This window comes from Arthrobacter sp. 92 (genome assembly GCF_050260325.1).
Taxonomy (GTDB): domain Bacteria; phylum Actinomycetota; class Actinomycetes; order Actinomycetales; family Micrococcaceae; genus Arthrobacter.
The window spans coordinates 1,705,615-1,762,819 of record NZ_CP189863.1 but is presented as its reverse complement, the minus strand read 5'-3'; the positions used below and the strand labels follow the sequence as shown (position 1 = coordinate 1,762,819).

General features: G+C 65.1%; 54 protein-coding genes (2 of these 54 running past the window's edge). 16 read left to right on the top strand and 38 right to left on the bottom strand.

Features of this window, described 5'->3' with window-relative positions; translation table 11 throughout:
* A protein-coding gene (locus ACP4XC_RS08090; RefSeq protein WP_427174384.1) for a protein kinase domain-containing protein crosses the window boundary here: on the bottom strand, window positions 1–748 show its 5' portion. 1,013 nt of this gene lie to the left of the window's left edge; 748 of the gene's 1,761 nt are visible here — the first part of the coding sequence; it begins with the start codon at window positions 746–748; the stop codon falls past the left edge of the window.
* Between the two features lie 130 nt (window positions 749–878).
* On the opposite strand from ACP4XC_RS08090, the gene lipB reads away from it, so the two are divergent.
* The 3 genes from lipB (at window position 879) to ACP4XC_RS08075 (ending at window position 3,404) form a co-directional block, all read left to right on the top strand.
* Window positions 879–1,556, top strand: coding sequence for a lipoyl(octanoyl) transferase LipB (gene lipB / locus ACP4XC_RS08085; protein ID WP_427175055.1), 678 nt, complete (start codon window positions 879–881; stop codon window positions 1,554–1,556).
* A complete protein-coding gene (lipA, locus tag ACP4XC_RS08080; RefSeq protein ID WP_427174383.1) occupies window positions 1,553–2,560 on the top strand; it encodes a lipoyl synthase in 1,008 nt (335 codons plus the stop codon). Before lipB ends, lipA begins: the two co-directional genes overlap by 4 nt.
* A gap of 88 nt (window positions 2,561–2,648) precedes the next feature.
* Window positions 2,649–3,404: a DUF4191 domain-containing protein gene (locus ACP4XC_RS08075; protein WP_427174382.1), complete on the top strand. Its 756-nt coding sequence runs from the start codon at window positions 2,649–2,651 to the stop codon at window positions 3,402–3,404.
* Between the two features lie 74 nt (window positions 3,405–3,478).
* On the opposite strand, the gene ACP4XC_RS08070 is transcribed toward ACP4XC_RS08075, so the two are convergent.
* A complete protein-coding gene (locus tag ACP4XC_RS08070) occupies window positions 3,479–3,916 on the bottom strand; it encodes an RDD family protein (protein WP_427174381.1) in 438 nt (145 codons plus the stop codon).
* Window positions 3,917–4,176: 260 nt separating this feature from the next.
* On the opposite strand from ACP4XC_RS08070, the gene glnA (ACP4XC_RS08065) reads away from it, so the two are divergent.
* The gene (gene glnA / locus ACP4XC_RS08065) at window positions 4,177–5,601 is read left to right on the top strand and encodes a type I glutamate--ammonia ligase (RefSeq protein WP_427174380.1); all 1,425 of its coding nucleotides are present in this window, start codon (window positions 4,177–4,179) and stop codon (window positions 5,599–5,601) included.
* 85 nt (window positions 5,602–5,686) lie between these two features.
* Here glnA (ACP4XC_RS08065) and ACP4XC_RS08060 read toward each other — a convergent pair whose 3' ends face one another.
* The 3 genes from ACP4XC_RS08060 to glnA (ACP4XC_RS08050) are packed head-to-tail and all read right to left on the bottom strand — an operon-like array spanning window position 5,687 to window position 10,617.
* Complete coding sequence (locus ACP4XC_RS08060) at window positions 5,687–6,202, bottom strand: GNAT family N-acetyltransferase (RefSeq protein ID WP_427174379.1); 516 nt, start codon at window positions 6,200–6,202, stop codon at window positions 5,687–5,689.
* 53 nt (window positions 6,203–6,255) lie between these two features.
* Window positions 6,256–9,267, bottom strand: a complete 3,012-nt coding sequence (locus ACP4XC_RS08055; protein WP_427174378.1) for a bifunctional [glutamine synthetase] adenylyltransferase/[glutamine synthetase]-adenylyl-L-tyrosine phosphorylase — start codon at window positions 9,265–9,267, stop codon at window positions 6,256–6,258.
* 9 nt (window positions 9,268–9,276) lie between these two features.
* A complete protein-coding gene (glnA, locus tag ACP4XC_RS08050; RefSeq protein ID WP_427174377.1) occupies window positions 9,277–10,617 on the bottom strand; it encodes a type I glutamate--ammonia ligase in 1,341 nt (446 codons plus the stop codon).
* A 267-nt stretch (window positions 10,618–10,884) separates the two neighbouring features.
* On the opposite strand from glnA (ACP4XC_RS08050), the gene panB reads away from it, so the two are divergent.
* A complete protein-coding gene (gene panB / locus ACP4XC_RS08045) occupies window positions 10,885–11,790 on the top strand; it encodes a 3-methyl-2-oxobutanoate hydroxymethyltransferase (RefSeq protein WP_427174376.1) in 906 nt (301 codons plus the stop codon).
* Here panB and ACP4XC_RS08040 read toward each other — a convergent pair.
* Window positions 11,787–11,951, bottom strand: a complete 165-nt coding sequence (locus tag ACP4XC_RS08040) for an SPOR domain-containing protein (protein ID WP_427174375.1) — start codon at window positions 11,949–11,951, stop codon at window positions 11,787–11,789. The two genes, panB and ACP4XC_RS08040, sit on opposite strands and share 4 nt — an antisense overlap.
* Window positions 11,952–12,089: 138 nt before the next feature.
* Here ACP4XC_RS08040 and map point away from each other — a divergent pair, with 138 nt between their 5' ends.
* Together map and ppgK are read left to right on the top strand one after the other, a co-directional pair.
* Window positions 12,090–12,968, top strand: coding sequence for a type I methionyl aminopeptidase (map, locus tag ACP4XC_RS08035; RefSeq protein WP_427174374.1), 879 nt, complete (start codon window positions 12,090–12,092; stop codon window positions 12,966–12,968).
* A 60-nt stretch (window positions 12,969–13,028) separates the two neighbouring features.
* A complete protein-coding gene (ppgK, locus tag ACP4XC_RS08030; protein ID WP_427174373.1) occupies window positions 13,029–13,832 on the top strand; it encodes a polyphosphate--glucose phosphotransferase in 804 nt (267 codons plus the stop codon).
* Window positions 13,833–14,015: 183 nt separating this feature from the next.
* On the opposite strand, the gene nrdR is transcribed toward ppgK, so the two are convergent.
* From nrdR to ACP4XC_RS08005, 5 genes are all read right to left on the bottom strand, one after another.
* A complete protein-coding gene (gene nrdR, locus ACP4XC_RS08025; protein WP_427174372.1) occupies window positions 14,016–14,513 on the bottom strand; it encodes a transcriptional regulator NrdR in 498 nt (165 codons plus the stop codon).
* 152 nt (window positions 14,514–14,665) lie between these two features.
* Window positions 14,666–16,042, bottom strand: coding sequence for a histidinol dehydrogenase (gene hisD, locus ACP4XC_RS08020; RefSeq protein ID WP_427174371.1), 1,377 nt, complete (start codon window positions 16,040–16,042; stop codon window positions 14,666–14,668).
* A gap of 111 nt (window positions 16,043–16,153) precedes the next feature.
* Window positions 16,154–16,459: a hypothetical protein gene (locus ACP4XC_RS08015; protein ID WP_427174370.1), complete on the bottom strand. Its 306-nt coding sequence runs from the start codon at window positions 16,457–16,459 to the stop codon at window positions 16,154–16,156.
* A complete protein-coding gene (locus tag ACP4XC_RS08010) occupies window positions 16,410–16,688 on the bottom strand; it encodes a hypothetical protein (RefSeq protein WP_427174368.1) in 279 nt (92 codons plus the stop codon). Before ACP4XC_RS08010 ends, ACP4XC_RS08015 begins: the two co-directional genes overlap by 50 nt.
* 112 nt (window positions 16,689–16,800) lie before the next feature.
* Window positions 16,801–17,295, bottom strand: a complete 495-nt coding sequence (locus ACP4XC_RS08005; protein ID WP_427174367.1) for a hypothetical protein — start codon at window positions 17,293–17,295, stop codon at window positions 16,801–16,803.
* A gap of 329 nt (window positions 17,296–17,624) precedes the next feature.
* On the opposite strand from ACP4XC_RS08005, the gene ACP4XC_RS08000 reads away from it, so the two are divergent.
* Window positions 17,625–18,083, top strand: coding sequence for a flavin reductase family protein (locus ACP4XC_RS08000; protein WP_427175054.1), 459 nt, complete (start codon window positions 17,625–17,627; stop codon window positions 18,081–18,083).
* A 22-nt stretch (window positions 18,084–18,105) separates the two neighbouring features.
* Here ACP4XC_RS08000 and dnaE read toward each other — a convergent pair whose 3' ends face one another.
* From dnaE to dinB, 23 genes are all read right to left on the bottom strand, one after another.
* On the bottom strand, window positions 18,106–21,663 hold the full coding sequence (gene dnaE, locus ACP4XC_RS07995; protein ID WP_427174366.1) for a DNA polymerase III subunit alpha: 3,558 nt from the start codon (window positions 21,661–21,663) through the stop codon (window positions 18,106–18,108).
* A 9-nt stretch (window positions 21,664–21,672) separates the two neighbouring features.
* Window positions 21,673–22,599: an RluA family pseudouridine synthase gene (locus tag ACP4XC_RS07990; RefSeq protein WP_427174365.1), complete on the bottom strand. Its 927-nt coding sequence runs from the start codon at window positions 22,597–22,599 to the stop codon at window positions 21,673–21,675.
* Window positions 22,592–23,161: a signal peptidase II gene (gene lspA, locus ACP4XC_RS07985; protein ID WP_427174364.1), complete on the bottom strand. Its 570-nt coding sequence runs from the start codon at window positions 23,159–23,161 to the stop codon at window positions 22,592–22,594. Before lspA ends, ACP4XC_RS07990 begins: the two co-directional genes overlap by 8 nt.
* Before the next feature lie 130 nt (window positions 23,162–23,291).
* On the bottom strand, window positions 23,292–23,990 hold the full coding sequence (locus tag ACP4XC_RS07980) for a DivIVA domain-containing protein (protein ID WP_427174363.1): 699 nt from the start codon (window positions 23,988–23,990) through the stop codon (window positions 23,292–23,294).
* A gap of 172 nt (window positions 23,991–24,162) precedes the next feature.
* Complete coding sequence (locus ACP4XC_RS07975; protein WP_427174362.1) at window positions 24,163–24,450, bottom strand: YggT family protein; 288 nt, start codon at window positions 24,448–24,450, stop codon at window positions 24,163–24,165.
* Between the two features lie 120 nt (window positions 24,451–24,570).
* On the bottom strand, window positions 24,571–25,101 hold the full coding sequence (locus ACP4XC_RS07970; RefSeq protein ID WP_427174361.1) for a cell division protein SepF: 531 nt from the start codon (window positions 25,099–25,101) through the stop codon (window positions 24,571–24,573).
* Between the two features lie 88 nt (window positions 25,102–25,189).
* Window positions 25,190–25,972: a YggS family pyridoxal phosphate-dependent enzyme gene (locus tag ACP4XC_RS07965; protein WP_427174360.1), complete on the bottom strand. Its 783-nt coding sequence runs from the start codon at window positions 25,970–25,972 to the stop codon at window positions 25,190–25,192.
* A complete protein-coding gene (locus tag ACP4XC_RS07960; RefSeq protein WP_427174359.1) occupies window positions 25,965–26,687 on the bottom strand; it encodes a polyphenol oxidase family protein in 723 nt (240 codons plus the stop codon). Before ACP4XC_RS07960 ends, ACP4XC_RS07965 begins: the two co-directional genes overlap by 8 nt.
* 46 nt (window positions 26,688–26,733) lie before the next feature.
* Window positions 26,734–27,957 (bottom strand): cell division protein FtsZ, encoded by a 1,224-nt coding sequence (ftsZ, locus tag ACP4XC_RS07955; RefSeq protein ID WP_427174358.1) that lies wholly within the window; start codon window positions 27,955–27,957, stop codon window positions 26,734–26,736.
* A 259-nt stretch (window positions 27,958–28,216) separates the two neighbouring features.
* Window positions 28,217–29,113, bottom strand: a complete 897-nt coding sequence (locus ACP4XC_RS07950) for an FtsQ-type POTRA domain-containing protein (protein ID WP_427174357.1) — start codon at window positions 29,111–29,113, stop codon at window positions 28,217–28,219.
* The gene (murC, locus tag ACP4XC_RS07945) at window positions 29,106–30,491 is read right to left on the bottom strand and encodes a UDP-N-acetylmuramate--L-alanine ligase (RefSeq protein WP_427174356.1); all 1,386 of its coding nucleotides are present in this window, start codon (window positions 30,489–30,491) and stop codon (window positions 29,106–29,108) included. Before murC ends, ACP4XC_RS07950 begins: the two co-directional genes overlap by 8 nt.
* Window positions 30,488–31,588 carry an undecaprenyldiphospho-muramoylpentapeptide beta-N-acetylglucosaminyltransferase gene (murG, locus tag ACP4XC_RS07940; RefSeq protein ID WP_427174355.1) on the bottom strand — a complete coding sequence of 367 codons (1,101 nt, stop codon included), beginning with the start codon at window positions 31,586–31,588 and terminating at the stop codon, window positions 30,488–30,490. The genes murC and murG overlap by 4 nt, the downstream gene beginning before the upstream one ends.
* Window positions 31,589–31,594: 6 nt before the next feature.
* A complete protein-coding gene (ftsW, locus tag ACP4XC_RS07935; protein ID WP_427174354.1) occupies window positions 31,595–32,968 on the bottom strand; it encodes a putative lipid II flippase FtsW in 1,374 nt (457 codons plus the stop codon).
* A 2-nt stretch (window positions 32,969–32,970) separates the two neighbouring features.
* On the bottom strand, window positions 32,971–34,572 hold the full coding sequence (gene murD, locus ACP4XC_RS07930) for a UDP-N-acetylmuramoyl-L-alanine--D-glutamate ligase (protein WP_427174353.1): 1,602 nt from the start codon (window positions 34,570–34,572) through the stop codon (window positions 32,971–32,973).
* Window positions 34,554–35,663, bottom strand: a complete 1,110-nt coding sequence (gene mraY, locus ACP4XC_RS07925) for a phospho-N-acetylmuramoyl-pentapeptide-transferase (RefSeq protein WP_427174352.1) — start codon at window positions 35,661–35,663, stop codon at window positions 34,554–34,556. Before mraY ends, murD begins: the two co-directional genes overlap by 19 nt.
* On the bottom strand, window positions 35,660–37,135 hold the full coding sequence (locus ACP4XC_RS07920; RefSeq protein ID WP_427174350.1) for a UDP-N-acetylmuramoyl-tripeptide--D-alanyl-D-alanine ligase: 1,476 nt from the start codon (window positions 37,133–37,135) through the stop codon (window positions 35,660–35,662). Before ACP4XC_RS07920 ends, mraY begins: the two co-directional genes overlap by 4 nt.
* Window positions 37,136–37,141: 6 nt before the next feature.
* Window positions 37,142–38,794: a UDP-N-acetylmuramoyl-L-alanyl-D-glutamate--2,6-diaminopimelate ligase gene (locus tag ACP4XC_RS07915; protein WP_427174349.1), complete on the bottom strand. Its 1,653-nt coding sequence runs from the start codon at window positions 38,792–38,794 to the stop codon at window positions 37,142–37,144.
* Window positions 38,795–38,873: 79 nt separating this feature from the next.
* Window positions 38,874–40,676 (bottom strand): peptidoglycan D,D-transpeptidase FtsI family protein, encoded by a 1,803-nt coding sequence (locus ACP4XC_RS07910; protein WP_427174348.1) that lies wholly within the window; start codon window positions 40,674–40,676, stop codon window positions 38,874–38,876.
* Window positions 40,677–40,719: 43 nt separating this feature from the next.
* Window positions 40,720–41,388 (bottom strand): hypothetical protein, encoded by a 669-nt coding sequence (locus tag ACP4XC_RS07905; RefSeq protein WP_427174347.1) that lies wholly within the window; start codon window positions 41,386–41,388, stop codon window positions 40,720–40,722.
* On the bottom strand, window positions 41,385–42,383 hold the full coding sequence (gene rsmH / locus ACP4XC_RS07900; RefSeq protein ID WP_427174346.1) for a 16S rRNA (cytosine(1402)-N(4))-methyltransferase RsmH: 999 nt from the start codon (window positions 42,381–42,383) through the stop codon (window positions 41,385–41,387). The genes ACP4XC_RS07905 and rsmH overlap by 4 nt, the downstream gene beginning before the upstream one ends.
* A gap of 169 nt (window positions 42,384–42,552) precedes the next feature.
* On the bottom strand, window positions 42,553–42,981 hold the full coding sequence (gene mraZ, locus ACP4XC_RS07895; RefSeq protein ID WP_138769645.1) for a division/cell wall cluster transcriptional repressor MraZ: 429 nt from the start codon (window positions 42,979–42,981) through the stop codon (window positions 42,553–42,555).
* 358 nt (window positions 42,982–43,339) lie between these two features.
* On the bottom strand, window positions 43,340–43,711 hold the full coding sequence (locus tag ACP4XC_RS07890; RefSeq protein ID WP_427174345.1) for a DUF3040 domain-containing protein: 372 nt from the start codon (window positions 43,709–43,711) through the stop codon (window positions 43,340–43,342).
* A gap of 237 nt (window positions 43,712–43,948) precedes the next feature.
* Window positions 43,949–45,175 (bottom strand): DNA polymerase IV, encoded by a 1,227-nt coding sequence (gene dinB / locus ACP4XC_RS07885; protein WP_427174343.1) that lies wholly within the window; start codon window positions 45,173–45,175, stop codon window positions 43,949–43,951.
* Window positions 45,176–45,249: 74 nt separating this feature from the next.
* On the opposite strand from dinB, the gene ACP4XC_RS07880 reads away from it, so the two are divergent.
* Both ACP4XC_RS07880 and ACP4XC_RS07875 read left to right on the top strand, forming a co-directional pair.
* The gene (locus ACP4XC_RS07880; protein WP_427174342.1) at window positions 45,250–45,786 is read left to right on the top strand and encodes a hypothetical protein; all 537 of its coding nucleotides are present in this window, start codon (window positions 45,250–45,252) and stop codon (window positions 45,784–45,786) included.
* The gene (locus ACP4XC_RS07875) at window positions 45,783–46,877 is read left to right on the top strand and encodes a polyprenyl synthetase family protein (protein WP_427174340.1); all 1,095 of its coding nucleotides are present in this window, start codon (window positions 45,783–45,785) and stop codon (window positions 46,875–46,877) included. Before ACP4XC_RS07880 ends, ACP4XC_RS07875 begins: the two co-directional genes overlap by 4 nt.
* A 24-nt stretch (window positions 46,878–46,901) precedes the next feature.
* On the opposite strand, the gene ACP4XC_RS07870 is transcribed toward ACP4XC_RS07875, so the two are convergent.
* The gene (locus tag ACP4XC_RS07870; RefSeq protein ID WP_427174339.1) at window positions 46,902–47,255 is read right to left on the bottom strand and encodes an Rv2175c family DNA-binding protein; all 354 of its coding nucleotides are present in this window, start codon (window positions 47,253–47,255) and stop codon (window positions 46,902–46,904) included.
* 242 nt (window positions 47,256–47,497) lie between these two features.
* On the opposite strand from ACP4XC_RS07870, the gene ACP4XC_RS07865 reads away from it, so the two are divergent.
* Both ACP4XC_RS07865 and ACP4XC_RS07860 read left to right on the top strand, forming a co-directional pair.
* Complete coding sequence (locus ACP4XC_RS07865) at window positions 47,498–48,868, top strand: LysM peptidoglycan-binding domain-containing protein (protein WP_427174338.1); 1,371 nt, start codon at window positions 47,498–47,500, stop codon at window positions 48,866–48,868.
* 113 nt (window positions 48,869–48,981) lie between these two features.
* On the top strand, window positions 48,982–51,114 hold the full coding sequence (locus ACP4XC_RS07860) for a protein kinase domain-containing protein (RefSeq protein ID WP_427174337.1): 2,133 nt from the start codon (window positions 48,982–48,984) through the stop codon (window positions 51,112–51,114).
* 27 nt (window positions 51,115–51,141) lie between these two features.
* On the opposite strand, the gene ACP4XC_RS07855 is transcribed toward ACP4XC_RS07860, so the two are convergent.
* Together ACP4XC_RS07855 and ACP4XC_RS07850 are read right to left on the bottom strand one after the other, a co-directional pair.
* A complete protein-coding gene (locus ACP4XC_RS07855) occupies window positions 51,142–52,533 on the bottom strand; it encodes a class II 3-deoxy-7-phosphoheptulonate synthase (RefSeq protein ID WP_427174336.1) in 1,392 nt (463 codons plus the stop codon).
* Window positions 52,534–52,598: 65 nt separating this feature from the next.
* Window positions 52,599–53,372 carry a lysophospholipid acyltransferase family protein gene (locus ACP4XC_RS07850; protein WP_427174335.1) on the bottom strand — a complete coding sequence of 258 codons (774 nt, stop codon included), beginning with the start codon at window positions 53,370–53,372 and terminating at the stop codon, window positions 52,599–52,601.
* 112 nt (window positions 53,373–53,484) lie between these two features.
* Here ACP4XC_RS07850 and ACP4XC_RS07845 point away from each other — a divergent pair, with 112 nt between their 5' ends.
* Genes ACP4XC_RS07845 through ACP4XC_RS07835 form a run of 3 tightly spaced genes read left to right on the top strand, consistent with a single transcriptional unit; the run spans window position 53,485 to window position 55,650 of the window.
* Window positions 53,485–54,273 (top strand): alpha/beta hydrolase, encoded by a 789-nt coding sequence (locus ACP4XC_RS07845; protein WP_427174333.1) that lies wholly within the window; start codon window positions 53,485–53,487, stop codon window positions 54,271–54,273.
* Window positions 54,270–55,103, top strand: coding sequence for an alpha/beta hydrolase (locus ACP4XC_RS07840; RefSeq protein ID WP_427174332.1), 834 nt, complete (start codon window positions 54,270–54,272; stop codon window positions 55,101–55,103). Before ACP4XC_RS07845 ends, ACP4XC_RS07840 begins: the two co-directional genes overlap by 4 nt.
* Window positions 55,096–55,650, top strand: coding sequence for a hypothetical protein (locus ACP4XC_RS07835; protein WP_427174331.1), 555 nt, complete (start codon window positions 55,096–55,098; stop codon window positions 55,648–55,650). Before ACP4XC_RS07840 ends, ACP4XC_RS07835 begins: the two co-directional genes overlap by 8 nt.
* Window positions 55,651–55,706: 56 nt before the next feature.
* Here ACP4XC_RS07835 and ACP4XC_RS07830 read toward each other — a convergent pair whose 3' ends face one another.
* Entirely contained in the window at window positions 55,707–56,801 is a 1,095-nt protein-coding gene (locus ACP4XC_RS07830; RefSeq protein WP_427174330.1) for an ROK family glucokinase, read from the bottom strand.
* A 187-nt stretch (window positions 56,802–56,988) separates the two neighbouring features.
* On the opposite strand from ACP4XC_RS07830, the gene ACP4XC_RS07825 reads away from it, so the two are divergent.
* Window positions 56,989–57,205: the beginning of an AMP-dependent synthetase/ligase gene (locus tag ACP4XC_RS07825; protein WP_427174329.1), read on the top strand. 1,622 nt of this gene lie beyond the right edge of the window; only the first 217 of its 1,839 coding nucleotides appear in the window; its start codon is at window positions 56,989–56,991; its stop codon lies off the right edge, out of view.

Here is a 57,205-nt window from a genome sequence, read left to right as displayed (position 1 = left end):
CAAGCGCCGCGGCCAGCGCGGGCGGAACTCCTGGCACAAGAAGCGGCAGCGGCGGCCGGTTGGCCCCGACCGGGGGCGCTTGTCCAGTGAGGCAGAACCAGCCCAGAGCCGCCAGCGAATACACGTCCCGCTCCGGCTGAAGCCGGGCCCGCAGGGCATCCACCGGCGCCGGGTCAACGAATCCCTCCGTGCCAACGGGCAGGACGCCAGCCGCATCTCCCACCATCCGGGTCACGCCCAGGTCCGCCAGGAGTGGTTTCCCGTGCGCCGAGAACAGCACATTTCCGGGCGAGACGTCGGAGTGCGTGAAGCCCTTGCCGTGCAAATAGCTCAGGGCCTGGGCGATAGGGGTCAGGACTGTAACCGTTTCGCCGGCACTGAGCGGGCCGCTGCTGGCCACCAACTGCCCCAGCGAGCCGCCCGCCGCGTAGTCCATCACCAGGCCCAGGCGTCCGCCGTCAGCACCACCGATGCGCACCACATCATGCGCTTTCACCAGGTGCTGGTGACGCATCATCGAAAGGATCCGCACCTCCCTGCGGATGGCAGCCTCCGGATCGTCATCGGGCGGGCCCGGGCTGCTGACGGAAAGCCGCGCCGGCACGAAAGGGTCAAAGCATTTGATGGCGACATCGCGGCGCGTGGTTCTTTCCGTCGCGAGCCACACCGTGGAACGTGAGCCCTTGCCCAGCTCACGCCCAACAATGTAGCCGGGAAGGTCCGGAACGGCGTCTCCGATTTTGTCCATACTAAAGGAATAGCCGAATACGCGGCATCCCGCAGAAGTTATCCACAGGCCTCGGCGCCGCCCCTCCGTACCGGGCGGGCCCGTGAGAGGTTAAGCACAGAATCGGGTTCGACGCCGGGCGGGGACTAAGCTGGATGCCATGACTCTTGAGTTCTCACAGCTGGGTCTCGCCCCGGATTTCGTCGACTACACGCGCGGATGGGATCTCCAGCGCGAGCTCCACGAAAAAGTCGTCGCCGGCGCCGCACCCAGCACCGTACTGCTGCTTGAACATTCCGCCGTCTACACGGCGGGTAAACGAACCGAAGACCACGAACGCCCCTTTGACGGCACGCCAGTGGTCGCTGTGGACCGCGGCGGCAAGCTCACCTGGCACGGGCCGGGCCAGCTGGTGGGATATCCCATCATCAAGCTGAAGAACCGGGCGGGCATCCGGGATTACGTCGAGCGCATCGAGGCGGTCATCATCGCCGTCTTGGCTGATTACGGCATCGAGGCCGTTCGGATCAAGGGCCGCGCCGGCGTATGGATAGAGGCTGACCACAAGGGGCCGGCCCGCAAGATCGCCGCGATCGGGATCCGGGTGCATGACGGTGTCACCATGCACGGCTTCGCCATCAACTGCAACAACGATCTGGCCCCTTACGCCCAGATCATCGCTTGCGGCATCACCGACGCCGGAGTCACCACCATCGCCCAGGAAACGGGCCGCGACGTCACCCCGGCCGACCTCGTGTCGCGGATCACCGAAGAACTGCGGAACAATGAAGAAGCGCTAGTTGCAACCCACGAAGGAGCTCTACTGTGACACTGGCACCAGAAGGCCGGAAAATGCTGCGCATCGAGCAGCGAAATGCGGCCACACCGGTGGAACGCAAGCCGGAATGGATCAAGGCCAAGGTCCAGATGGGCCCCGAGTTCGTGCAGCTCAAGAAGCTGGTCAAAAAGGAAGGCCTGCACACCGTGTGCGAGGAGGCCGGCTGCCCCAACATCTTTGAGTGCTGGGAAGACAAGGAGGCCACCTTCCTGATCGGCGGCTCCGAATGCACCCGCCGCTGCGACTTCTGCCAGATCGACACCGGCAAGCCCTCCCCCGTGGACGTCTTCGAGCCCACCAAGGTGGCCCGCTCCGTCCAGGCCATGCAGCTGCGCTACGCCACGGTGACCGGTGTGGCCCGCGACGACCTCGAAGACGAGGGAGTCTGGCTCTACGCCGAAACGGTCCGCAAGATCCACGAGCTGAACCCGGGCACCGGCGTCGAACTGCTGATCCCGGACTTCTCCGGCAAACCCGAACACATCCAGGCCATCTGCGACTCCAAGCCCGAGGTGTTCGCCCACAACGTGGAGACCGTGCCCCGGATCTTCAAGCGCATCCGTCCCGCGTTCCGCTACGAGCGGTCCCTGGACGTCATCACGCAGGGGCGCAAGCTCGGCATGGTCACCAAGTCCAACCTGATCCTGGGCATGGGCGAGACCCGCGAGGAGATCTCCGAGGCGCTGCGGGACCTGCACGAGGCCGGCTGCGACCTGATCACCATCACCCAGTACCTTCGCCCGTCCGAGCGGCACCTGCCGGTGGACCGCTGGGTCAAGCCGCAGGAGTTCGTGGATCTCCAGCAGGAAGCGGACGAGATCGGCTTCCTCGGTGTCATGTCCGGCCCGCTGGTGCGTTCCTCCTACCGGGCCGGGCGGCTCTGGGCCACCGCGATGCGCAAGAAGGGCTGGGAAATACCGGCCGAGCTCGCGCACATCGAAAGCTCCGGCAGTACCCGCCAGGAAGCCAGCTCACTGATCGCGGCGCACTCCTAGGCTCCTTTGCAATGAACCCGGCTGAGGGCCGGCACCGGAGATCTCCGGTGCCGGCCCTCAGCCATCAATCACGTAGAATTAGAGCACTATGGCGAATTCCCCTGATTCCAGCAAACCGACTCCGGCAGCCTCTGACGCGCCGAAGCGTGGCCTCTTCTCGCGCAAGCCCAAAGAAGCAAAGGTCAAGAAGCCCAGCAGGCTCAAGCAGATCACCGAGGTCTTCCAGATGACCCGCCGCCACGACCCGATGGTCGTGTGGCTCATGCTGCTGGCCTTCCTCGGAGTCGTGGCTGTCAGCTTCCTGGTGGGCTTCCTGCTGGAAAACTGGATCACCGGCCTCATCATCGGCATTCCGCTTGGCTTGCTGGCCGCAACGCTCATCCTTTCGCGCCGGGCCGAGCGCGCAGCGTTCGCGCAGATCGAAAACCAGCCGGGGGCCTCGGGCGCCGCCCTGGGAACCTTGAAGCGGGGTTGGATCACCGAGGACCAGCCCGTCGCCGTGAACCCCCGCACGCAGGACGCCGTGTTCCGCGCCATCGGGCGCCCCGGCGTCGTTCTGGTAAGCGAAGGTCCCTCGCACCGCGTCCGTCCGCTGGTGGAGGCCGAGCGCAAGCGCCTGGCGCGAATCCTGCCGAACGTCACCGTCCACGTGATCGAGAGTGGACGCGGCGAAGGCCAGGTGCCCATCAGCCAGATCGCCAGGAAGATGAACAAGCTGAACAATGAACTGACCAAGATCGAGGTGAGCGCCGTGTCCAAGCGCATCTCCTCTCTCGGCGGAAACCGCCTGCCCATTCCCAAGGGCATCGACCCCTACAAAGCACGGCCCTCCCGCGGCCGGTAAGAGCCATTAAAACGCCCCGGCGCCCGGAATGAGTCCGGACCCGGGGCGTTTGCTTTAAGAACCGTGCCAGCCGCTTACATGCGCACCAGAACGGTGTTCACCGCCTTGTCGTGAAGTCCCCGGTGGTCGGGATCAAAAATGACGGCGGGGATTACCAGGCACAACAGCAGGCTGCGCACCAGGGCGGCAAGCGGACCAGCCGGCCCTCCGCCCAGCCGCACAACATGGATTCCCAGCGCGCGGTGGCCGATGCTGTACCCCAGCGTCCCAATAAGGAGAATCTGTTCCGCCGCAAAGACCGCCAGGGTGGCCCAGGAGTTACCGGCGAAGGCGAAATTGCTGATCAGCAACGCGATCCCCCAGTCGATGCAGATGGCCAAAATCCTGCGCCCCGCACGGGCAATGGACCCGGGGCCGGATTCGGGAAGCCCCAACCGCTCCCCTGGGTACTTGGAGATGCCGGACGTGTCCGGGCCGGTGAGCCATGAGCCTATGTCTTTGCGATCAACCACACATCAAGACTAGCCTTTCAGGTGGGTTCATACTGTGGAAGCCAATAGGCCACAGAGTGGACACCGACTACGGTTTACACAGCAGGGCATTCTGTAACCTGCCTGAAACAATGCGGACACGGCAGGGAAATGCCATGTCCTTAGGGTGGTAACAGTTGCTAGCGGCCTAGGAGCGGGGAATTTTTGTGTTTTCCGCTGTCCGATCGCGCTGGACCACACGGCTTTCCAGCCAGCTATTTTCATATGCGTAAGGAGCATAGATGTTCAAGACTGCGGACGAAGTCCTCAAGTTCATCAAGGACGAAGATATTAAATTCGTCGATATCCGCTTCACCGATCTGCCTGGCGTCCAGCAGCACTTCAACGTGCCGGCCAAGAGCGTTGACGCGGACTTCTTCGTCAACGGCCAGCTCTTCGACGGATCCTCCATTCGCGGTTTCCAGGGCATCGCCGAGTCCGACATGCAGCTCATCCCGGACGTCACCACCGCGTTCCTGGACACGTTCCGCATGGAAAAGACCCTTGCGCTGAACTTCTCCATCGTGAACCCCCGCACCGGTGACCCCTACCACCGGGACCCCCGCGGCGTGGCCGAGAAGGCTGAAGCCTACCTCGCCTCAACCGGCATCGCCGACACCGCGTTCTTCGCTCCCGAAGCCGAGTTCTTTGTGTTCGACAACGTCCAGTACCAGTCCTCTCCGCAGGGCAGCTTCTACAAGATCGACTCCGAGGAAGCCCACTGGAACACCGGCCGCGAAGAAGAAGGCGGAAACCTCGGCTACAAGACCCCCGTCAAGGGCGGTTACTTCCCGGTCTCCCCCACCGATAAGCAGGCTGACCTGCGCGACGCCATGTGCGTCGCCCTGGACGAGGCCGGCCTTGAGGTCGAGCGCAGCCACCACGAGGTAGGCTCCGCAGGCCAGGCCGAGATCAACTACAAGTTCACCACCCTGACCCACGCGGCTGATGATCTGCAGAAGTTCAAGTACGTCATCAAGAACACCGCTGATGCCTGGGGCAAGTCCGTGACCTTCATGCCGAAGCCGGTCTTCGGTGACAACGGCTCGGGCATGCACTGCCACCAGTCACTCTGGAACAACGGCGATCCGCTGTTCTATGACGAAAAGGGCTACGCCGGCCTCTCCGACATGGCCCGCTGGTACATCGGCGGCCTGCTGAAGCACTCTTCGGCTGTCCTGGCCTTCACCAACCCGACCGTCAACTCCTACCGCCGACTGGTCAAGGGCTTCGAGGCTCCGGTCAACATGGTTTACTCGCAGGGCAACCGCTCCGCCGGTATCCGCATTCCGATCACGGGCTCCAACCCGAAGGCCAAGCGCATCGAGTTCCGCGCGCCGGACCCCTCCTCCAACCCGTACCTGGCGTTCGCCGCACAGCTGATGGCCGGCATTGACGGCATCCGCAACCGCATCGAACCGCCGGCTCCCATCGACAAGGACCTCTACGAGCTCCCGGCCGAGGAAGCCAAGGACATCCCGAAGGCTCCGGGCAGCCTGGAGGAGGCCCTGGACGCACTGGCCGAGGACAACGAGTTCCTGCAGGCCGGCGGCGTGTTCACCCAGGACCTGATCGACACCTGGATCGAATACAAGTACGAGAACGAGATCCGTCCGCTCTCGCTGCGCCCGAACCCGTACGAGTTCGAGCTCTACTACGGCGTCTAGTCACAATGCATTGGGCTGACGCGGTTTAGTCCGCAAAGAGTCCGCCCGGGCTGCCAGCAACGGCAGCCCGGGCGGACTCTTTTGTCTAAAACCACCGGTACATGATGCGCTGCGGGCCGGCATCGCCGCCCACATAGCGGCCGCGGTCCTCGAATCCCGCTTTTCGGTAAGCCGCCCGCCCGGCCGGGTTCAGTTCATTGACGGAAAGCACGACGCCGGCCTGGCCGCCCGTCAGGGCGGCGGTCAGTCTCGCGGCCTCCCGGACCGCCGCAGCGGCAGCGAGGCTGCCGAGGCCCTGGCCCTGCCTTCGCCGGTCGATGAGGAAGCCGCGGAGCAGCCAGGCCGATTCGTCATCAGTCCAGCCCGCCAAGGTGGCTGCACCCGTCTGGAGCGTGCAGACGCCAACAGCCGAGCCGCCGGAATCAATGATGAACGGGTAGCGCGACTCCTCCTCCAACGCCATGAGCATCATCCGCAGCGGGTCCCCGACAAAAAGGTTCTGGCCCTGGCCGAGCTCAAGCTCAGCGACTTCCCCGAGCTTGATGGCACGGGCGTCGCCGTCGAGCATTTTCAGCGGCAGCAGCCACACATTTTCCAACACCCCAGAAGCTTACCCAAGCGCGGGACCGGCGCCCGCAGTCTCCGCGTCAGGGCCTACTGGCCGTAGAATACCCGCTCGAAGACCGCCCGGGCTCGCCTGCTGAGCCGCAGGTAGTCTTCCTCCAGCGCGGCGGCCTTGCCCGGCTTGTACCCGCACCAGCGGGCCACGGCCTCAAGGTCCCGCCGGGAGGACGGCAGGAGGTCGGACGCGCGCCCGGTCCAGATCACATTGGCTGAGCGGATACGGCTGGCGAGGTGCCAGGCAGCGAGCAGGAGCTCGGCTTCCCCTTCATCCAGGAACCCCAGCGACGCCGCAGCTCCCAGCGCAAGGACAGTGGAGGTGGTCCGCAGTTCCGGATGCTTCCCGGCGTGTTGGAGCTGAAGGAGCTGGACCAGCCATTCGACGTCGCTCAGGCCTCCCCGGCCCAGCTTCAGGTGGCGTGCCGGGTCCGCTCCGCGGGGAAGGCGCTCTGATTCAACTCTCGCCTTGATGCGGCGGATCTCCCGCACGTCCTTCTCGGAGAGCTCCGCCGGGTACCTGATGGGATCGATGAGTTTGACGAAATCGGCGGCCAGGTCGTCATCCCCCGCCATCGGACGGGCCCGCAGCAGTGCCTGCGCTTCCCATACCAGGGACCACCTGCGGTAATACTCGGCATAAGACTCCAGCGAACGCACCATGGCGCCGCTTTTTCCTTCGGGCCGGAGATCGGCGTCCACCATCAGCACCCGCTCGGCCAGGATGGCGGGTTTAAGGGGTTGCGTCAGCAGGTTAGAGATGTGGCCCACAATCTGGGCGGCCTGGTTCTGGGCTTCCTCCTCGGGCACGCCGGGCAGTCCCCGGTGGACATACATCACATCCGCGTCCGAGCCGTAGCCGATCTCCCGGCCGCCCTGCCTTCCCATGGCCACCACCAGGACGCGTGTCTTCAGCGGTCCCTCGGCCGCCACGATGGCTTCGGCAACCCTGAGGGCTCCCAGGACAGCGGCCCTGTCGGCGTCGGCAAGGGCAGTGCCCACCTGGTCCTGATCCAGCAGGCCCGCGCTGTCGGCGATGGCCACCCGCAGGATTTCCCGGCGGCGGATGAGCCGGATGAGCCTCATGGCGCTTTCGGGATCCGCATGGCGCGACATCTTCGAGGTGATCTCCAGCCATTGCGCCTCAAAGCTAAGTGGTGCGATCTCTTTATCGGTGCCCAGCCACGCCACCGATTCCGGTGAGACCTCCAGGAGGTCCGCAATCAGCCGGGAGTTCGCCAGCACATGGCACAGCCGCTCGGCGGCGGCCCTCGAATCACGCAGCATCCCCAGGTACCAGTGCGTGGTTCCCAGCGCCTCGCTGACCCGCCGGAATGCCAGCAGGCCGCCGTCGGGATCGACCCCGTCGGCCAGCCAGCCCAGCAGGATGGGCAGCAACTGGCGCTGCAGGGCGGCCCGGCGGCTGACCCCGGCGGTGAGTGCCTCGATGTGCCGCATGGCTCCCTGCGGGTCCAGGTAGCCCAGTGCGGCCAGGCGGCCCTGAGCCGCCTCCGGCGTCAGGCGGGCGTCCTCGCTGCTGAGCTTGGCCGCGGTATTGAGCAGCGGGCGGTAGAAAATGCGGTCATGCAGTTCCCGCACCGAACGCTTGGTTTTCTGCCAGTCCGCCATCAGCGCGGAAGGCGGGGGCCGTTCGCTTGAGAAGGGGCCCAGCACCGCTTTGGCCAGCGCCCGCAAGGCGTCGTCCCGCACCGGCATCAGGTGGGTACGGCGCAGCTGGAAAAGCTGGATCCGGTGTTCCAGCAGCCGCAGGTAACGGTAGGCCTGGTCGAACTCCGCAGCGTCCGAACGGCCGATGTACCCGCCGGCTGAGAGTGCCGCGATGGCAGAAGTGGTGTCCCGGCGGCGCAGGGACTCGTCCGCTTTTCCATGAACCAGCTGGAGCAGCTGCACGGTGAATTCAATGTCGCGCAGCCCGCCGCGTCCCAGCTTGATCTGGCGTTGTTCCTCGTCGGAGGGAATGTTCTCCGTGACCCGGCGCCGCATCGCCTGGACAGACTCCACGAAGCCCTCGCGGTTCGCCGAGGCCCAGATCAGTGGGGTGACGGCCGCCTCGTATCTGGCGCCCAGCACGGCATCGCCGGCGATGGTCCTCGCCTTGAGGAGCGCCTGGAACTCCCAGCTTTCGGCCCACCGCGCGTAGTAGCTCTCGTGCGATGCCAGTGTCCGCACCAGCGGTCCCGATTTTCCCTCCGGACGCAGGTTGGCGTCCACCTCCCACAGGCCGGGCTCGCGTCCTGTGGACATGATTGCACGCGAGATACCGGACGCGAGTGCGGTGCCGATGGTGTTGGCCCGGGCGTCCTCCAGGCCTCCTGCGTCGATCACGTAGATGACGTCGACGTCGGAAATATAGTTCAGTTCGCGGGCACCACACTTGCCCATTCCAATAACGGCCAGCCCGACGGCGGCCACCTCGCCGGGGTCGAACTTCTCCCCTGCCTCGGCCCTGGACACGGCGAGGGCCGCCTCGATGGCGGCGCCGGCCAGGTCGGCCAGTTCGGCTCCCGCCGCGGGCATGAAGTCCAGGGGGTCCGCGGCACAGAGGTCCTTGACGGCGAGGTCCACAAGGCCCCTGCGGTAAGCGGTCCGAAGCGCTGCGTATGCGTCCGGGCCGGACAGCCCCGCAACAGGCCGCCGGGATCTCGGGTCCGCCTGCACTGAGCGCAGCAGTGCGGCCCGCAGCCGGGCCGCATCGGCCGGAACGGGTTCCGGGCTCGCCACCACCTCAAATGCTGCAAGGTGCTCCGGGTGCCGGATCAGGAACTCGCCGAGGGCCTCGGACGCCCCCAGGACGCGGTAAAGCGGCTCGCTGGCATCCAGCTCGGCGCCGGCGAGTGTCCGGAGGTCAGGGTGCTTCTCGATCAAGCGCACCAGCGATTGCAGCGCCGTGTCCGGACTGGCGGCAAGCTGCAGTCCGGCGAAAAGGGCGTCCTGGTCGATGCCTTCGAGCTCGGGGGCAGCCAGGAAGCGCCCGCTCTTGTCCAGGTCACTAAATCCAGCCGAAATGAGGCGGCGGGCGAGGCTCACCGCGGCCGCCTAGAGGATGCCGAGATTTCGCTGCAGCTCGTAGGGCGTCACCTGGAGGCGGTAGTCCTGCCATTCTGCACGCTTATTGCGGAGGAAGTACTCGAAAACCTGCTCGCCGAGGATCTGCGGCATCAGTTCCGAGTCCTCCATGGCCCGGATCGCATCATGCAGGCTCGCCGGGAGGGGATCGTGGCCCATGGCACGGCGCTCGGCGGAGCTCAGGGACCAGATGTCGTCCTCGGCCGCGGCGGGAAGCTCGTAGCCCTCCTCGATGCCCTTGAGCCCCGCGCCCAGCAATACCGCGTAGGCCAGATAAGGATTGGCCGCGGAGTCGATGCCGCGGTATTCGATGCGGGCGGACTGTCCCTTGCCCGGCTTGTACAGCGGCACCCGCACCAGTGCGGAGCGGTTGTTGTGGCCCCAGCTCAGGTAGCTCGGAGCCTCCCCGCCGCCCCAAAGGCGCTTGTACGAGTTGACGAACTGGTTGGTGACCGCGGTGAACTCCGGGGCGTGCTTGAGGATCCCGGCGATGAACTGCCGTGCCGTCTTGGACAGCTGGAACTCGGCTCCGGCTTCGTAGAAGGCGTTGCTGTCGCCCTCGAACAAGGAAAAGTGGGTGTGCATGCCCGAACCCGGGTGGGTGGTGAAGGGCTTCGGCATAAAGGTGGCATACGTTCCCTGCTGCAGCGCCACCTCCTTGATGACAGTGCGGAACGTCATGATGTTGTCCGCCGTCTGCAAGGCGTCCGCATAGCGGAGGTCGATCTCGTTCTGGCCGGGTCCGGCTTCGTGGTGGCTGAACTCCACCGAGATGCCCACGGATTCCAGCATGGTCACCGCGGTACGGCGGAAGTCCTGGGCGACGCCGCCCGGAACGTGGTCGAAGTACCCTCCCTCGTCCACGGGAACGGGCGACCCGTCGGGGCCAGGCTCCTGGGACTTGAGGAGGTAGAACTCAATTTCGGGGTGGGTGTAGCAGGTGAAGCCCATATCCGCGGCCTTGGCCAGGGTGCGTTTGAGGACGTTGCGCGGGTCCGCCGCGGAGGGCTCGCCGTCGGGGGTCAGAATGTCGCAGTACATGCGCGAGGTCTGTTCGGTTTCCCCGCGCCACGGCAGGATCTGGAAGGTGGACGGATCCGGCTGCGCCAGCATGTCCGATTCGAACACGCGGGCCAGGCCTTCGATCGCCGAGCCGTCGAAGCCCAGGCCTTCCTCGAAGGCCCCTTCCACCTCTGCCGGGGCAAGGGCAACGGACTTCAGCGAGCCCACCACGTCCGTGAACCAGAGACGCACGAACCGCACATCACGCTCTTCGATTGTCCGCAGGACAAACTCTTGCTGGCGGTCCATGGTGGCCTCTTCTCCGGGTCAACGTCTTGATGCGCCATATCCGTATACTCCACGGACCGGCGGCAGCTCAGGAATCACTTTACTAAGCATTCCGCCCGAATGTTGGAGCCGGGGGCCCGCGTAACACAGCGTTAACACGGCGGGCAGCACCGAAGGGCAGTAATGCCGCTAAGTTGGCTTCGGCAACGGCCAGCATGTGACGCTTGTCACCGGCGGGCCGGGCCGGTCCGGTAGCTAGGACGCGCAGTACCGCATTACGCTCTAGCCATGGCCACAAGCAACAGTTCCGAGTCCAGCATGTCCGCAGAAGTACCTGCTCCCTACGGCAACGGGCCCACCCAGCCGGCCTCGCCGCCGTCGGGCGGCACCAAAAAGCCGGTGGCAAGGATTCGGACCCACCACCTGCAGCAGGCCAAGGCCAACGGTGAGCACTTTGCCATGCTCACCGCATACGAGCAGTACACCGCGGAGATTTTCGACCAGGCGGGCATCGAGGTGCTGCTGGTGGGCGATTCCGCCTCCAACAATGTGTTCGGCAACGAGACCAGCCTTCCCGTCACCGTGGACGAGTTGCTTCCGCTCTGCCGCGCAGTGGCCCGTTCAGCCAAACGCGCACTGGTGGTGGCCGACCTTCCCTTCGGCAGTTACGAGGTCTCCGCCGAGCAGGCCGTTGCCAGCGGAGTGCGGTTCCTGAAGGAAGGCCTGGCCCATGCGGTCAAGATTGAGGGCGGCAAGTACTACGCGGCCACAGTCCGGGCGATGGTCCAGGCGGGAATCCCGGTCATGGCGCACATCGGCTTTACCCCCCAAAGCGAGCATTCCCTCGGCGGCTATCGCGTGCAGGGCCGCGGCGACGACGCGCAGCGGCTCATTGACGACGCTGTGGCGCTGGCCGGCGCGGGCGCGTTCTGCGTGCTGATGGAAATGGTCCCGGCAGAAACTGCAGCCGCCGTCGACGCCGCGGTCGCTGTTCCCACGGTGGGCATCGGCGCAGGGAACGCCACCACCGGCCAGGTGCTGGTGTGGCAGGATATGGCCGGACTGCGTGGGGGCAAGATGGCGAAGTTCGTCAAACAGTACGCCGACCTGCGCACCTCGCTGAGCGAGGCGGCCAAGGCATACGGCGAGGACGTGCGCGCCGGCCAGTTCCCCGGCCCGGAACACTCCTTCTAGTCCTCGTCGCCCTTTTCCCAGGTCTCGTTCCGCGCCTTGACCTTCTCCAACGCGTGTTCGGCTTCCTCGCGGGTCTTGTAAGGACCGATCAGCTGGCTCCAGTCAGACAGGGCGTCTTCCTCGACCTCATGGGTGTTGACGTTGTACCAGTATTCAGCCATTCCTGCTCCTTCTCCCGGCAGGCCCGGAGCCTGCCCCCTTGTGATCTGCCTATGTGGTGTGCGTAACGAACACCGGCGCGGAGTCCTGATACCGGGTCCCATTGCATGGGCTCCGACGGTGCCTTATATGATCAATCTATGCCTTCACTAGCTTCGACCGCACCCACCGGCACGCTGGTCCCCGGACTCGTCAGCCCGCAGCTGCCCGTTCCGGCGTCCATTCCCCGTCCCGAGTACGTGGGGAAACCGGCTCCGGCCAAATTCACCGGATCGGAGGTCAAGTCCGCGGAGACCATCGAGCGGATCCGGATTGCCAGCCGCATCGCGGCGCAGGCCATTGTGGAAGTGGGCAAGCACATCCAGCCAGGTGTCACCACGGACCAGCTCGACAAGGTGGGGCATGAGTTCCTCATCGACCACCACGCCTATCCTTCCACGCTGGGCTACCGGGGGTTCCCCAAGTCCCTGTGCTCGTCGCTGAATGAGGTCATCTGCCACGGCATTCCCGACAGCACAGTGGTGCAGGACGGGGACATCCTCAACATCGATATCACGGCCTTCATCGGCGGGGTCCACGGCGACACCAATTACACCTTCCTTGTGGGCGACGTCGACGAGGAATCACGCCTGCTCGTTGAGCGCACCCGGGAATCGCTGAACCGGGCCATCAAAGCGGTGGCTCCCGGGCGCGAAATCAACGTCATCGGCCGGGCGATCCAGTCCTATGCCAAGCGGTTCGGCTACGGTGTTGTCCGGGATTTCACCGGCCATGGGGTTGGAGAGGCCTTCCACACCGGCCTGATCATCCCGCACTACGATGCGGCTCCGGCCTACAACACCGTCATGGAGGCGGGCATGGTGTTCACCATCGAACCGATGCTTACCCTGGGCACTGTTGAATGGGACATGTGGGCCGATGACTGGACCGTGGTCACCCGGGACCGCAAGCGCACAGCACAGTTCGAACACACCCTCCTGGTCACCGAAACGGGCGCGGAGATCCTCACCCTGCCCTGACCCCCTCCAGCTGTTATAACCACCGAGCACCGCCCGCCACCTGCCACGAACGGAACCACATTGGCCAAGAAGGACGACAAGACATCCAAGAACGCCCCGCTGATCGGTATTGATATCGGCGGCACCGGAATTAAGGGCGGCATTGTGGACCTTAAGAAGGGCAAGCTGGTGGGCGAACGTTTCCGCGTCCCCACTCCGCAGCCAGCCACTCCGGAGTCCGTCGCCGAAGTGGTGGCAGAGGTCGTCAAGGAGCTGTCGTCCCGTCCTGACGCGCCGGCACCGGACTCCCCGGTGGGTGTGACGTTCCCCGGCATCATCCAGCACGGCGTGGTGCATTCGGCAGCCAACGTTGACAAGTCCTGGCTGAACACGGACATTGACGCCCTGCTGACCAAGCGGCTGGGCCGGCCCGTGGAGGTCATCAACGACGCCGACGCCGCCGGCCTGGCCGAGGCCCGCTACGGTGCAGGCGAAGGGGTCTCGGGAACCGTTTTGGTGATCACCCTGGGAACAGGCATCGGCTCAGCCTTCATCTTCGACGGCAAGCTGGTCCCGAACGCCGAATTGGGTCACTTGGAGATTGACGGCTTCGACGCCGAGAGCAAGGCTTCTGCAGTGGCGCGGGAACGCGACGGGCTCAGCTGGGAAGAATACAGCGTGCTGCTCCAGCGCTACTTCTCCCACGTGGAGTTCCTGTTCTCGCCCGAGCTGTTCATCGTAGGCGGAGGCATCTCCAAGCGTGCCGATGAGTACCTGCCCAACATGAAGCTCCGCACGCCGATTGTGCCGGCCGAGCTGAAGAACGACGCCGGGATCGTGGGCGCGGCGATCGAGATCGCGTTGAAGCACAAGCTGGCCAAGTAGTAGGGTCAGGCTCCGGCCCCCGGCCCCGGTGGGGAACCCCCAGCCGCGGCGGCATTAACGTCTTAGGGCCGGAGCAGCTGCTCCGGCCCTAAGACGTTAATGCGTGGGCCGTGGTCCATGCTGGTCCGGCGCGGGTGGTGCCGGTGGTGGCTTCGGCTTCCCCTCCGCTGCCACCACCGGAGCTTAGAGCGGGCTCGCCCCGGCGTTCTTGCCGCCGACGGCCTTCGCCTCTACTTCCGCCTCGTGGCGGAGGATGGAAATGGCTGTTTCGAAGTCCTCGAGGGACTCGAACGCCTGGTACACGCTGGCAAAACGAAGGTAGGCCACTTCGTCCAGCTTTTGCAGCGGGCTAAGGATGGCGAGGCCCACTTCGTGGGCATCGATCTCGGCCGCGCCCGAGGCTCGGATGGTCTCCTCGACCTCCTGGGCCAGCAGGGCCAGATCGTCTTCCGTGACGGGCCTTCCCTGGCAGGCCTTACGGACGCCGTTGATGACCTTGGTGCGGCTGAAGGGCTCGCCGACGCCCGAACGCTTGATGACGGAGAGGCTGGTGGTTTCCACCGTGGTGAAGCGGCGGCCGCACTCGGGACACTGCCGGCGGCGCCGGATGGCCGAGCCGTCATCGGTCATGCGGCTGTCCACCACACGGGAATCAGGGTTGCGGCAAAACGGGCAGTACACGTCAGTTCCTCCCCTAGTTCTTCCCGGGCTTTTCCGGGGCTTGCCCCGGGAAGTTCTCCCGGCGCGCTTCCTTGGCAGGAAATTTATCTTCCGTTATCAGTCTACGACTACATATAGCCGAACAACAAGCCTGTAATTACCAGATGTAGTGGTTACTCCCCCGCGGGGAACCGTGCCGTGACTGCGTCGCCATGGGCGGGAAGGTCTTCGGCACGTGAAAGGCTCACGATGTGTCGGCTCACTTGCTCGAGTGCCGACTTGCTGTAGTTAATCACCTGGATGGCCCGCAGAAAGGTGGTGACGTTGAGCCCGGAGGAAAAGGCCGCCGTGCCGCTCGTGGGCAGCACGTGGTTGGAGCCGGCGCAGTAATCGCCCAGGCTGACCGGGCTGTACTCCCCCACGAAGATGGCCCCGGCGTTGCGGATCCGGGCCGCAACCCGGGGGGCCTCTGCCGTCATGATCTCCAGGTGCTCGGCGGCATACGCGTCACATGCCGCAATGCCCTGGTCCAGGTCATCAACAAGCACCACTCCGGACTGCGGCCCGGACAGCGCCTCCCGCACGCGGTCGCGGTGTTTGGTCGCCGCCGCCTGGACGTCCAGTTCGTCCCGGACCGCGGCGGCCAGCGCCTCGGAATCGGTGATGAGGACGGACGCGGCCCTGGGGTCGTGTTCTGCCTGGCTGATCAGGTCCGCGGCAATGAGGCCCGGGTTGGCACCGGCGTCGGCCAGAATGGCGATCTCGGTGGTTCCGGCTTCCGAATCGATGCCCACGACGCCTTTGACGAGCCGCTTGGCGGTGGCCACGAAAATATTGCCGGGACCGGTGACCACGTCCACGGGGTCCAATGCCTCGTCCTGGCCGGATGAGGGTATCCCGTAGGCAAAGGCCGCAATGGCCTGGGCTCCCCCGATGGCGTAGACCTCATCGATACCCAGGAGGGCCGCCGCCGCCAGGATGGTGGGGTGCGGAAGTCCCTCAAAGTCCTTCTGGGGCGGGGACGCCAGGGCAATCGACGCCACACCGGCCGCCTGTGCGGGAACCACGTTCATGATGACGGATGAGGGATAAACCGCTAGTCCGCCCGGGACGTAAAGTCCCACGCGCCCCACAGGGACCCAGTTTTGGCTGACGGTGGCACCGTCGCCGAGCACGACGTCGATGTTCTGCGGCCGCTGGCCGTCCGCGAACCGCCGCGCGCGGCTGATGGACTCTTCCAGGGCCGCGCGCACTGCCGGGTCGAGATTCTCCAGCGCCGAGCGCAGGGCCGCGGCCGGAACGCGCGGATGCTGTTGGTCAACCCCGTCGAAAGTGCGCGCGTACTCGCTCAGGGCGGCATAACCGCTGGAACGGACAGCGTGGATGATGTCCGTGACTTTCTGTTCTGCGTCGGCCATGGTCTGGTGCTGCGCGCGCGGAACGGCCGCCCGAAGCGCGGCCAGGGAAAGTCTCTGACCCCGCAGGTCCACGGTGCGGAACGTTATCGCTGAAGAAGTGGTCTGGGCGGGGCTGTCCGGAGAAAAGGTCACCCGCCCATTTTACGTGCCCCGACGGCCGCGCCGGTCCCTATTAAGCCTGGTTCCCGCCCCGAACCCGGATGCAGGGCCTGGCACGGGGCAGGCCACGCGATAATGATCCGTTCATCCCTCCGGTTCGGAGGCTTCCGGATAGTCCTCGTCGCTGTCAGCCGGGATGCCCGTGGCCTGCTCAATGAGGTCCGCTTCGGCGGCCTCGTCCTCATCTTCGGTTTCGATGCCCTCATAGCCGCTGCGCCCGGGCTGGGCCGGTTCCCGCTGTTCAATAAAGTCCGCTTCCGGGACTCCATTAGGAATCTGGTCAAGGCCGGCGAGTCCGTCCCCGCTTTCGGGGAGGGCGGATTCCTGTTGCTCCAGGGCGTCAGCTTCCGGAACTTCCGGGGATGTCCCGGGGGGTGGCTGGATGTTCATCCTCTACGTCCTCCGTTGGCTTGTGCTCCGTATGCCCGCTCTCTTTCAGGCGCCTGGCCTCCTGCAGATGCTGCTCAAGCTTCATCTCCGAGTCCCTGCGCCTCTGGCCAACGGTACGAAGGCCCCGCGTGGTGGGCGTGCCCTGATCATCGGGGAGGTCGTCGGGGACGTCGTGAGCCTCGTGCCCCGCCGCCCCGTGCGCCGCGTCGTGTTCATGGCTCTCAGTCATAACCGGATCGTCCCATGGAATCCGCGAACGGCACAGGGTCTTCCGGCCCGCCCTCAAGCAGTGAGGTGGCGGAAGCGTCCCTGGCTGTGACTAATGCTCGACGTCCGGCATATCATTCCCCGGGCGCTCCATCCTTGCCGCCGCCGCCGGTCAAGCTTGCGAAGAATACTGCGGCCGCCACTGCGCCCGGCCAAATGGCCAGGACCGCATAGGCGCGCAATGAGAAGGCGATGCTCGGACTGGCGGACGAGTCCTCTGCGGCACCCCACCAGTGGCTGGCCAGGATTCCGGCCTGCCAGGAGAGGACGGCGGCCACCGCTCCCGCAAGGACCGCCAGTACGATCCGGGCCGTCGCCGGGACCCCGCCGCCTCTGCCGGTTAAGAGAAAGCCGGTGAGGCAGCCGGCGAACAGGAACAGGCCCGCAAGCACCAGGTCCCGGGGCAACCATCCCCCTGTATTAGTACCGGATGCCAGGGCGGGATTGCCACTGAGCAGGTTCATGCCGCCCGGAGCCAGCAACCACCAAAGGAGCCCCACCGGAATACCGGCGCACGCGGTGACAGCCGGCCACCACAGCACCGGGCCACCCTGACGGGATTTCGGCACCGGAAGATCCCCGCCGGAAGTCCAGGGAGCAGTGGCCCCGGAGCCCGCGGCGGAGCGGTAATGTTCACCATAGGCGGGCGGACTGCCGGCCGGGCCAACCTCGTGGAGTGGGGGTTGGGGTCCGTTTCCGGCGGGATATGTCATGAAACAAACATTAACAAAGGTTCACCCCGCTCAAACAAATGACGCGGCGAGTCAACAAATGATGTGCGCCTAACGCGGAACCCTACGCTGGCAGCCCGGGACGCATTCAGAGACGGCTTTAGGCAGGGAGTTCGATCACAGTGGCCTCAGAACATGTGGAACCCTTCGAGGACACGTTCAAGGAGATGTTCCGGCGGCACGCAGCCGGGGTAGCAATCATCACGGTGAACTACAACGGCGTGCCGTACGGCTTCACCGCAACCTCTGTTGCCTCGCTCTCCGCGCGGCCGCCGCGGTTCACCTTCAACATGGCGCGGACCTCAAGTTCATGGCCGGCAGTAGCCAACACCACGTTCATAGGCGTACATATGCTCGGACTGGAGAACCAGGAACTTGCGGACCGGTTTGCGCGGACCAAGAACCGGTTCGAAGGCGACCATTGGGAGCTCGGCCCGCACGTGGTGCCGATCCTCAAGGATGTGGCCGGCTGGCTGATAGGAAAGATCCAGATGCGCTTGTCCTTCGAAAACAATGCGGTGGTTGTTGTCGAGGTGGTCGCAGGGCACGTGGGCGAAGACGGCACGCCGCTGCTCTACCACTCCGGCGCCTACAGCCAGCCTGTGCCTCTGGACTACGAGATCTAGGGATCGCCAGGTCCGCGCCGGCTTAGTTATCGAGGCAGGTCGGGCCGAGCAGAACCTTCAGGTCGCCGAACAGGGAGGGGCTGGGGTTGACCCGCAAGTGCACCGGCAGGCCCATGACCTCCACCCGCGTGTCACCCTGCAAGTGCAGCCGGACCTCCGAGTTTCCGCGGTGGGTCCGCAGCACGTCGCCGAGCTCGCTCACCACAGCCTCGGTGGCCTTGTGCGTTGCCATGGTGATGACCACGGGGCCGTTGGATCCCTCACTCAGGTCCGGGACCGAAAGTTCCATGCAGTTCAAGGTGACCGCACCGTCGTCGCGACGCTGCAGACGGCCCTTGACCACCACGATGAGGTCCTCGGCCAGGACGGAGGCGATAGGGCCGTAGACCTGGCCGAAGAACATCACCTCCATTGAACCGGCGAGGTCCTCGATCTCGGCCCGGGCGTAGGCGTTTCCGCTGGCCTTGGCGATGCGTCGGCTCAATGAGGTGATCATGCCCGCGATCGTGACGATCGCGCCGTCTTGCGGGCCGTCTTCGGCAATGATCGAGGTGATGGACCGCTCGGCGTGCTGGCTCAGGACGCCTTCGAGGCCTTGCAGCGGGTGGTCCGAGACATAGAGGCCCAGCATGTCCCGTTCAAAGGCCAGTTTGTCCTTTTTCTCCCATTCCGGAAGGTCCGGGATTTCCGTGCTGAGTGACGCCTCGGGCTCCTGGTCCTCGAAGCCGGCGAACAGATCGAACTGGCCGATCGCCTCGTTGCGTTTGAGGGTAATGACCGAATCGATCGCTTCCTCGTGAATCATCGCCAGGGCCCGCCGATGGTGGCCCAGCGAGTCGAACGCGCCAGCCTTGATCAGCGACTCGATGGTGCGCTTGTTGCACACCACCGCCGGAACCTTCATGAGGTAGTCCTTGAATGAGGTGTAGGCGCCCTCGCTGGCGCGGGCAGCCACCATGGCCTCGACCGCATTGACGCCGACGTTGCGGATGGCGCCCATGCCGAAGCGGATGTCGTTGCCCACAGGGGTGAAGTTGAGCGCTGACTCGTTGACGTCAGGCGGCAGCACGGTGATGCCCATGCGACGGCATTCGTTAAGGTAGATCGCCGATTTGTCCTTGTCGTCGCCCACGGACGTGAGCAGGGCAGCCATGTACTCCGGTGCGTAGTGTGCCTTCAGGTACGCGGTCCAGTAGGAGATGACCCCGTAGGCGGCCGAGTGCGCCTTATTGAAGGCGTAGTCGGAGAACGGGAGCAGGATGTCCCACAGGGTCTTGACGGCCTCCATGGAGTAGCCGTTGTCCTGCATGCCCTGGGAGAAGCCCGCGAACTGTTTATCCAGCTCGGATTTCTTCTTCTTGCCCATGGCGCGGCGCAGGATGTCGGCCTGGCCCAGCGTATAGCCGGCCAGCTTCTGGGCCACCGCCATGACCTGCTCCTGGTAGACGATCAGGCCATATGTGCCGCCGAGGATTTCCGAGAGCGGCTCCTCGAGCTCCGGGTGGATCGGGATGACATCCTGGATCCCGTTCTTGCGCAGCGCGTAGTCGGTGTGCGCGTTGGCGCCCATGGGTCCGGGCCGGTAGAGGGCCAGCACGGCGGAGATGTCCTCGAAATTGTCAGGCTTCATCAGCTTGAGCAGGGACCGCATGGGCCCGCCGTCGAGCTGGAAAACGCCGAGCGTGTCGCCGCGGGCGAGCAGTTCATAGGAGGGTGCATCGTCCAGGGCCAGGGACTCAAGGTCGAGGTCGATCCCCCGGTTCATCTTGATGTTTTCCAGGGCGTCGGAAATGATCGTCAGGTTCCGCAGTCCCAGGAAGTCCATCTTGATCAGGCCGAGGCCCTCGGACGTCGGATAGTCGAACTGTGTGATGACCTGGCCGTCCTGGAAGCGGCGCATGACCGGAATCACGTCGATGATGGGGTCCGAGGACATGATGACTCCGGCCGCGTGGACACCCCACTGCCGTTTCAGGCCTTCAATGCCCAGTGCTGTCTCGAAGACTTTTGCGGCTTCCGGGTCCGTGGCAATCAGTTGCCGGAAGTCCCCCGCCTCGCTGTAGCGCTTGGAGTCCTTGTTCTGGATATCCGCCAGCGGGATGTCCTTGGCCATCACGGCAGGCGGCAGCGCCTTGGTCAGCTGCTCGCCCATGCTGAACGGGTAGCCCAGCACGCGCGAAGAGTCCTTGAGGGCCTGCTTGGTCTTGATGGTGCCGTAGGTGACGATCATCGCCACGCGTTCGTCGCCGTATTTGCGCGTCACGTAGTCGATCACCTCGGAGCGGCGCCGGTCATCGAAGTCGACGTCGAAGTCAGGCATGGAGACGCGGTCCGGGTTGAGGAAGCGCTCAAAGATCAGGCCGTGGTGCAGCGGATCCAGGTCCGTGATGCGCATGGCATAGGCCACCATGGAACCCGCGCCCGAACCACGTCCGGGCCCCACCCGGATGCCGTTGTTCTTGGCCCAGTTGATGAAGTCGGCCACCACCAGGAAGTAGCCCGGGAAGCCCATGGACGTGATGACTTCCAGCTCGTAATCGGCCTGCTGGCGGACCTTGTCCGGGATGCCCTGGGGATAGCGGTATTGGAGGCCCTTGTCGACCTCTTTGACCAGCCAGGACGTTTCGTCCTCCCCCTCGGGGCAGGGGAACCGGGGCATGTAGTTGGCTCCGGTGTTGAACGAAACTTCGCAGCGCTCGGCAATCAGGAGCGTGTTGTCGCACGCCTGCGGGTGGTCGCGGAACAGCTCCCGCATTTCCTGCGGCGACTTCAGGTAGTACCCGCTGCCGGAGAAGGCGAAGCGCGAGCCGCCGTTATCGTACGTCGGCTCCAGGAGGGTGGAACCCGACTGGATGGCCAGCAGCGCCTCGTGCGCCTTCGCGTCGTGCTCGTGCGTGTAGTGCAGGTCGTTCGTTGCCACCAGCGGGAGGTTCAGTTCCTTGGCCAGGCGCAGCAGGTCACCGGTGACTCGCCGCTCGATGTCCAGGCCATGGTCCATGAGTTCGCAGAAGTAGTTCTCGGCGCCGAAGATGTCGCGGAACTCGGCGGCCGCCTCGACGGCCTCCCGGTACTGCCCAAGCCTGAGCCGTGTCTGGACCTCGCCGGACGGGCAGCCGGTGGTGGCAATCAGGCCTTCGGAATAGGTGTTCAGCAGCTCGCGGTCCAGCCTGGGCCATTTGCCGAAGACCGAGTCCAACGAGGCGATCGAGGAGGCCCGGAAGAGGTTCCGCATGCCCACGTTGTTGTAGCTGAGCAGGGTCATGTGGGTGTACGAGCCACCGCCGGAGATGTCATCCTTGCGCTGGTGTTCCTCGCCCCACCGCACGCGGGTCTTGTCCGTGCGGGCCGTCCCGGGAGTCACATAGGCTTCGACGCCGATGATGGGCTTGATGCCCTGGTCCGTTGCCCGCTTCCAGAAGTCGAAGGCGCCGAACAGGTAACCGTGGTCGGTCGTGGCGAGGGCCGGCATACCGAGCCGCTCGGTTTCGTCGAACAGTTCACCGAGCCGGGCGGCGCCGTCCAGCATCGAATACTCGGTGTGGTTGTGGAGATGGACAAACGAGTCATTGCTGGAAGTCACCGAACCATTCTAGGCGTTCCCGGACTCCAGGACCTCCAGCGCGTACTTCAGGTCCTGCGGGTATTCGCTCGTGACGGTGACCCGTTCCCCTGTGCGTGGGTGGTCAAACGAAAGCTGGCGGGCATGCAGCCACTGGCGGGTGAGGCCAAGGGTGGCGGCGAGCCGGGGGTCCGCGCCATAGGTGAGGTCACCGGCGCAGGGGTGCCGCAGGGCCGCGAAGTGCACCCGGATCTGGTGGGTGCGCCCCGTCTCGAGGTGCACTTCCACCAGCGACGCCTTGCCGAAGGCCTCCAGGACCTCGTAATGGGTGACCGATTCCCGGCCGTCCTCGATCACAGCAAAGCGCCAGTCATGACCCGGGTGGCGGCCGATCGGGGCGTCAATGGTGCCGGCGAGCGGGTCCGGAAGACCCTGGACCACGGCGTGGTACACCTTGTCCACCGTGCGCTCCTTGAAGGCGCGCTTCAGTGCGGTGTAGGCGTTTTCAGTCTTGGCCACCACCATCACCCCGGAGGTTCCGACGTCGAGGCGGTGGACGATGCCGGCCCGCTCGGGTGCGCCGGATGTGGAAATCCGGTATCCGAGCCCGGCGAGCCCGCCCACCACCGTGGGCCCTACCCAGCCCGGGGACGGGTGCGCGGCAACTCCCACCGGCTTATCGATAACAACAAAATCCTCGTCGTCCAGCAGGACGTTTAGGCCTTCCACAAGTTCCTCCACGACTTCCAGGGGATCCCGCCGATCCGGAACCACCACCTCCAGCACAGCGCCGGGTGCGAGCTTCAACGATTTGCCCACCGCCTTGCCGCCGGACCTCACGTTGCCCTCGGCGATTAACGTTGCCGCCTGCGAACGGGAGATACCCATGAGCCGGGCCAACCCCGCGTCCACCCGGGTGCCCGCGAGCTCATCGGGGATGGTGTACGTGTCAGGCATCGTGAGGCGCCGCCTTCCTCTTTGTCAGGCGGGAGCCGTCGAGGGACACGCCACGGAGGGTAAGCAGGCAGATGATCACCACTGAGGAGACCACGGCGGAATCCGCGATGTTGAAGATGGCGAAATTGGGAAGCTGGATGAAGTCCACGACGTGACCCATGGCGAATGCAGGCGGCCGAAAGAGCCGGTCCGTGAGGTTGCCGAGGGCGCCTCCCAGGAGCAGGCCGAGGGCGAGGGCCCACCATGCTGAGCCCAGTTTGCGCAGCTGCAGGAGAATGGCGACCGACACCCCCACCATGATGATCGTGAAGATCCAGGTCACATTCTCGCCGATCGAAAAGGCGGCCCCCGAGTTGCGGATGTAATACCAGTGGAGCAACGGTGGAAGCACGGGAATACGTTCCCCTTCCACCATGGCGCTGGTCACCCAAAGCTTGGTGAGCTGGTCCAGGACGTAGGCGAAAACAGCAAAGCCTGCGAAGAGGGACAGCAGGACCACCCTCCGCGGCCGGGTATGCGAAGGTGAGGGGTGCGCGTCGGCAGGGGCTTTTTCGTCAGTCATGAAGCTTTCATTCCATTGCCGGCACAGGGCCGGAGGTTGCTGCCCTTGAACGTCTGGGCTGGCGCAACGGCGGTTAATAGCAAAAGCCGGCGGCCGAGGAATCCTCAGCCACCGGCTTTCAGAATACTTGCTAAACGGCGGGGCTGCCCTCGCTGAGCTCGGGAGCGGCAACGGAGCCGCGGGCGTCCAGGTCGCGGAGCTGGCCCTCGATGTAGGCCTTCAGGCGTGAACGGTAGTCGCGCTCGAAGCCGCGCAGCTGCTCCACCTTGCGCTCCAGCACGGACCGCTGCTGCTCCAGGGCACCCAGGATCTTGCGGGACTTCTCCTGTGCGTCGTTGACCAGGCTGCTGGCTTCGATCTGCGCTTCCGCGATGATCTTTTCCTTCTGCTGCTGGCCGTCGGCAACGTGCTTGTCGTGCATCTGCTGGGCCATGGCGAGCAGACCTGCTGCGGATTCGGCGGTGGGCGTGACCGCAGTGGAAGCAGCGGGAGCGGCTGCGGGAACGGCAACAGCAGCGGGCTGCTCGGCGGCCTTCTTCTTGGCTTCAGCTGCCTTTGCCTCTGCCTCAGCCTTGGCCCGGGTTTCATCCTTCTCGGCCTTGGGAGTGGGGACCTTCTCCACCACCGGCGCCGCACCTGCGGCGCTGGCGGGCGTTCCGCCACCAAGCTCGGCAAGCTTCTTACGAAGCTCATCGTTCTCCTGGTTCAGGCGGCGCAGTTCGACGACGATTTCGTCCAGGAAGTCATCAACTTCGTCCTGGTCGTAGCCTTCGCGGAACTTGGTCGGCTGAAAGCGCTTGTTGACAACGTCTTCTGGCGTCAAAGCCATCTGGTCACCTCGTTGGTCTAGTTAGTCAGTAGGCCTTCCGGCCGTCAAAACTACGGTACCTAAATATGGTCTGGTTCCTCTAATTCAACACCGAGGTGTCAAACCGGAGTTTTCGCCATGCCGTGTGCGCCCGGCTTCCGGACACCCGCTGCATCGCAAGCTGGTATGAAAATTACGCGAATCGCCTGACAATGGCCATAGCCACGCTGATTGCCACAAACAATAGCAAGAACCCCAGATCCAGCGAGATACCGCCAAGCCTCAAGGGCGGAATGAGCCGTCTCAGCACCTTCAGCGGCGGGTCTGTGACGGAGTAGACCGTGTGGGCGGCTACCAGAGCCACTCCCCTGGGCTTCCATTCGCGGGCAAACATCTGGACCCAATCAAAAACCAAACGAATGATCAGTGCGACAAAAATGAACAATAAAGCGATATAGACAAGTCCAAAAACAATTCCCATGAGTTAAGTCATATCTCCATGTTCATTCTGGAAACCGCAGTGTCCTGTCAACGTTCTCTTGTCCATTGCAACACAGATGCCAGACAGGTGTCCCTGCCTGGCATCCATTCGAGATCCGGGCTAGCTCTGATTGAAGAAGCTGGCCTGGGTCTCGCTGACCTTCTTGTCGTCACCGATAACCTCGATGTAGGACGGCGAGAGCAGGAACACCTTGTTGGTGACCCGTTCGATACTTCCCCGGAGACCAAAGACCAGGCCCGCCGAAAAGTCGACCAGGCGCTTGGCGTCGGCCTCGCCCATGTCCGTAACGTTCATGATGACGGGAATTCCGTCACGGAAGCTTTCGCCAATGAGTTTGGCATCGTTGTAGGACCGCGGGTGGATCGTGGTGATCTGCCGAAGGCCGGTGGACTCTTCGCGGCTCGAGGCCGCGCGCTTGATAGGTGTCACTGGTGCGCGATATTCCTCTTCGGCGGCGTGCGGAGTTTCCCTGACGACCTCGCGGACGGGCGCCGGCGCCCGGCGTTCCTCGCGGTCCTGCTCCATGGAATCTTCCTCGTCCTTATGGGGTGTTTGATGCTCAGACTCGTAGTGCTCTTCGCCATCAGCGAGCCCAAGATAAATCATTGTCTTGCGCAGAGCGCCAGCCATGGTCGGCTCCTAATCGTGTCCGTAAGCGGGCCGCTGAGTTGACTTGACACTATTGGAATCCCCGCCATTCTCTTCCAATACTTCGACGCTACCGCACGGCGGGACGCGAACCCAGAATATCGGAACCAATTCGCAGGTGTGTCGCGCCGGCCCTGATGGCGGCCTCCAGGTCCTGGCTCATCCCTGCGGAAATCGCTGTGGCCGCAGGGTATTCGGCCCTCAGCCGCGCCGATATTCCGGCGAGTTTTTCGAATGCCCGGTCCGGGTCCGAGCCGAGCGGGGCGACAGCCATGACCCCTGCCAGCCGAAGATCCCCGGATCCGGAAAGCTGTTCGGCCAGCGGCAGGACCTGCGAGGCACTGGCGCCGCCTCTGTGGCCGGCCGATTCCTCGTCCAGACTAACCTGGATGAAGCATTCCAAAGGGCCGCGTCCGGTGCGCTCCCGCTCTGTTGCCATCGCCCGGCCAAGCGCTGTGGCGAGTTGGGCCCGGTCCACGGAATGAATCGCGTGGGCGTACCGCACCACCGATTTGGCCTTGTTGCTCTGCAGTTGGCCAACGAAATGCCAGCGGAGGTCAAGGTCGCTCAGCTTCCCGGCTTTTTCCGAAGCTTCCTGGTCGCGGTTCTCACCGACGTCGGTAATCCCCAGGCCGGCCAGTCGTCGAATATCGACGGCTGGATGAAATTTGGTGACCACAATCAGCTGCGGCGGTTCTGCGCTCCGTCCGGCGGCGTCGCATGCGGCAGCGATACGCGTCCTGACGGCGGCGAGGCGGTTCCGGATCTCTATCGTGCGGGCATCAGCCTCCGGCGGTTCTCCCCGCTCTCCGGCTTTGTCCGGATGGAGCGGCCCCTGGGTGGCGTCAGTCATGGGCCCACACCAGCCCGGCGAAGCGTCCGGTCTGCTTGTCCCGGCGGTAGGAAAACAATCCGTCCTGTTCCAAGGTGCAGGTGCCGGAGTACTCCACGGTCACGCCGAGGCTGGCCAGTTGGCTGCGAACGCCGGCCGGGAGGTCCAGCGCAGGAGTGCCCCACGACGTGGTGGAGCCGGTGGCCGGGACAATGGCGGCGACTTCCGCGCGCAGGTCCCCGGGCACTTCGTAACAGGAGCCGCAGATGGAGGGGCCGATCCAGGCGCGGATGGTGGTCGCGCCCGCCGCACGCATTTCAGTTACCGTCCCGGGCACCACCCCTGAGGCCACGCCCGGACGTCCCGCGTGGGCCACACCCAGAACCGGTTCGCCGGCTTCGGTCTCGCCCACCAGGACGACCGGCACGCAGTCAGCCACCATCACGGCCAGGGGAAGGCCGATGGATACCATGGCATCCGCTGTGGGGGCGGCTATTACCGGGTTCGCAACAGCTGGGCTGGCAGCCGGGCCGCCAATAACAGCCACCGCGCTGCCGTGGACCTGGTTCATGTACTGGAAGCGGGACCCCTTGAGGCCAACCTCCGCTTCCAGCAGTTCCCGACGCCGGAGAACCTCCGCCGCGTCGTCATCCACGTGCAGGGCCAGGTTTCCGGCCCCGGCATCGGTAAACGCAACCCAGACGCCGGGCCGGACTTCAGATTTCCACCAGAACAATCAAAACACCGCTAACTGACCGGGCGGCCGCGCGCCGGTCCGTTTGTTACTTCAGGAAGTCGGGAACATCCAGGTCGTCCGAGTGGCTGCCGGAGAGGTCCGGTTCCACGACGGACGGGAGGTCCACGTCGAAGCCGGAGTCCGCTGGCACAGCCGAGGGACGCTGCTGGCCCCAGTTGCTCAAGCCGGAGGCGCCGATCCCGGCGTGGACGGGCTGGACTTGGGAGGGCGCAGGCGCCTGGGCGGGGGCGGCTGCGGGAACTGCCGGACGCTGCGGAGCAACGTGGGCCGGCAGGGACTGGTCCATCGACGGCGAGGTGGCCTTGACGTCGTCGAAGCCTGCAGCGATGACTGTCACGCGGGCCTCGTCACCCAGGGCGTCGTCGATGACGGCACCGAAGATGATGTTGGCCTCGGGGTGGGCAACTTCCTGGACCAGGCGGGCTGCTTCGTTGATTTCGAAGAGCCCCAGGTCCGAACCGCCCTGAATGGAGAGCAGGACGCCGTGGGCGCCGTCGATTGACGCCTCGAGCAGGGGCGAGGCGATGGCGAGTTCCGCGGCCTTGACCGCGCGGTCCTCGCCGCGGGCCGAGCCGATTCCCATGAGGGCCGAGCCCGCTCCCTGCATCACGGACTTGACGTCCGCGAAGTCCAGGTTGATCAGGCCGGGCGTGGTGATCAGGTCTGTAATGCCCTGGACGCCGGATAGCAGCACCTGGTCAGCGGAGCGGAAAGCGTCCAGGACGGAGACGTTTCGGTCGCTGATGGAAAGCAGTCGGTCGTTGGGGATGACAATCAGGGTGTCGACCTCGTCGCGGAGGGCGTCGATGCCGGCCTCGGCCGAGCCGGCACGCCGGCGGCCTTCAAAGGTGAACGGACGGGTGACGACGCCGATGGTCAGCGCACCGAGTGAGCGGGCGATCCGGGCCACGACGGGGGCACCGCCGGTGCCGGTTCCACCGCCTTCGCCAGCAGTCACGAAGACCATGTCCGCGCCGCGGATAACCTCTTCGATCTCGTCGGCGTGGTCCTCCGCTGCCTGCTTGCCCACTTCAGGGTTCGCACCGGCACCAAGGCCGCGGGTCAGCTCGCGTCCGACGTCGAGCTTGACGTCCGCGTCACTCATCAGCAAGGCCTGGGCATCGGTGTTGATTGCAATGAATTCCACACCGCGCAGGCCCACCTCAATCATGCGGTTGACTGCGTTCACGCCACCGCCGCCGATGCCGACGACCTTGATGACGGCCAAGTAATTCTGCGGAGCTGCCACGTTACGTGTCCCTTGTTCGTGTCCTATTGCGAAAACTGATGGAGTCCTGCTTGAAGCTTCTAACCTTAACCTTCGAGTTGAGGGTTATAGTTATGTCAAGTAACTCATGCCTGTGACGCTATTTCCTCTGCCAGAGACATTCAATGACCTCCTGCGCGTGTCGCCCGAATACCCTGTAAATAAGCCCAATATTGCCGGTTAACTCCGGTTCCGGAGCAGGAAGCACCAAGCGGGCCGGAATGTCTGGGCGGCCCCCACACTATCTGGTGACGGGGTGCCTGGGCACACTGACGTCGTAGCTCCGAACCGGGTTTTTAGGATCGGCGGGCGCCTTCAGCAAGGCTTCAAGCACCTTGGCCTTGAGCTCGCGCTCCCCCGCGTTGCCCCATACCACCGTCTGGCCATCAACGAGCTTGAGTTCGACGGCGTCGGCTGACTTGGCGGACGCGTCGGACATCTTGGCAAGCACGTCCGCCGGCAGTGCCGCCAGGACCGCCGTGATGGCCTTGAACAGGTCCTTCCCGATAACGCCGGCATTGCCGTCGATCACGGGAAGCTTGACACTGTCCGGGTCCTGGGTGGTGCCCAACTGCACACCGTCGACATCCACCAGTTGGAACTCGGCGCCCTGCTTGACGAGGGCCACGGGTGTCCGTTCGCGCACGTGGACCACAAGGGTTGACGGCGGATGGGCCTCGATGGTCACATCCCTGACCTGGATCAGTGGCTGGAGTAAGTGTTTGACGTCTTCGTTACTGACCTGCGGCAGTGGTTTGCCCTGCAGGGGCGCAAGCGCGGTCTGGACCTGTTCCGGGGTCAGCATCCTGGTCCCGTTCACGGCGACCGTACGCAGCGCCAGGACCGGAGAGTAAACGGCGGCGGCAACGAGGCCTGCAACGAGTGCGGCCGCGACGCAGGCGGCAATGATGATGTTCCGCCTGATCCGTTTGCCCTTCGGCTCGGGAAAGGACAGCACGTTATCCGGGGCGGCTGCGGGTGGATCCACACGGCCACGGCTCCCGGAGTCCGTGGCGCTGGCGGACTTTGATGCCGAAATCACGTCTGTTCCGGCGCCTGCGGGGCCGCCGGATCCCTGGGAATTTTCCGAGGGCCGGCGCGTGCCGGTCCGGTAGGTGGGCCGCCGCATGTTAGCCACCGAGCGCCTCCACTATCAGCGGGCCGTAGGCCGTGACGTCGCCTGCTCCGGCCGTGAGCACGATATCCCCCGGTCCGGCGGCGTCAACGATTGCCCGCACCGCCTCGTCGGCAGCCACAAGCCGCCCGCCCGCGGTCAGGTGTTCGGCGATGAGTTCGCTGGTCACTCCCGGAATCGGATCTTCGCGGGCCGGATAGATGTCCAGGACCAGGGCAGTGTCCGCCGTGTTCAAGGCCTCGGCGAATTCGCGGGCAAATTCACGGGTGCGGGAAAACAGATGGGGCTGGAAAAGCACGTGGACCTTGTGGTTGCCGGCCACGGACCGTGCCGCGGCCAGCGCGGCCCGGACCTCGGTGGGGTGATGGGCGTAGTCGTCGAAGACGCGGACGCCGCGGCCACCGCCCTTGAGTTCGAAGCGACGGGACGCGCCGGAGAAGTGTGCCAAGGCCCCCGCGGCGGTTTCAGGTGCCACTCCCAGCTCAAGGGCCACAGCGAATGCGGCCGCGGCGTTCAGGGCATTGTGCCGCCCGGGAACCTGGAGTTCCAGGGCGAACCGGCCGGCCGGCGTCGATACCCAGACCTCGCCCGGGCCGCCGTCGTGCAGTCGCAGGTCCGCGTCCGGGCTGGTCCCGTAAAGGATCACCCTGGTGTTGCCCCTCGCCTTGGTACGCTGCGCAAGCGCCAACGCGCCGTCGTCGTCCGCGCAGGCCACCAGCACGCCGTCGGACGGGAGGAGCTCGGTGAACCGGTCGAAGGACTGGTAGACGGCTTCGGCAGTGCCGTAGTAATCCAAGTGGTCCGGTTCGACGTTGGTGACAACAGCGATCCGAGGGCGGTAGTTGAGGAACGATCCGTCGGACTCGTCGGCTTCGGCCACGAAAACGTCCGATGAGCCGCTGGCTGCGTTGACTCCAAGCGCCGGGACATTGGCACCAATCGCGAAGGACGGATCCAGCCCAGCCCCTTGGAGGAGGACGGCGATCATGGACGTGGTGGTGGACTTTCCGTGTGTCCCCGCCACGGTGACCACCTGGTCAGTGGCCATGGTGGCAGCGAGTGCCTCGGAGCGGTGCAGCACGGGCAGGCCGGCGGCGTGGGCAGCCTGCAGTTCCGGGTTATCCGCACGGATGGCGGAACCGGCCACCACGGTCTGGGCTTTGCCGAGGTTCGCCGCGGAGTACCCCACCGAAATACCGGCGCCGGCTGCGGCCAGATCCGCCATGACCGGAAGATCCTTGGCATCGGACCCGGTGACTTCCACGCCGCGGGCCACCATGATCCGGGCCACAGCGGACATCCCCACACCGCCAATTCCGATGAAGTGCACGCGGCCCAGGGATGCCTGGGTACGTACGCCTGTGGCTGTGGGTGTGCTCATTGCTGTACCGCTTCCAGGACAAGACCGGCCATCAGCCGATCGGCGTTTCTGATTCCGAGCGCCTCGGATTTTCCGGCCATCCGGGCCAGCCGCGAAGGGTCCGCGAGGAGCGGAATGATCTGGCTCGCCACCCACTCGGGCGTGAACGAGCTGTCCTCCACGATCAGTGCTCCCTCGGCCGCCACCAGGCCGGCAGCGTTCAGCGCCTGCTCACCGTTGCCGATGGGCAGCGGCACAAAGACGGCCGGCACACCAACGGCGGCCACCTCGCAGACCGTGGCCGCCCCGGCCCGGCCCAGGAGGAGGTCCGCGGCGGCGTAGACGGTTTCCATGCCGTCCACGTATTCCACCTGGCGGTAGCCTTCAGCGGTCAGGGGCTTCCCGTCTGCATCCAGGACCGTTTTGCCTGCGCCGGTGATGTGCAGCGTCTGCACACCGGCCCTGGCCAGGTCGCCGAGCGAGGACGCGATGGTCCGGTTGATGCTTTGCGCCCCGGACGAGCCGCCCGTGACGATGAACGTAGGCTTTTCCGGCGCCAGGCCCAGCGATTCCCGTGCGGCACTCCGGGCTGCTGCCCTGTCGAGTCCGGAGATCGCCTTGCGCATCGGCATGCCGACGTGCCGGGCGCCCCGAAGCCTGGTTGCGGCGAAAGCGACGCCAACGTGCCCGCTCAGCCGGGCACCCACCCGGTTGGCCAGGCCCGGGCGGGTGTTCGCCTCGTGGATAACGATCGGAATTTTCCGGCGCCACGCGGCCAGGTACATCGGTGTGCACACGTAGCCGCCCACGCCCACCAGGACGTCGGCGTGGGCGTCGTCGAGGATCTTTCCGGCCTGCCTCACGGCGCCGGCCAGGCGTCCGGGGAGCCGGACCAGGTCCATCGAGGGCTTGCGCGGAAACGGAACGCGGCTGATGGTGGCCAGTTCGACGCCGGCGGCGGGTACCAGCCGGGTCTCGAGCCCGCTCGGCGTTCCCACGGCCAGGAGCCGGACGTCGGGGCGTGCCTCCCGGACAGCGTCCGCTATCGCGAGGAGGGGGCTGATGTGTCCGGCTGTGCCGCCGCCGGCCAGGACCACTGACAAGGACTCGGAATTCATTAAGTGCTATTTACGCTTTCGTGTGGATTGTGTTCGGCCGGCTTTGGTGCGGAACTTCAGCAGCCGCTTGGGCTGCACGTTCGGCGCCATCTGCGCACGGGCCAACGACAACACTACGCCGATGGCACAAAGGGACATCAGCAGCGCCGAGCCGCCGTAGGAAATGAAGGGCAGCGGCACGCCCACTACCGGGGCCAGGCCGGTGACCACCGCCATGTTGACGGTGGCCTGTCCCAGCAGCCAGACCATGATGGAGCCTGCCAGGACGCGGTGGAACAGGTCCTGCTGGGCGGCCACCACGCGGTAGATGGCGGCGCCAAGGATGGCGAAGAGGACGAGGACGACGACGGTGCCGACGAGTCCGAGTTCCTCGCCGATGATTGCGAAAATGAAGTCGTTGTGAGCTTCGGGAATCCAGCTGTATTTTTGCCGGCTCTGTCCCAGCCCCACGCCGAACCATCCCCCGGAGGCAAGCCCGTAGAGGCCGTTGGTGGACTGGTAGTTCAAGTCCGAGCCGTCGGCGCAGGTCTGCCCGGTCCACGACAGGATCCGGCACATGCGGTTGGGGCTCGTGACGGCCAGGATGATGGTGCCCAGGGTAAGGAGGGCCCCGGCGGCACCGAAGAACGCGAGGCGCACCCCGGCGAAGAACAGCGCGGCGGCCATGATGACCATCACGATCATGGCTGTCCCGAGGTCGTTTCCGGCCAGGATGAGGCCGAGGACGGTTAGTGCGCCCGGGACGACAACGGGGATCAGGGCGTGGCGCCACTGGCTCAGGAGCTTGGCTTTGCGGTCCAGCACGGTGGCCATCCACAGTGCGAGGGCGAGTTTGGCGGCCTCGGACGGCTGGAAGGTGAACGGGCCGACGTCGATCCAGTTCTGGTTGCCCAGGGTGCTGCGCCCGACGAGGAGGACCAGGCCCAGGAGGACCACCGCAATAACGATGGCCGCCCAGGCGAAGCGCTTGAGCCACACCACGTTCACGCGCGAGAGCACGAACATCACGAACACGCCGATGGCAGCAAACATGCCTTGCTTGAGCGCGGCCGAATAGGGGGACTCCCCTGCCGCGATCGCTTCGACGCTGGAGGCCGAAAGCACCATCATGATGCCGATTGCGGTCAGGGCCAGCGTGGAGCCGAGAATCAGGTAGTAGGTGGAGCCGTTGCGGGATGTCCCGCTGCCCTCCAGCGCCGACCAGAAGGCCCGGTGCCAACTGCGCAACTTCTCCGCTGCCGGAGAACGTCGTGCCGTGCGCTGCGGAGGTTTCCCTCCGGAAGTTCTTCCGCCGCTTGCTGAACCGCCGTTTGCTGAACCGCCGGGCGGGGACTTGGCGGCGGACTTTGCCGCCGGGGTGCGTGTGGGCGTGCTGACCATTGTTACTCCTCGCCGGTCTGAGCCTGCCCTTCCACGAGCCCGCGGACGGCTTCAATGAAGGCGTCGCCACGGTGAGCGTAGGAAGAGAACTGATCCATGGAAGCAGCCGCCGGGGCCATGAGCACAGTGTCCCCCGCGGAAGCCAGCTGCGCCGCCGCGACAACAGCCCGGGCCATCACAGTCTCGCCATAAAGCGGTGAATGCCCTGCGACGGCGTCGGCCGGTCCGGCAGTCTGCACATTCTCAGTTTCGCCCTTGGCCTGGCCGATCACGGGGACATCCGGGGCGTGTCGCTTGAGGGCCTCCTCAAGCGCGGTGGTGTCCGTGCCGATCAGGACCACGGCCTTCAGCCGCTTGGCGTGTTGCTGCACCAGCTCGTCGTAGCTGACCCCCTTCGAGAGCCCTCCGGCGATCCAGACAACGTCGTTGAACGCGGCAAGGGACGCCGCGGCGGCATGCGGGTTGGTCGCTTTGGAATCGTTGATCCAGAGCACATCGTTGTGTCGGGCCACCAGCTGAATGCGGTGTTCCCCTGGCAGGTAGTTCTTCAGTCCCTGCCGAACCGCCGAGGGCGCTACGCCATAAGCGCGGACCAGGGCTGCCGCCGCCAACGCGTTCGCCACCATGTGGCGCGGAGCCACAGGCCCGAGATCCTGGACGGCCGCGAGCTCGGCGGCGCTGTCCTTCCGCTCCTGGATGAACGCCCGGTCCACCAGGAGACCCTCCACCACGCCGAGCATGCTGATGGCAGGTGTCACCGTGGTGAAACCCACAGCCCTGCATCCTTCCACCACGTCGGCGTTCTCCACCATACGTTCGGTTTCGATCTGCTCCGCGTTGTAGATGCAGGCCTTTTGCGTCCGTTCATAGATCTTGGCTTTGTCGGCCAGATACGAAGCGTAGGAGCCGTGCCAGTCCACGTGGTCCTCGGCAACGTTGAGGCACACACTGGCCACGGGCGAGACCGAGTGGCTCCAGTGCAGCTGGAAGCTTGAGAGTTCGACGGCGAAAACGTCGTAGTCGACCGGATCGCGGAGCGCATCCAGGATGGGCGTCCCCACGTTGCCCACCGCTATGGCTTTGAGACCCGCCGCCTGCAGCATTGCCTCGGTCATGCCCACCGTGGTGGTCTTCCCGTTGGTGCCGGTGATGGTCAGCCAATCGGCGGTCTTGCGGCCTTTGCGTTCGCGGACCCGCCATGCGAGTTCGACGTCGCCCCATACCGGAATGTGGGCCCGCGCGGCGGCAGCGAGGAGCGCCTGGTCCGGCCGCCATCCGGGGGACGTGACCACAAGGTCCGGCCTCTGGCCATCAATCCTGGGCACCGTTGCCACGGCCTCATCCCCGAGCAGGACATCCACGGCACCCACGATCCGCAAGGTGTCCGCCTGGGCCAGGGCCTTGGCACTGGTGGCGGCGTCCACCACCACCACGCGTGCGCCGAGTTCGATCAGCGTATCCGCGGCGGCGAAGCCGGACACTCCGATGCCGGTGACCACAACGCGCAGTCCGGCCCAGTCGGAGTCCCAGCTGACCAGGTCCTTGAGGCGTGCGGAGGTGGCGATGGGCGAAGGAATCGAACCACTCACAGGAGCACCACCCATTCGGCGTAGAAGATACCCAGGCCCGCGGCCACGAAGAGGCCGCAGAGGATCCAGAACCGCACCACCACCGTCACTTCCGCCCAGCCTTTGAGTTCAAAGTGATGCTGCAGCGGAGCCATCTTGAAGAACCGCTTGCCCTTGGTGATCTTGAAGTAGCCCACCTGGATGATCACCGAGAGGGTGATCAGCACGAACAGCCCTCCGATGAAGGCCAGGAGGAGCTCGGTCCGGGACAGGATGGCAAAACCGGCGACGGCGCCGCCGATGGCCAGTGAGCCGGTGTCGCCCATAAAGATCTTGGCCGGCGAGGTGTTCCACCACAGGAATCCCACCAGGGCCGCGCTCAGGATGGCGGCAAGCAGGGCCAGGTCAAGAGGGTCCCGGACGGAGTAGCAGCCAGCACCCGCCTGGCGCGGTGAGCCGCAGGCCTGGTTGCTCTGCCAGATGCCCATCAGCGTGTAGGCGCCGAAGACCATCACCGATGCGCCCGCGGCCAGGCCGTCCAGCCCGTCCGTCAGGTTCACTCCGTTGGTGGCCGCCGTGACAATCAAGTTGGACCACAGCACGAAGAGGATGGCTCCGAGGATCGTTCCGCCGAAGGCGAGGTTGAGCCAGGGGATGTCGCGGACCAGCGAGATCTGCGTGGACGCGGGCGTTAACCCTCCGGAGTTCGGGAAGTTTAGCGCCAGCACCGCGAATATGATTCCCACCGCGCCCTGCAGGATGAGCTTCGCCTTGGCGTTCAGGCCCAGGCTTCGCTGTTTGGAGATCTTGATGAAGTCATCGAGGAAACCGACCAGTCCCATGCCCACCATCAGGAAAAGCAGCAGCAGCGCAGAGGCGGAAGGTCCGGGCGAGCCTGAATTCATCATCCACATGATGCCGTGCGTCAGGGTGTAGCTCATAAGTACCGCAAGGACCACAACGGTGCCGCCCATGGTGGGTGTGCCGCGCTTGGTGTGGTGCGAGGTGGGTCCGTCGTCGCGGATGAACTGGCCATAGCTCTTGCGCACCAGAAGGCGGATAAACAGCGGAGTGCCCACCAATGCAAACAGGAGGGCCAGGCCAGCGCCGATCAGCAGTGCGATCACAGCAGCTCGCTCCCTTCGGTGGCGGATGCCCGGGTGGGTCGTGGTAATGCTATCCGATCGCCCAAATGCCTTAGTCCCACGCTGTTGGAGGACTTGAAGAGGACCAGGTCACCGGGTTCAAGTTCGTTTTGCAGCAGCTCGTAGGCTTCGTCGGCCGTCTCGGCGAAAACGCATTCGTCGCCCCAGGAACCTTCCTGGATAGCGGACACGTAGAGGGCACGGGCTTCCCTGCCCACCACCACCAGACGTGAGATGTTGAGCCGCACCACCTGTGTGCCCACGGCGGCGTGCTCGCGGATGGAGTCGGCACCCAGTTCCAGCATCGCGCCCAGGACCGCCCACGTCCGGCGTCCCCTGCCCAGGTCGGCAAGTGTCCGCAAGGCCGCGCGCATGGACTCGGGATTGGCGTTATACGCATCGTTGATGATCGTGACGCCATCCGGGCGCTCCGTGCGCTCCATCCGCCAGCGGCTGGTCGCCGCTTGGGTGCTGAGCGACGCGGCGATGCGGTCGGCGGGAACGCCCGCGGCGAACGCCGCGCCAGCGGCGGCCAGGAGGTTGGTGACGTGGTGGGCGCCGATGAGCAGGCTCTTGACCGGGTGGCCGGCCGGGGAATCGGGGAGGTGCAGTTCGAACTCGGGGTTTCCGCCCGCATTCGTCTCCACGCGGGCTGCCCGTACCGGAGCCGGCTGTCCGTCCCTGGATTCATGGGCGGAGAAGCCGAGCACGGTGGCCGTGGTCCTGCTTTCCATGGCCGCCACGCGGGGGTCGTCGAGGTTGATGACGGCCGTGCCCGTGGCGGCCAGGGCCTCGAGCAGTTCACCCTTGGCGAGGGCGATGTTTTCGACCCCGCCGAATTCGCCGGCATGGGCTGTTCCGACACCGAGTACCACGCCGATCTCCGGACGGACCATGTCTGCAAGGTAACGGATGTGGCCGATTCCCGTGGCGCCCATCTCGATCACAAGATATCTCGTATCAAAACCGGCCTGGAACACGGTCAGCGGAACACCGACTTCACCGTTGTACGACCCCTGGGGGGCGACGGTTTTCCCCTCGCCTGCGAGGATGCCGGCGAGGAGGTCTTTCGTGGTGGTCTTGCCCGCGGAGCCCGTGATGCCAATGACGGTAAAAGCCTCGCCGCCGACCTCGCGGCGGCCGCGGATGCGCCGCACACACTCTGCTGCGAGTGCCCCCATGGCGAGGACAGCGTCCTGCACCACAATGGCCGGGTAGGGCCGCCCCGAGGGGTCTGAAACCTCGTGCTCCACGAGAGCGAGGACGGCGCCACGTTCGACGGCGGCCCCGATGAAGTCGTGCCCGTCCGCGCTTTCTCCGGGCTTGGCGACGTAGAGGGATCCCGCCGTGGCCTCCCGGGAATCGGTGACCACGGAAAGCGGTGTGATGGCCGGATCTGCCGCAAGGCGTCCGCGTGTGATTTCGGCGATTTCCGCCGCAGTAAGTTCAATCATCTCGGTCTAGGACTCTATCCGCTGGTCATGGAGAACGGTGAATCCGCGGGCTGTCAAGGCCGTCCGGAGTTCCACCCGGTCATCGAGTGCCAGGTTGACGCCTTTGACTTCCTGCCATACCTCGTGGCCCCGTCCGGCCACGAGTATCGTGTCGCGGTCCGTCGCCAGGTCCACGGCGTGCCTGATGGCCGCGTCGCGGGGATAGATCTCCATGATGGTGCACCCGAGGTGTTCGCCCTCCTTGGCCGCCCGGGCGCCCGCCAGCACGTCGGCCCGGATGGCCGCGGCGTCCTCGTCGTGCGGATCGTCGTCACTGACGATCACCACGTCGGCCAGGCGGGCCGCGATGGCGCCCATTGCGGGCCTTTTGCTTTGATCCCGCTGCCCGGTGGCACCGAAGACCACAATCACCCGGGATCCTTCCTCCGGTGAGCGCACGGCCTCCAGCGCCCGTTCGAGGGCGTCCGGGTTGTGCGCGAAGTCCACCACGGCGGCAGGCGCCGCGGATACCAGCTGCATGCGGCCGGGCACGGCAACAGTGAAGGGGTCCGCGGCATCAAGCGCTGCCTGCAGCGTGACCGCGTCCACTCCGCTGGCCAGGACCATGATGGTGGCGAGGGCGGCGTTGGAGACGTTGAAACTCCCCGGCAGGCCAGTGTGCACCCGCAGTTCCGTGCCGTGCCGGTGCCGCAGTCCGAACTCGGTGCCCAGTCCCCGGGGTGCCGTTCCGGTCACTGTCCAGTCCGCCTGGCCGGCTTCCGGCTCCCCGGCACCTCTGGTGGAGAGCGTGGTGACAGGGATCCGCGCGTCCGCAGCGAGCAGGCGTCCCCAGGAGTCGTCAACAGTCACCACGGCCGCCTTCGCACGTCCCGGGGTGAACAGTTCCGCTTTGGTGCGGAAATACTCCTCCATGGAACCGTGCAGGTCCAGATGGTCCTGGGTCAGGTTGGTGAATCCGGCGACGTCGAACTCCACGCCGTCAACGCGGTGGAACGACACCGCGTGGGAGGAGACCTCCATCGAGGCGGCGTCCAGGCCGCGTTCACGCATGAGCGCAAGGAGTGCGTGAACGTCCGTGGACTCAGGCGTGGTCAGGAGACTGGGGATCGGCTCGCCGCCGGCCAGGATTTCTATGGTGCCGATCAGCCCTGTTTTCCGGCCCAGCGCCGCGAGCAGGGAATTGATGAAGTAGGTGGTGGTGGTTTTGCCGTTGGTTCCCGTGACACCGAAAAGGACCGGAGCCCCGCCGCCTTCGGGCCTGCTCTGGTAGATCAGCGCCGCAAGGCCGCCCACCACCCTTCGCGGCTGGTCGGCGACCAGCACAGGAACCGGAGTGTCGGCCGACAGCGCCAGCAAGCGCGCGCCGGCGTCGTCCGTCATAACCGCTACCGCGCCGGCCGCTACGGCGTCCGTTACGAAGTCTGCCCCGTGCCGGGCGGCGCCGGGCAGCGCGACGTAGAGGTCACCGGGCTGCACGGTTCGCGAGTTCAGGGAAATGCCGGTGACGGGAACGGCACTGGACGCCCCGGGGACAACGACGCCGATCGACTCGCCGATGGATCCCAAGGGAACAGCCGCGACGGCGCTGGGACGAAACACCGAAGCGGAGTCCGCGCTGTTCGGCGCATGGGTGCTTCCGTGGGCATTGGGCTCTGACAAGTGGATCTCCGTTGGTGCTAGTGAACCGCACCGGGCCCGGGAAAGGAGGCCGCGGTGCGTGCGGTGCTGTGTGGACGTGCTACTTGGCGTACTGCGGCAGCCTGACGGGCTCGCCCGTGGACGGCTGGACGTTGTAGGTGCGCAGGACCTGGCTCATCACCGACCGGAAGACCGGACCGTTGGTTATGCCATAGATGCTGCCCTTGGGCCGTTGCAGGACCACCTCAACAATAAACCGCGGATCGTCCATCGGCGCCATGCCGATGATGGACGCCGTGTAGCCGCAGTAACCGGATTTGCCGTCGTCGCAGGGAGATTCGGATGTTCCGGTCTTGGCCCCTACACGGTATCCGTCAATGGCCGCTTCCTTGATCTCGCCCTCGGTGACCGCGCTCTCCAGGATGTCGCGGACCTGCTTGGCGGTCTCCTTGGACACGACCTGCCGGGGGTCCTTGAGCGGGGGCTTCTCCACGCTGCCGTCCGGGCTGATGTAGCTGTCGATCAGCCGGGGCTGGAGCATCACGCCCCCGTTGGCGATGGACTGATAAGCACGCACGGTCTGAAGGGTGGATTGCGAGACACCCTGGCCGAAGAGGACGGTGTACTGCTGGCGCCCGTCCCATTGGTCGGCGGGAGTCAGGATGCCCGAGGCCTCGGCGGGCAGCCCGATATCGGGCGCCTCTCCGATGCCGAACTTCTGCAGCCAGTCATGGCGTTGCTGCGGGCTGAGCCGCTGGCCGGCCATGACCGTTCCCGTGTTCATTGAATAGCCAATGATCCCGGCGAGCGTCCGCTCCTCGGTGCCGTGGCTGAAGGCATCGTTGAATACCTGTCCGTCCACAACGTACGAGGACGGAATGGTGAACCTGTCCAGTGGGCTGGATTTGCCCTCGTCTATCAGGGCCGCCGCCGTCATCATCTTTTCCACGGAACCGGGCTCGTATGCCGCGGTCACGGAACGGACGCCCCGGTCCTTGGCGGCCACCTTGCCCGGGTCATTGGGATCCGGGGCGTTGGTGTCGGCCATGGCAATGATGTTGCCGGTCTTGACCTCGCTGACAATAATCTGGCCCCACTCGGCGCCGAGCTTGTCGGTCTGGCTCTGGATCGCCTGCTGGGCAAAGTACTGAATGTCCGAGTTCAGGGTCAGCTTGATGTCCTTGCCGTCCTGGGCAGGCGTCAACTGATCCACGCCCACGGGAATGCGCAGGCCGTCCGCTCCAATTTCGAAGACTCGTTTGCCCGGCGTGCCCTTCAGCACATCATCCTGGGACTGTTCAAGGCCTGCCTGCCCCGTGGTGCCGTCCTTCAGGAAGCCCACGATGCCGCCGGCAACGGAACCATTGGGATACACACGCTTGCTGGTGCCGACCGTGACGATTCCCGGGATCTGAAGCTTCGAAATCCTGTCTTCCACGTCCGGCTTGAGGTCCTTGGCCACAATGTAATACGGCTGTTCCCCTGTCAGCGCCGCCCGGACGGACTGGGTGTCCTGTCCCAGCACGGCGGCCAGCTCAGCGATTCCCTGGTCGCGGGAGACAGAGACGAGGCTCTCCTTCTCGCCGGTGGTTTCGAGCCGCTTGAACGACTCGGTCTTGGTGTTGACGCGCTGATCCACCACCACGTTGTAGCGGATGACGCTGTTCGCCAGGACCGTTCCGTTGGCATCAAGGATGCTTCCGCGTTCGGCCGGGAGCTCGATGGGCTTCAACCGGTTGTTGAGCGCTGCCTCAGCCATGCCCCCAACGTCCAGGCCCTGGACCATAAACAGTTTCCCGCCGACAACCAGCAAGAGCGCCAGCATCAGACCGAGCCCAAGCCGCAGCCTTCTGGTGGCGTTCGGCACTTTTACGCTCTTCGTCCTGCCTGTGCTCTGCGCCACGATGATTCCTTGCTGATTGCCTGCTGGTGGTCAGTCCTGTCGGTTATTGTCCCGGCGTCTTCTGCTGCGGCGCCGGGACCGAACCTCCGTGGAGATTGACGGCAGGCGCCGCGACGGCGGGAGCAGGAGCCGCCGGAGCCGCCGAGGCGGGAGCGGGAGTCGCGGCAGCATCTGCTGCGGGCTTCCGGGCGTCCAGCGGTTCCTTGCTGGCAGCCGGGGGAACCACGGCCAATTGGCCGGCAACAGCCGGGGCGGCGATGACGGCGCCAGCGTTCTCACCCTTGATGGCCGGCTTAGCCTTGCCGCTGACCGTCAAGGTGGACAGGTCGATCTGGCCTTTGGCGGTGGAGGCGACCATGCCCAATTCCGAGGCCTTGGCCGCCAGGTTCTGGGGAGCGTCGTAGTTCTGCACCTGCTGGGTGAGATCCTGATTCTGCTTTTTGAGCGTTGACTGGTCGCTCCGAAGCTGGACCAGCTGGTACTGGGCTGTTGAGACCGAGATGTTCAGGACCAGGACCGCCATCAGCGCCACCGCCAGCATGCCGAAGCACAGGACCACGAAGGGGGCGCGCCGTTTGCGGGGGGCCGAGCGCACCACGGACAGCGGCGTGCGCAGCTTGCGGTCGGATCCGCTGCCTGGCTTGGGGCCGGTCAGGGCGCGGGCCGACGTCCCGGACACAACGGGGAAGTTCTTGACAGCGGCGGTGCTCATGCGGCCCTCCTGGCTCTGATTCGTTCAACAGCGCGCAAGCGGGCGGACGCTGCGCGGGGGTTCTCGGCGATTTCTTCGGCGGTGGGCACCTCGGTGCCCTTGGTGAGGGTCTTGAGCTCGGGTTTATGCTCTTCCAGCTCCACCGGGAAGCCAAGCGGCGCCGATGACTTCGAACCGGCCTGGAAGACTTTCTTCACGATCTTGTCCTCGAGAGAGTGATAAGACATCACCACCACGCGTCCCCCCATTGCCAGTGCAGCCACGGCTGCCGGAACGGCGCGCTCAAGCACGTCGAGTTCCTCATTGACCTCGATGCGAAGCGCCTGGAAGGTCCGCTTGGCCGGGTGGCCGCCAGTTTTGGCGGCACCGGCGGGAACCACAGCCCGGATTGTCTCGACGAGTTCGCCCGTGGTGGTAAACGGCTTTGCCGCGCGGTCCGCAACAATGCGGTTGGCGATCCGGCCGGCGAATTTCTCTTCGCCCCATTTGCGGATGATCCGCACGAGGTCCTCTTCGCTGTAGCTGTTCACAACGTCCGCGGCGGTCTGCCCGCGGCTGGTGTCCATCCTCATGTCCAGCGGAGCATCGAATGAGTAGGCGAAGCCCCGTTCCCGTTCATCGAGCTGGAGGGACGAAACGCCCAGGTCCATGAGGACGCCGTGCACTTCCGTGAGGCCGAGGTCTTCGAGGACCTCCGGGATTTCGTCGTAAACGGCGTGCACGAGGTCGGTGCGGCCGGCGAATGGCTTGAGCCGTTCGCCGGCAAGGGCGAGGGCTTCCTCGTCCCGGTCGATGCCGATGAGGTGAAGATCGGGAAAGCGCTGCAGCAGGGCCTCGGAGTGGCCACCCATGCCCAGGGTGGCGTCAATCACCACAGGAGTCTCGCCGCGCTTGCGTGCTGCTTCGAAACCCGGGGCCAACAAATTGATGCACCGGTCCTTGAGGACCGGTACATGGCGTTCGGACGTGGGTTTTGACTGGTTGGGGTCGCTCATACCGTTGTCCTTCCTTGCCGCGTTGAGCCTCGGGTGTTTCTTGAGCCAGATCCCCATCCGCGCCTATCCCTGCGCCCGCCTGGCTCCGGGGAAGTGAGCCAGGACAACGCAGGGATGGGCGGCTGGAGATCTCGTTCAAGAAACGTCTGTCCGACGTCGCGGCCTGGATTCAGAGGATTCCTGGAATAGCGTCGTCGGTTTCCGAGAAGGCTGTTTCCTTCTCGGCCAGGTACTCGTTCCAAGCCTGGGCGTCCCAGATCTCCGCGCGGGTTCCGGCGCCAATGACGGCCAGTTCCCTGCCGAGTCCTGCGTACTCCCGGAGCGCCGGCGGAATCGTCACGCGCCCCTGCTTGTCAGGTACCTCGTCCGAGGCTCCAGAGAGGAAAACGCGGATGTAGTCACGGGCCTGCTTGGAGGAAATTGGAGCCTCCCGCATCTGCTCGTGAACCCGGCCGAATTCTGCCTCGCTGAAGACGTAGATGCAGCGCTCCTGGCCCCTTGTGAGAACCAGCCCGCTGGCAAGTTCCTCACGGAACTTCGCGGGGAGGATGATTCGACCCTTTTCGTCCAGACGCGGCGAGTGTGTGCCCAAGAACATGGCCCACCGCCTGTCTGTCGTCAGGAGCTGCACGTCCCCTGTGCTGCCACTACCCTCTTACTCGCTCCACTTTACTCCACATCACTCCACAGTCAACGCGACACGGAACATTTGTCCCGCGTCTGGAGGTATTTCCGGCCGAAAACAAAGGATTCAGCACGGTGGTGGAAAGTGGAGGGGTTTTTCGCGCCACTCGTAGGTCGGCGCCTCCGGCCGGCGTACAAGTGGCGCGGATTAGGTCGTAGGAGTCAGTCCCCGGGCCGGGGCAGGTGGAGATTAAAGCAAAAGACCCGCCGAAGCGGGTCTTTTGCGGCTTCCTCAGAAGGCGGTGGCGCGAAGTGGAGGGCGAGAAATGCTTTTATGACTCGCCGCGGCGTCGTTCATCCCAACGGTCCTCGAGACCGCTCATAAACGAGTTCCTGGCTTTCCCGGATTTCTTGCCCCCGCCTGATTTGGCTTTTCCAACGGCGGAACTGCGCATGGTGGCGAAATAGACACCGGCGCCCATTACGACAAATCCAAGGACACCCACGAAAATGTTCTGAAGTGACACGCCGACCAGCAGGAGGAGGACTCCGGCGAGGGTGGCCAGCACGCCAATGACGATGTGGCGTGTGGACCAGTTGCGGCCTGGATCCGATCCCATTGAGTTGGCAAACTTCGGATCGTCCTCGTGCAGCTGCTTCTCAAGCTGCTCCAGCAGCTTCTGTTCGTGCTCCGAGAGCGGCATCACGACCTCCTTAAGTCGGCCAACGTCAGGACTTGCCGTGGCCTCTGGTTCTCAATCCGATAACGTCCGGCATGCGCGGTAGGTTCCCGGCCACCCGAAAGACGGATAAAACCGGGCTCCACGCATCCGGACGACGGCTGATTCAGTGGGCTGTTCAGTATGTCCCGACGTTCGAAATCTATGTATATCTAAGGATAGTTTGTTGCGCCCTGTTCTGAAAGATACCGCCCCCACGGTTCACCGGGAGGTGTTTCCCGGACCCAACAGCTTGGCCGGCATCACCGACTTGGACCCGAATTTTTCCGCGACCTGGTCGAGGACCTGCTCCGCTGCCCGCCAGTTGTCATCGCGCCGGTCCAGGCTCAGCTGGAGCGAAGTCTGCGCGGCCTCCTCGAGTTGCTCCGCGCGTACCCCGACGAGCCGGACCGTCATGGGCCGGGTTCCCAGCGACTCAAGCAGTTGGACGGCCACCGCATAGATCAGCTGGGCGCTGTCCACCGGAGTCTGCACCGTGCGGCTTCGGGTGACGGTGGAAAAATCGGCATATCGGATCTTGAGGGCGATGGTCCTGGCCATCATCCCCGAGCCGCGGACCCGCTCAGCGGTCCGGTGCGACAGCCGCAGCAGTTCACGGTGCAGGAGGGAATCGTCCGCGGTGTCCACGGCGAAGGTCTCTTCGGCCCCGATGCTCTTTTCAAGCCGCACCGGCGTCACCGGGCGGGGGTCAATTCCCCAGGAGAGCCTGTGGACGTGCTCCCCCGCCGCTCCCAGGGCTCTTTTCAGGGACGGCAGCGGAGTTGCGGCGACGTCGGCCACCGTGCGGATTCCCATGCGTGCCAGGACTTCAACGGTTTTGGCGCCGACGCCCCACAGCGCGCTGACCGGAAGAGTGTGGAGGTACGGGACCGTCTGGGCCGGTTCGATCAGGAGCAGCCCGTCCGGTTTGCAGCGCGTGGAGGCAATCTTGGCCACGAATTTGCTGGCGGCAATCCCCACCGACGCCGTGATGCCCAACTCGGCCAGGACCCGCTGACGAATGATCCCGCCGATTTCACGCGGAGTCCCCAACCGCCGGATGGCTCCGCCGACATCCAGGAAGGCCTCGTCGACGCTAAGGGGTTCCACGAGATCGGTAATGGATCCAAAGATCGCCATCAGCTGCGCCGAGACTTCGTAGTAGAGCTTGTGCCGGGGTTCGATGATCACCGCCGACGGGCACATTCGTGCCGCGACTGCCATGGGCATGGCCGACTTCACGCCGAAAGCGCGCGCCTCATAGGAAGCGGACAGCACCACCGAGCGGTCGGCGGGATACCCCACGATGACTGGCTTCCCCTTAAGCCCGGGACGGCTTCGCAGTTCCACGGAGACAAAGAAAGCATCCATGTCCACATGCATGATGCTGCTTCGACGGAGCTCCCGGAGGGTCACTTCGAGCTGCTGTTTATCCTGGTCGGGCCCCACGCCTTCAATCCTATGCCGTCGGACTGACTAAACTGGAGGCTGAATCCGGCATCAACACCAGGAGGACTGTCTCTGTGAAGGTTATTGGAAAGCTCAAGCCTGCGGGCGCGGCCGTCATTGTGGTGGGCTCCTTGCTTGCCCTCTCGGCTTGTTCGCCGGCCGAGCCGCCGGGCGCAAAGGCCTCAACCGACACAGCCAGCGCCTCCGCTTCCGTGACCGGCCAGCCGACGGTCACTGCTTCGGCCAGCCCGTCGGCCTCGCCAGGGACCTCGGCCACCGTCGGCGCGCTGGTCCCGGGCTTCCCCGAAAAACTCCTCCCCCTCATGCCAGGGGCAAAGGTGGTCTCCAGCAGCTTCGATAAGACCACCACTCCCGCCACGGCGGCGTTGGTGGGCAGCATCACCTCACCCGCCAGCGCCGTCGTTGACTTTTACACGAAAGAGCTTGAGGCCCAAGGCTTCAAGGCAGTTCCCGGGGACAAGGTCGGCGCCGTGGCATCAAAGGATTTCCTGCGCGGGGACAACGAGACCGTAAACGTGGCGGTGGTGGAGACGGGCGGTGTCTCCACTTTCACCATCGGCGCAAACGTCGCAGCCGAGTCCGCCAAGTGACCGTCGCGGAGCAGCTGCGCCTGGAACAGGCAGCCTTCGTGGCCGCGGTTGCTGGAAAACTCAACGAGTTCCTGGCCACGCGCCAGTCGTTAATGTCCGCCATTTCGCAGGACATCGATCCATTGATGGGCTCCATTTCAAATCTGGTGACCGGGGGCAAGCGGCTGCGCGCGCTTATGTGCTACTGGGGATGGCGTGGGGCAGGCGGCGAGGCGGCCGCCCACGAAGTGGTGACAGCCGGGTCCGCCCTGGAGCTCTTCCAGGCGGCGGCCCTGATTCACGACGACATCATTGACCGTTCAGACACCCGCCGCGGCGGCCCCAGCGTCCATCGCCGTTTCAGCCAACTGCACCAGAGCCACGGCTGGGCCCTGGACAGCGAACGCTTCGGTCACGCTGCCGCTATCCTCACCGGGGATCTCTGCCTGTCCTTCAGCGAGGAGTCGTTCACCGACATCGGCGCCGCGGCGGCCTCGGGGAGCCAGGCCCGGCTCATTTTCAATCTGATGCGGGCCGAAGTCATGGCCGGCCAGTACCTCGACATCCTCGAAGAGGTTGCCGGGCCCATGCGGGACCGTGCAGGCGCCGTCAGCCGCGCGCAGTCGATTATCCGGTTCAAGTCCGCAAAGTACTCCACCGAGCACCCGCTCGCACTGGGGGGCGCACTGGCCGGCGCATCCGATGAACTGCTCAGGGGCTATTCGGCGTTCGCACTTCCCCTCGGCGAGGCCTTCCAGCTTCGCGACGACGTCCTCGGCGTCTTCGGAGACCCCGTGACAACCGGAAAACCGGCCGGCGATGATTTACGCGAAGGCAAGCGGACGGTGCTGGTGGCCTTCGCCCTGGACTTATCCACTCCCGAGGAGTCCCGTTTTATCGACGCGAAGCTGGGAAGTCCGGATCTTTCGGACGCCGATGTGGAGGAAATCCGGCGAATTATTCAGGACTGCGGAGCTCTGCAGGCAACCGAGGTACTGATCGAGGAATTTGGCCGGACCGCGTTTGCCGCCCTGGACCTTCTGCCCCTCGAAGACCTCCCCAAGACCGCACTGCGGAGACTCGCGGAGGCAACCGTCAGCCGCGCGGCCTGATAAGGCCGCCGCGGCGGCAGATGGTTACCAGGCCAGCGACTGGGCCCGGCGTCGGATTTCCGTCTTGCGGCCTTCGCGCAATGCGTCGATCGGCCGGCCCCGGAGGGACTCGTCCGGGGTGAAAAGCCAGTTGATGAGCTCTTCATCAGAAAAACCCGCGTCCGACAGGACAATGATTGTCCCCTTCAGGCTGTCCACAGGATGTCCATCCTGGATAAAGGCTGCCGGTACCGACCTGATGCGCCGGTCCCCCACTCGAATTGCGGCCAGCGCACGCTCGTCGAGCAGACCATGAACTTTCGTGATGGAAACGTTCAACAATTCTGCGACATCGGGCAGCGGCAACCATTCGCCTACAAGGCTTTCTACAGTACTCACGGATCAAGATTGCCATGGCGGGAGCGGTTGCGCCTAGTCAGCAGTCGGCGCCCGGAGAAGTGGCGAATTCGACACTCCGAAAAAAGGCCTTAGGGAAAATCCAGCAATTGTTGTGCTAAACGTCAATTCGTGAGACATTCACATAGATCACATTTGCACCAGAAATCCCTTGAGCAACTCTAGTATCATTCGTACCACTGGCTTGACCGACAGCACTCGCCGCTGAGAAGAGGACCTTTCCCATGACGACGCCCCGCTCGCCAAAGCAGCACCCCAGGCCAAGCCTGCCCATGATTGCAGCGACGACGGCCGCCCTTCCCGCCGTCATCCTCTCCTCCCTGGCTATCGCCGAGCCCGCAGCCGCTGAACCCCGTCCGCGGGCCCTTCCGGCCACCCTTGCTGCCGCCATGCAGGCACAGGAGGCCGCCGTCAAGGCAGGAGTTATCCCCGCGGGATCGGTCTCGACTGCCATTCCGAGCTCCTTCCGGCCGGCGCAGCAATCGGCGCCCGCCGACTACACCATTGCCCGGGGCGACACCATCAGCGGGATCGCGGGTCGTTACGGTTTGGACACCTACGCCGTCCTCAAGCTGAACAATCTGCAGCCGAACACCATCATTTATCCGGGCCAGAAGATCAAGCTGACCGGTTCGGACGCTGCCCCGGCTCCGTCCGAGCCGGCCCCGGCGGCCAAGCAGGATGCGCCCGCCAGCAGCGGCGGCAGCGTCTACACCGTCAAGTCAGGAGACACCTTGAGCGCGATCGCTGCGCGCCATGGCGTTAAGCTCTCCGAGGTTTTCGGCTGGAACGGGCTCAACATGGGCTCCATCATCTACCCCGGCCAGAAGATCAAGATCGGGGACGGCGCCACGGCTGCGCCGGCCCCGGCAGCAGCTCCGGCACCCGCTCCGGCGCCGGCTGCGGCAGCGCCCGCCCCGGCACCCGCCAGCTCGGGCTCCTACACCATCAAGTCCGGGGACACGCTTTCGGCCATCGCGGCAAAGAACGGCGTGAAGTTGTCGGACATCCTTTCGGCCAACCGGCTGACCATGAGCAGTGTCATCTACCCGGGCAACAAGCTGGTGATCCCCGGCGGCTCCATCCAGCCGGCCGGCTCCGTGACGCCACTGGTCCCGAGCACCTTCCTCGGCTTCTCCTACCCCTCGGCCGTGGTCAACTCGGCCAACCAGAACAAGGCACTGCTCAACGCCGCGCCTGTTCCCTCCCGCGAGCAGATGAAGTCGATCGTGGCCGACACCGCCAGGCGCATGGGCGTGGATGCCTCGCTGGCACTGGCTTTCGCTTACCAGGAGTCGGGCTTTAACCAGCGCGCGGTGTCGCCGGCGAACGCCATCGGAACCATGCAGGTGATCCCGAGCTCAGGTGAATGGGCCTCGGACCTTGTGGGCCGCAAGCTCAACCTCCTGGACCCGTACGACAACGCCACAGCCGGCGTGGCCATCATCCGCCAACTCGTGAAGACGAGCAAGGACGTGGACAACGCGATCGCCGGCTACTATCAGGGCCAATACTCCGTCAGCAAGAACGGCATGTACGACGACACGAAGGCCTACGTGGCCTCCATCAAGGCCCTCCAGAAGAACTTTTCCTAGCTTCACCCTCGCGCCGGGCACTGTCCTGGCGCCTTCAGGACAGGGACCACCGAAAGGGGCCCGAATCGTATGTCGATTCGGGCCCCTTTCGTTCCAGCACTTAGGATCGTAGGGTGCAGGAACAAGTGTCGGACTCTCTCGTTGGAACGCTCGTGGACAATCGGTACCTGGTCCACTCGAAGCTGGCGCGCGGCGGCATGTCCACTGTCTACCTCGCCACCGACCAGCGCCTGGAACGGGAGGTGGCACTCAAAGTGCTGCATCCGCATCTGGTGAACGACGGCAACTTCCTGGACAGGCTGGGCCGCGAAGCCAAGGCCGCGGCCAAACTTTCCCACCCCCATGTTGTGGGGGTCCTGGACCAGGGTGCCGATGCCCGCACGGCCTATCTGGTCATGGAATACATCAAGGGCCACACCCTCCGGGACGTCATCAAGGAGAAGGGAGCGCTGTCTCCCCGCCTTGCCCTCGCCCTGATCGACCCCGTGGTGGAAGGCCTTGGAGCCGCCCATGCAGCCGGGCTGATCCACCGGGACATCAAACCCGAAAATGTGCTGATCGCCGACGACGGCCGCATCAAGGTGGGGGACTTCGGACTGGCACGGGCGGTCACCACGTCCACGAGCACGGGGGCCCTGATCGGTACCGTGGCGTACCTGTCCCCCGAACTGGTGATGGGCAGGCAAGCGGACGCCCGCAGCGACATCTATTCCGTAGGCATCATGCTTTACGAGATGATCACGGGCAGCCAGCCGTTCACCGGCGAGGTTCCCATCCAGGTGGCCTACCAGCATGTGAACTCGACGGTGCAGCCGCCCTCTGCCGTGGTGCCCGGCCTGGCTGCGGAAGTGGACGAGTTGGTTCAGTGGTGCACCGCAAACGACCCCGAGAACCGGCCGGTCGATGGGAACGCCCTGCTGTCCGAGCTGAGGCACATCAGGACCAACCTGACTGACGCCGAGCTGGACCTCCAGCCTCCCGCGGCCCGCTCAGCCACCTCCCCCGCTCCAGCGGCCTCGCCGCCTCTGCCTCCGCCGGCGGCCGCCGGCATGGACGGGCAGGATCGGGACCACACAGCAGCGGCACACACGGAAGTCCTGTCCGGCCGGCAGCTTCCCACCGAAGTCATCTCCCGCCCAAGCAACCCCACAACCGTGCTGTCGGCGCCGCCGCCGGTGCGCCCTTTCGGTGCGCTGGCGGCCCCGGGGGACACCGAACCTGTCGAAGAAACCCAGGACGATGGCACACCCACGGCCGCGGCCCTGAGCAAGCGCGCCCAGCGCAAGCAGCAACGCGACGCGGACAGGGCGCAGGCCCGCGCAGCAGCCACGCCACTGCGCACGCTCCGGGAAGGAAGCCCCAGGCGCCGGGGCCTGCTGTGGGTCATCGTCCTGGTCATTATTGCCCTACTGGCCACGGGCGCGGGCTGGTTTTTTGGAATGGGCCCGGGCTCCCCCGGAACCATCCCCCGCGTTTCAAATAAGACCGTGCCAGAAGCGCAGCAGCTGCTGCGGACCGCGGGGTTCCAGTCCACCACCAAGGATGTCTTCGATGACGACATCTCCGCGGGGCTGGTGGTGGGTTCCGAGCCTGATGCCGGCAAGGAGGTCCGGAAGTTCCAGGTGGTGTCGCTCTTCGTGTCCAAGGGCCCTGAGCTGTTTCCGCTCCCGGCACTCACCGGAAAGAGCCTGTCGGATGCCAAGGGCGCCCTCAACGGCGCGCAGATGGCATTGGGACCGGTGACTGAGACGTTCGATGACGCCGCCGCGGCCGGGACAGTCCTTGACCAGGATCCGGCCGGCGGGACCCCGGCCAAACGCGGAACGCCGGTCAGCCTCACCGTGTCCAAGGGACCCGAACCCATCGCGGTTCCCGACGTCCGCGGCCAGGAGCAGGACGCCGCGGTCAGGACGTTGGAAGCCGCCGGCCTGAAGGCCGTGATAGCGCCTGACACCGTGAACGACAAGAAGGTGCCCAAGGGCGCGGTGGCGGCCCAGTCGCCGTCGTCCGGGACACTGACCAAGGGCGCGCCGGTGACCCTCACCGTCTCCAAGGGGCCCAAACTGGTTGATGTTCCGAGCTTCATCGGCAAGCAGGCCAACGATGCACGCCGTTCGCTTGAGAAGCTCGGCTTCGAAGTCCGCGTCAATAACATCCTCGGCGGGTTCTTCGGCACAGTCCGGGACCAGGAGCCCGTGGACACAAAGGTCCCCGAAGGCTCCGTGGTCACGCTGACCGTGGTCTAGCCGGCGGCCGTCAACCCGCCGCGGCTGCTACCGCTTGGACAACGCCCCGGCCACGAGGAATGCCATCTCCAGGGACTGCATATGGTTCAGCCGCGGGTCGCAGACCGATTCGTAGCGGTCAAGGAACGCGTCCTGGTCGATGGGGTCCGCGCCGCCAAGGCACTCGGCGACGTCGTCACCGGTCATCTCCACGTGCAGTCCGCCCGGGATGGTTCCGAGGGAGTGGTGTACCTCGAAGAAACCGCGCACCTCGTCGATGACGTCGTCGAAGTTGCGCGTCTTGTAGCCGTTCGGGGAGGTGACCGTGTTCCCGTGCATGGGGTCCGTGACCCACAGCACCTGGGCGCCGGAGGCCGTGACCTTCTCCACGACGGCGGGAAGTTTCTCGCGGATGTTGCCCGCGCCCATGCGGGTGATGAAGGTAAGGCGGCCGGGCTCCCGGTCCGGGTCCAGCTTGTCGATCAGCCGCAGGGCGTCGTCCCCGGATGTCGAGGGGCCCAGCTTGACGCCGATCGGGTTGCGGACACGGGACAGGAAATCCACGTGTGCGTGGTCCAGCTCGCGGGTGCGTTCCCCAATCCACAGGAAGTGCGCGGAGGTGTCGTACGGCAGTCCCGTCCGGGAATCGATCCGGGTCAGGGCGCGCTCGTAGTCGAGCAACAGCGCCTCATGGCTGGCGAAGAACTCCACCCTCTTCAGGGCTTCGAAGTCCGCTCCGCAGGATGCCATGAACTTGATGGCGCGGTCTATGTCCCGTGCCAGCGATTCGTAGCGTGCGTGGGCGGGGTTCTCGGTGAATCCCTTGTTCCAGTGGTGAACCAGGCGCAAGTCGGCGAAGCCGCCCTGGGTGAAGGCACGGATGAGATTCAGGGTGGACGCCGAGGTGTGGTACGCCTTGAGCATCCGGCTGGCATCATGGCCGCGTGAATCCGGGGTGAAGTCGTAGCCGTTCACGATGTCGCCACGGTATGCCGGCAGGGTCACACCGTCCCGGGTTTCGTCATTGGACGAGCGCGGCTTGGCAAATTGCCCAGCCATCCGGCCCATCTTGATCACTGGCATGGCCGCACCGTAGGTCAGCACCACCGCCATCTGGAGGATGGTCTTTACCCGGGCACTGATTTTGTCAGCTGTTGCCGCTTCAAACGTCTCGGCACAATCACCGCCCTGGAGAAGGAAGGCCTTCCCCTGGGCGGCCGCCGCGAGCCGTTCGCGAAGGATGTCCACTTCGCCGGCGAAGACGAGCGGCGGCAGGACGGAAAGTTCCTTGACGGAAGCGTCAAAAACGTCCTTGTTTTGCCAGCTGGGCTGCTGGGAGATGGGAAGGTCCCGCCAGTGGTCCAGTCCCGGATAGTTGGCGGCACCGCTCTGGGCGGTACTGGTCAGCAGGGAGGCAGGTGTTGCAGATAGCTCAGTCACACTACAAGACTAGTTGCCCGATCAGGGTTTCCGGCACCTAGGCCGTCATTCGCATGTATCTGCCGTCACACATTTCCGGGGCCGGAGGCTCCGGCGTCGCCATCCGCTTCATTTGGATCGGCCTTGCCAGGGTCGGCGTCGGGCGGAGCGGCGGCGGTTTTGCCGGCAAGCCTGAGCTTGACGACGGCAGCATATTCGTCAATATACTCCTGGCCGGAAAGCCGCATGAGCTCATACATGATCTCGTCGGTCACCGACCGCTGAATCAGCCGGTCGTCCTCCATGCCGTAATAGCGGCTGAAATCCAGCGGCTCTCCGAAGATCATGCCGATTCGCCGGATGTTGGGCACCCGCTTCCCGATAGGCTGCACCTTGTCGGTTCCGATCATGGCAACCGGGATCACCGGGACACGGGCCTTGAGGGCCAGACGGGCCACGCCTACTTTTCCGCGGTACAGGCGGGCGTCCGGGCTTCGTGTGCCTTCTGGATAAATGCCCAGGAGCGAGCCGCGGCCCAGGACGTCCATGCCGGCGTTCAGCGACGCCGCCGACGCCGCTCCCCCTGACCGGTCCATGGGCAACTGATTCGTCAGCCGGAAGAAGAGCGCGGTCAGCCTGCCCTTGAGGCCGGTGCCGGTGAAGTACTCCGATTTGGCCAGGAAGACCACGGGACGCGGAACCATCAGGGGCATGAAAATGGAGTCGGAGAAGGACAGATGGTTCGAGGCCAGAATGGCGGCGCCCTCGGCGGGAACGTTGTCCAGGCCCTTGACCCAGGGGCGGAACAGGAGCTTCAGCACCGGACCCAGGACAAAGGTCTTCATGAACCAATAAAACACGCGATGGACCTCTCCGGAAGGCGTCTGGCCGGGCCCTCCGTCGGGCCCGGCCCGGACTTCAATGCAACCCTACTCTAGTCAGATTTGCGGGGAAGGGTGACACGATTGGCATATGAGAGAAAGCAGCAACCCGTCCATACCTGCGGCTTTCGGTTACCCCGGCCACGGCCCGAACGCGCGGATTGGCATTGCCATTTGCCACGGCTTCACCGGCAGTCCGCTCAGCGTGCTGCCGTGGGCGCAATTCCTCGCCCAACAGGGTTTCGCCGTGTCCGTTCCACTCCTGCCCGGGCATGGAACGGACTGGCGCCAACTTGAGCGTTCCGGCTGGCAGGACTGGGCGGGGGCGTTCGAGGCGGCCTATCTGGAACTGGCCGCGCATACTGACGACAGCTTCGTGGCCGGGCTGTCCATGGGCGGCGCCGTGGCGCTGCGAACCGCTTCCCGCCACGCGGTGGCCGGCGTGGCGGTGGTGAACCCCGGACTCAGTTTTTACGACCGCCGGGCGCGGATTATCGGGGTGCTCAAGTACTTTCAACGCACCACCATCCCCGCCGAGGAGTCCCACCCCACGGCCACAGCCACCAACGACGGCGATTATTCACGGACACCCCTGGCCGCCGTCCATGAGCTGAAGAAACTGTTCGCAGCGGCCATTCGCGGCCTTCCAAAGGTGGTGGCTCCAGTCCTGGTCTTTAAATCGGACACGGATGAGGTGGTGCCGCCGTCGTCCATCGAGCTGATCAGGAACCGCTTGGGGTCACGGGCGTTGACGGTCATCCCGCTGCCCAACAGCGGACATGTGGCTACCCTCGATGCCGACGCTCCGGCCATCTTCGAACAGTCGGCCCGTTTCTTCGTGGAACAGGCCGCCAAACGCGTATCCTCGGAGACATCATGAGCATCCTCCCTGATCACAGTCCGTTCAGCAGCCCCTTTACCGGCGACGGGCCGTCCGTTGGCGTGGCCGTATCCCACGGCTTCACCGGCAGCCCGCACGGCGTCCGTGCGTGGGCCGAGTCCCTCGCGGAGGATGGTTTTGCCGTGCGGATGCCGCTCCTGCCCGGCCACGGCACCAGCTGGCAGGAACTTGCCCGGACACGGTGGCAGGAGTGGGATTCGGCCTTTGACGCCTCCTACCTGGAGCTCGCGGCCGAGTGTGACTATGTGTTCACGGCCGGGCTGTCCATGGGAGGAGCCCTCGCCCTGCGCGTTGCCGCCTTGCGGCCGGTTGCAGGAACCATAGTGGTCAACCCGGGCCTGGTGATCGACGATCCACGCGCGCCCCTGGCCGGGATACTGAAGCTTGTGCTCAAGAGCACCCCCGCAATCGCCAACGACATCCTGAAACCGGATATGGACGAAGGCGCTTACCCGCGAACGCCCGTGGCTGCCGCCCACGAACTCAACAAGATGTTCAAGGACACCGTGCGGCTGCTGCCCCGCATCACCACGCCAGTTCAGGTGTTCCGTTCCGCGATTGACCATGTGGTGTCCGATACCAGCATGGCGGCCCTTCGCCGGGGTCTGAGGAATGCCCCGCTGCAGGTGACCACCCTCGCCAACAGCTACCATGTGGCTACCATGGACAACGACGCGGGGGAAATCTTTCGCGGATCCGCTGACTTCATCCGAGCGGTAGTCGGCCGGTCAGCCGGCAGCGCTTCCGATGATGCGCGGCACGGACCCGAAAATTCTCCAGCAAGCCAAAAGGACACGGCTGATGACTAGCTCCGATCCGCAGTCCCCGGACCAGGGCGGCGACCCGGACGAGGCGGTCTGGCTCGATCTTGTGTCCCGGCTCGAAGGGACCTCGAGCACAGTTCCTCCGTCCGGGGAGGCCAGCTCACCGCTCCCCCGGCCATTCCGCGATTTTGACCCCCTGGGCATCGCGGGAGCAGCCCCGGCAGAGCCCGCGGCCCCGGGGCGGCAGCCCGCTGTTCCGGCGGAGCCGGGCCGTGATGCCGGCTCGGGCGATGATGATGACGCCGGTCCAGGCGCCGGGACCATCGGCCCGCGGGACTACGACGCCGGGGACGACGGTGAATTCGTTCCCGAAGATCCGCCGAGCCTGGCCGGCACCGACCCCCTGACCATGCTTGCGTGGCTCGGCGCGCTGGGTGGCCCACTAGCACTTCTGTTTTGCGCAATGTTCTGGCGCTCGGCGCCCCTGCTGGCGATCCTGGGCATTGTTGCCGTCTTTGTTGCCGCCGTGATCTACCTGATCATGCAGTTGCCCAATGAAAAGGACGAGCACGACGACGGCGCCCGCGTGTAGCGCCCGTTTCCGCTGCCGGTGACTTCTGCAGGCAGCGCACGGCAGCCCGCGTGGGGTTAGCCGTGCATCCGGCTGCTGACCCGGGACAGGTCCGCCGCCCCGATCAGGCCGGCGTTTGGTCCCAGCGCGGCCAGCGCAATTTCCGCCGCGGGCCTGAACCCGCGCCCGGTGAGGTTCCTGGCGAAGGCCTTCCGGGCCGGCCCCACCAGCAGTTCGCCGGCGTCGCAGAGCCCGCCGCCGATCACGAACTTGCCCGGATCCAGCGCGGCGGCGAGGTTCGCCAGCCCCAGTCCGAGCCACTCGCCCACATCCTCAAGCAGTTCCCTGGACGTGGCATCGCCGGCCTTGGCCAGTTCAGTCACGATCACGCCGGTGATCTTGTCCACTTCACCGTCCACGGCCTTCAGGAGCTCCTGGGCGACGGGCGAATTTGCGGCTGCCAGTTCCCGGGCCTCGCGGCCCAGGGCGTTGCCGGAGGCGTACTGTTCCCAGCAGCCGCGGTTGCCGCATTCGCACCGGTGCCCGCCCGGCATGATGATCTGGTGGCCGAATTCCCCGGCCACGCCAAAGCGGCCCCGCTCCACGCGCCCGTCCATCACCATGGCGCCGCCGATTCCGGTGCCCAGCGTGATGCAGACGAGGCGGTTCTGCCCTTGGCCGGCACCAAAGCGCCATTCCGCCCAGGCCGCCGCGTCGGCGTCGTTGGTCAGCAGGACGGGCCGGCGCAGGAGCCGTTGGAGGTTGTCCCTGAGCGGTTCATTGCGCCAGGCAAGATGCGGGCTGAAAAGAACTGTGCCGCCTTCGAGATCCATCCAGCCGGCCGCGCCAATGCCCACCGACCAGATGCGGTGGCCCTCGCTGAGCTCGTCCACCAGCTCCACAATGACCTGCTCGACGGCGCGGGGGTCATTTCCAGGCGTTGAGCGTTTGGCCTGGCTGAGGATCCGGCCCTCTGCATCCACCACCCCCGCGGCCACCTTGGTGCCCCCGATGTCCACCCCGATGGCCAGCCCCTTGCGGCCGAGCCGGAGGTGGTCCCGGAAAGTCTGGCTGCCAGCGAGGGCATCATGGGCTGCTGCGGGCTTCCTGCTCCGCCAGGGCGCAGTCCGTCGGAAGGGTCTGGGCTGGCTGCCTGGCGATGGTGTGTGCATGGTTCCCCATTCTATTCGTCGGGCCGGAAGCTCCCGCCCAAGGCGCCGCCTAAGCCCTGACACTGGCGTAACCCAGGCCTTAATCGTAAAGTTACTCGCCAGTAGGTTAAACCGCACTCGCCCCCGCAACTCGCGTACTAGTGTTAGACGTACCCCCTGCGGGGCAATGGATATCAAAGGAGCTATCGTGCGCGAATTCAGTGTTCCGCCCCTGGTGATTGTGCCCCCGGAAACGAACATCACCGATCTGGTGCTTCGCCAGGCCGCCAAGTCCTCCAACCCGTCCCTCTTTTCGCGGCGCGATGCCGCGGGCCAGTGGCAGGACATTACAGCCACTGACTTCCTGGCGGACGTCAATGCACTCGCCAAGGGGCTGATCGCCAGCGGAGTGCAGGGCGGGGACC

Coding starts and splice junctions, on each gene's coding strand:
- glnA (WP_427174380.1), top strand. CDS start 4,177: ATGTTCAAGACTGCGGACGAAGTCCTCAAGTTCATCAAGGACGAAGAT.
- ACP4XC_RS08000 (WP_427175054.1), top strand. CDS start 17,625: ATGTTCCGGCGGCACGCAGCCGGGGTAGCAATCATCACGGTGAACTAC.
- ACP4XC_RS07830 (WP_427174330.1), bottom strand. CDS start 56,801: ATGCACACACCATCGCCAGGCAGCCAGCCCAGACCCTTCCGACGGACT.
- glnA (WP_427174377.1), bottom strand. CDS start 10,617: ATGGACCGCCAGCAAGAGTTTGTCCTGCGGACAATCGAAGAGCGTGAT.
- ACP4XC_RS07845 (WP_427174333.1), top strand. CDS start 53,485: ATGAGAGAAAGCAGCAACCCGTCCATACCTGCGGCTTTCGGTTACCCC.
- lspA (WP_427174364.1), bottom strand. CDS start 23,161: ATGACTGACGAAAAAGCCCCTGCCGACGCGCACCCCTCACCTTCGCAT.
- ACP4XC_RS07975 (WP_427174362.1), bottom strand. CDS start 24,450: ATGGGAATTGTTTTTGGACTTGTCTATATCGCTTTATTGTTCATTTTT.
- ftsW (WP_427174354.1), bottom strand. CDS start 32,968: ATGGTCAGCACGCCCACACGCACCCCGGCGGCAAAGTCCGCCGCCAAG.
- map (WP_427174374.1), top strand. CDS start 12,090: ATGCCTTCACTAGCTTCGACCGCACCCACCGGCACGCTGGTCCCCGGA.
- ACP4XC_RS07905 (WP_427174347.1), bottom strand. CDS start 41,388: ATGAGCACCGCCGCTGTCAAGAACTTCCCCGTTGTGTCCGGGACGTCG.
- ACP4XC_RS07840 (WP_427174332.1), top strand. CDS start 54,270: ATGAGCATCCTCCCTGATCACAGTCCGTTCAGCAGCCCCTTTACCGGC.
- ACP4XC_RS07835 (WP_427174331.1), top strand. CDS start 55,096: ATGACTAGCTCCGATCCGCAGTCCCCGGACCAGGGCGGCGACCCGGAC.
- ACP4XC_RS08010 (WP_427174368.1), bottom strand. CDS start 16,688: ATGACTGAGAGCCATGAACACGACGCGGCGCACGGGGCGGCGGGGCAC.
- ACP4XC_RS07920 (WP_427174350.1), bottom strand. CDS start 37,135: ATGATTGAACTTACTGCGGCGGAAATCGCCGAAATCACACGCGGACGC.
- murG (WP_427174355.1), bottom strand. CDS start 31,588: ATGAATTCCGAGTCCTTGTCAGTGGTCCTGGCCGGCGGCGGCACAGCC.
- ACP4XC_RS08040 (WP_427174375.1), bottom strand. CDS start 11,951: ATGGCTGAATACTGGTACAACGTCAACACCCATGAGGTCGAGGAAGAC.
- ACP4XC_RS08075 (WP_427174382.1), top strand. CDS start 2,649: ATGGCGAATTCCCCTGATTCCAGCAAACCGACTCCGGCAGCCTCTGAC.
- ACP4XC_RS07990 (WP_427174365.1), bottom strand. CDS start 22,599: ATGCCTGACACGTACACCATCCCCGATGAGCTCGCGGGCACCCGGGTG.
- rsmH (WP_427174346.1), bottom strand. CDS start 42,383: ATGAGCGACCCCAACCAGTCAAAACCCACGTCCGAACGCCATGTACCG.
- ACP4XC_RS08015 (WP_427174370.1), bottom strand. CDS start 16,459: ATGAACATCCAGCCACCCCCCGGGACATCCCCGGAAGTTCCGGAAGCT.
- ACP4XC_RS07890 (WP_427174345.1), bottom strand. CDS start 43,711: ATGCCGCTCTCGGAGCACGAACAGAAGCTGCTGGAGCAGCTTGAGAAG.
- ACP4XC_RS07980 (WP_427174363.1), bottom strand. CDS start 23,990: ATGGCTTTGACGCCAGAAGACGTTGTCAACAAGCGCTTTCAGCCGACC.
- ACP4XC_RS07965 (WP_427174360.1), bottom strand. CDS start 25,972: ATGACTGACGCCACCCAGGGGCCGCTCCATCCGGACAAAGCCGGAGAG.
- ACP4XC_RS07865 (WP_427174338.1), top strand. CDS start 47,498: ATGACGACGCCCCGCTCGCCAAAGCAGCACCCCAGGCCAAGCCTGCCC.
- mraZ (WP_138769645.1), bottom strand. CDS start 42,981: ATGTTCTTGGGCACACACTCGCCGCGTCTGGACGAAAAGGGTCGAATC.
- murC (WP_427174356.1), bottom strand. CDS start 30,491: ATGAGCACACCCACAGCCACAGGCGTACGTACCCAGGCATCCCTGGGC.
- panB (WP_427174376.1), top strand. CDS start 10,885: ATGGCCACAAGCAACAGTTCCGAGTCCAGCATGTCCGCAGAAGTACCT.
- murD (WP_427174353.1), bottom strand. CDS start 34,572: ATGGGTGGTGCTCCTGTGAGTGGTTCGATTCCTTCGCCCATCGCCACC.
- ACP4XC_RS07970 (WP_427174361.1), bottom strand. CDS start 25,101: ATGGCTGGCGCTCTGCGCAAGACAATGATTTATCTTGGGCTCGCTGAT.